The sequence below is a fragment of the Lentilactobacillus otakiensis DSM 19908 = JCM 15040 genome, assembly GCF_001434145.1.
Taxonomy (GTDB): domain Bacteria; phylum Bacillota; class Bacilli; order Lactobacillales; family Lactobacillaceae; genus Lentilactobacillus; species Lentilactobacillus otakiensis.
On the sequence record NZ_AZED01000011.1, the window covers coordinates 293,353 to 351,023 of the forward strand.

Below are 57,671 nucleotides of genomic sequence, written 5' to 3' on the forward strand. Positions count from 1 at the left end.
CATCTCGGCAGTTTCACCACCAACCAATTTGGCTTGAGCCTGTGAAACACCTTCAACGACACCAGATAAGATGTCCTTGGCCTTTTCATTATCCAAGTGGCCAACACCCAGATAATCCAAGAAGAACAGTGGTTTCGCGCCTTGTGCCAACACATCATTGACACACATTGCAACCAAATCAATCCCGATTGTTTTGTGAAGATTGGCTTTAATCGCAATCAGCAGTTTGGTTCCGACACCATCGGTGCCAGAAACCAGGACTGGGTTCTTGTAAGTCCCAAGTGATAAGGGAAACAAGCCACCGAAAGAACCAAGGTCACTATTCTTAGATAAATTCTTAATATCATCGACTAACTTGTAACCAGCGTTAATATCAACGCCGGCCTTTTTATAGGCGTCCATCCAAATTACCTCATCTCATTGATTGTAGTTGAGCTTGGTCACGATCGTACTCTTCTTCGTAATCATAAAGTGGTGTTGGGTATTTGCCGTCAAAGTATGCGACACAAAGACCTTTGTTAGGTGCATCAGTCTTCAAGTTAACAGAATCAACGACCCCTTGAACACTGAGGAAGCCCAATGAATCTGCACCGAAGATTTCACGCATTTGTTCGATCGTCTTATTGGCAGCGATTAATTCGCGGACATGTTGAATGTCAATCCCATAAAAGCATGGGTAACGCAGTGGTGGTGAAGCAATCCGAAGATGAACGGAAGCAGCGCCGGCGTCCTTCAACAATTTAACAATCCGGCGACTTGTCGTCCCACGAACAATTGAATCATCAACCAAGACTAGGTTCTTACCCCGAACCACACCCTTCACTGCGGAAAGCTTCATGTTAACGCCTTGTTCCCGAAGTGCTTGAGTTGGTTCGATGAAGGTTCTGGCAGAATACTGATTCTTTACCAGTCCCATTTCATAAGGTAAACCAGATTCTTCGGCGTAGCCCATTGCAGCGGACAGTGATGAATTGGGAACCCCAATGACCATGTCGGCATTTTCAACTGGCTGTTCTTGTGCCAATCTGGCACCCATCCGCTTTCTGGCGGAATGAACGTTAACTCCGTAAATATCAGAGTCGGGACGAGCAAAGTAGATGAATTCCATTGAGCAAATTGCTAACTGCGTATCATCAGTGTATTTATCAACCGTGATACCAGAAGCATCAATCTTGATCAGTTGACCCGGCTGAACATCAAATTTGAATTCAGCACCAACCGCGTCCAACGCACAGGTTTCACTGCAGACAACGTAAGCGCCGTTGGGCAGTTGGCCAACAACTAATGGTCGAAAACCATTTGGATCAAGAGCGGCATATAACCGGTCCTTAGTCATTACCAGGTAGGCAAAGCCACCTTTGATGATGTTCAGGGCTTCCTTCATTTGATCGTCCAAGTTATCCTCTTGGCTCAATCGAATCAAGTGCATCAAATTTTCTGTATCAGAACTTGAGTGATAAATCGCACCGCGATCTTCCAAATTCTTTCGAATTGAAATGGCGTTGGTCAAGTTTCCATTATGTGCAAGGGCAAATTGAGTATCACTAAAATTAAATGGCAGTGGCTGAATATTCTCCAGCAGATTGCTGCCGGCGGTTGAGTAACGAACGTGGCCGATTGCTGCTTGCCCAGTCATTTCATCAACGGCGCTTGGTGAATCAAAAACGTCGGTTAACAGGCCAAAGCCACGTTTGGTGGTCAAATGGCCATCATTATTAACGGTAATTCCAGCACCTTCTTGGCCACGGTGTTGAAGAGCAAATAGGCCGATGTAGGTCAGTTTAGCAGCGTCGGGAGTTCCCCAAACGCCAAAGATCCCACATTCTTCATTTAAACTTTTTACTTCAGACGGCATGGCAATGCCCCTTTCCAAATACCAAACGCTTTATCTACATCAAGATCAAAGTAACCATCGTTGGCTTGGACAAATAGGTGATTGTCATCGACTACCTTTCCAAGCTTTTGTGCGTCATTTCCAACTAATTGTTCAAATTCGGCTTGCTTTTCTTGTGGTACTGAAACAATGAATCGTGATTGACTTTCGGAGAAGAAGTCGGCGACGGTTAAGTCAGCGGTCAAATCAACTCCGAGTTGATTGCCAAATGTACTTTCGGCAATGGCTGTAATTAAACCACCTTCGGAAATATCATGAGCTGAGTTCAATAACTTTTGTTGAATAGCAGCAGTTACTAATTTTTGAATTTTAACTTCATAATCTAAATCAAAGTCGAAGAGCTTGCCGGAAATCTGACCGGTTTGCATCTTTTGAATTTGTGAACCATTGAAACCTGGTTCAGTCTTGCCGACAACGTAAACTACGTCGTCAGCGTGCTTAAAGTCTTGAGTTGTAATGTGATCCAAGCCCTTGATTAATCCAACCATGCCGACCATTGGAGTTGGGTAGATTGGAATATTATCGTATTCGTTATTCAATGAAACATTTCCGGAAATAACCGGTGCTTCAAACTTTTCACAAGCTTCTGTCATTCCCATAACTGCTTGATCCAATTCATAGAATTGATCAGGCTTTTCAGGGTTACCAAAGTTCAAGCAGTCGGTAATTCCCAGCGGAACAGCTCCTGATGCCACAATGTTTCGGGCTGCTTCAGCAACCGCCATAGCGCCGCCTTCTCGAGGGTTCAAGTAAAGGTAACGGCCATTCACATCCGTTGTGATTGCCAAGGCTTTGTCATAATGACGAACCCGGACAACGGCTGCATCTGAACCAGGTGCAACAATCGTATTAGTCTGAACTTGAGTATCGTATGTTTCATAGATACTTTCTTTGGAAGCAATTGTTAATTGGCTCAACATTTCTTTTAAAGTCTCGGTTGGATTGGTAATTTTTGGTTGATACTGGTTTGTATCGACATTCTTTAAATGTTCAGGCATTTCTGATTCACGGTGATAGACAGGTGCTTGTGATGCTAATGAATCAACTGGAACATCTGCAACCAATTTACCGTGATGCATGAGCTTGTAATTATGGCCTTCAGTCACATGACCAATGACAACTGCATTAACACCATGATCAGCGAAGACTTTTAATACTTCATCTTCGTGACCGGCTTTAACACATAAGAGCATCCGTTCTTGTGATTCGGAAAGCATCAGTTCAAAGGCGGACATGCCGGCTTCACGTTGAGGAACCAAATCAAGGTTCAGTTCCATTCCGTTACCACCAGCTTTAGAGCCCATTTCTGCAGAAGATGATACCAGTCCGGCGGCACCCATATCTTGGATACCGACTAAAGCGTCTGAGTGATTGTTGATCACGTCAAGGCAGGCTTCCATCACCAATTTTTCTTCAAATGGATCACCGACTTGAACGGCTGACCGTTGACTTTCATGTTCTGAATCGAATTGGAAAGAAGCAAATGAAGCACCGTTAATTCCATCACGACCGGTCTTATGGCCAACGTAGATAATACTGTTGCCAACTCCGGCAGCAGCCCCGACTTCAATCTTATCGAGATCCATCAGCCCAACTGACATTACATTAACCAGTGGATTGTGGGCATAGGCATCGTCGAATGCGGTGTCACCACCCACAGTTGGGATTCCGATACAGTTACCGTAAGCACTAATGCCGGCGACAATCTGTTGAATGAAGTACTTGTCAGCATCAGTCTTTGGTTCAGCAAATCTTAGGCTATCCATGCTGGCAATTGGTCGAGCACCCATTGAGAAGATGTCTCGTAAAATACCACCAACACCCGTAGTTGCGCCTTGGAAAGGTTCAACTGCAGAAGGATGGTTATGACTTTCGGCTTTGAACACAACGCCTTGGTTATCACCAATATCGATAATTCCGGCACCTTCACCAGGTCCTTTAACAACATGCTTGCCTTTAGTGAAGAACTTCTTGAGAACCGGTTTGGAATTCTTATATGAACAATGCTCGCTCCACATTCCGGAAAATAGCCCGACTTCGGTGTAATTAGGTAGCCGATGCAAAACGTCATCTTTAATCAAACCGTATTCGTGATCAGTTAAACCCATTGATTGGTATAACTTGTTGTCGCGAATTTGTTCCGGTGTCGCTTCAGTTGTTTGATCCATTACACTATTCATAGATTACCCCTCGACTTTTAATGTGATTAACGATCGACTGGAAGACTCCCTTCCCATCGTCTGAACCTAAAACTGCTTCAACAGCTCGTTCAGGATGAGGCATCATTCCAAGCACATTTCCTTGTTTATTAGTAATACCGGCAATGTTATCAACACTCCCGTTTGGATTGTTTTGATATTTGAAAACAATTTGGTCATTGGCAACCAAGTCCCGCAATGTTGCTTGGTCACAGTAGTAATTACCATCACCGTGGGCAATTGGTAAGTCGATCAATTGACCGGCTTTGTATTCGGAACTAAACATTGAGTGGTTATTATTAACAACCAATGGTTCAGTCTTGCAGATAAATTTAGCTGAAACATTCTTCTGCAGACTTCCTGGTAACAAGCCAGCCTCAGTCAGAATTTGAAATCCGTTGCAAATTCCCAGAACCGGTTTACCACTCTTCGCAAAATCCTGTAATGCAGGAATAATCGGCGAGAAGCGGGCAATGGCACCGCTTCGTAAGTAGTCACCATATGAGAAACCACCAGGAATCAGAACAGCGTCAAAACCGGCAAGTGAATCATGCTTGTAAGAAACCAGTTCAACATCTTCTTTGATGATATCTTTGATTGCATTGTAGAGATCCATTTCGCAGTTGGATCCTGGAAAAGCAAGGACAGCAAATTTCATTGGGCAGCCTCCGTTTCAACGATCTCGTAATGGTAATTTTCCATGTTGTAGTTGGCAAGCAGCTTGTCACAAATTTCGTTGATTTCAGCGTCAAGTTCAGCTTTTGTTTTGCCATCAGCAACAGTTAATTCAAAATATTTTCCTAATTTAACATCTTCCACATCGCTGTATCCCAGACGTTTCAATGCCTTATGAACAGCTTCGGCTTCCGGGTTTAGGATTGATTTTTTGTAGTTCACGTAAACTTTTGCAAGAGCCATTATTTAACATCCTCCACTTTTTCAAGGCGACCGAGAATTTCTTTATAGACTGGCACCAAAGCGCCCAAGCCTTTTCTAAAGACATCTTTATCAAGTGACTTCTTAGTATCGCGGTCAATCAAACGGCAGCTGTCTGGTGAAATTTCATCAGCTAAGATTAATTGGTTGTCGGAATCAATTCCGAATTCAACTTTGAAATCAACCAAGTCGACGTTCATTTCTGAAAAGATTTCTTTAAGGCGGTCGTTCACTTTAAGGGCAATGGCACGCATTTGATTCATTTGATCTTCAGTTGCAACGTTCAATGCTTCTGCTTGGAAATCATTAATGAATGGATCATCTAATTCATCACTCTTATAGAAGAATTCTTGAACCGGTTTGTCGAATTTCATTAAATGCTTAACAGCAAATTTCTTTTCAAAACTCCCAGAAGCAAAGTTACGAACAACAGTTTCAAGTGGAATGATCTTAACGCGTTTAACGAGTTGATTGTTGGAATCAATTTGTTTGATGAAATGGTTCTTAATGCCATGGTTGGCAAGATCTTTGAAGATCAGAGCTGAAATTTCACAGTTGGTTTGGCCCTTACCTGCCATTTGAACCTTTTTCTTACCGTTAAAAGCAGTTACTTGATCCATGTAGTGAACCCACATCGTATCTGGATCGTTGGTCGTGTACATTTCCTTAGCTTTACCTTTATACAACAAATCTTTTTTCACAATTTCAGTCATTTTAGTTTTCTCCCTTTAGCATGTCTGTTGATTTCAGTAACTGGTCAATGTCGTCACCAACGACGGTAACGTGGCCCATCTTACGTTGTGGTCGAATCTCCGCCTTGCCGTAATCGTGGAAATGCCACTCAGGATGATCCTTAAGTAGATTACGGGCAAGCGTTAAATCAGTGCCTAATAGGTTACGCATCACTGCGGGCTTTTCTTGGACAATTTCTGGAATTGGCAGACCGCAGATACTTCTTATGTGAGCTTCAAATTGAGAGATGTTGCAGGCTTCGATCGTATAGTGACCGGAGTTATGTGGGCGGGGTGCCAGTTCGTTAACCATGACATCCTGATCATCGATGACAAATAGTTCGATTCCAAGGACCCCGTATAAATCAAGCCGGTTAGCAATTGTTTCAGCATACTGTTTAGCTTTGGCATGGACTGCCTTGGAAAACCTGCCTGGGGCAATTGTCGTGTGAAGAATGTGATTCTTGTGGCGATTTTCAACCAACGGGAAGGTAATAACCTTACCGTTAAGATCCCGAGTTACCATCACAGATGCTTCAGCGATGAAATCTTGACGGGCTTCCAAGATACATTCTGCTTTCGTGTAAAGTTCGGCTGCTTTGTCAATATCATCAGCAGAGTTGATATCCATCTGACCGTGACCATCGTAGCCGCCGGAAACCGTTTTGAGGATCGCTGGATAACCAACTGTTTCAATGGCCTTCTTCAGTGAAACCTCATCAGTAACTGCAGCGAATTTGGTTACTGGAATGCCACAATCTTTAATGAAGTTCTTTTCATTCAATCGGTGGCCTGTAATATGAAGTAAATTGACACCTTGTGGCAATTCCACGACTTTCTTAGCTTTTAAAAGTGAGTCCTCATCGACGTTTTCAAATTCATAGGTTAAAACATCACTCTGTTCGGCTAACTTCATTAAAGAATCAACGTCGTCATACTCGGCGACAATTTGGAAATCGGCAACTTGTCCAGCCGGCGCATGTGGTGTCGGGTCAAGAATCCCAACGTGGTATCCCATCGACTTGGCAATCAAGGCCATCATCTGGCCTAATTGACCGCCGCCAACAATCCCGATGGTAGCTGGTGGCAAAATCGTTTTAATCGAACTGCTGCTCACTGTTTTTGGCCTCCACTCTTTGAGTTTCTTTTAAATCAGCCAGCTTGTCAGCCACTGCTGAATCAGTCGTTCCTAAAATTTGAGCTGCCAGTAAAGCCGCGTTCTTGGCGCCGGCTTCACCGATACTGACGGTGGCAACTGGAGCTCCGAATGGCATTTGGACAATTGAGAGTAATGAGTCAACACCATTTAATGTTCGTGTTTTCATCGGTACCCCAATGACGGGAAGCGTCGTGTTTGCTGCAATCATTCCTGGTAAATGAGCAGCCCCACCAGCACCTGCAATGATGACTTTCAATCCCTTGTCACGGGCCGTCTTGCCAAATTCTTGAAGTTCATCCGGCATCCGATGAGCTGAGATAACATGCTTCTCATAAGGGATTCCAAGATTTTCAAGTTGTTCACAAGCCAGTTTCATCGTTGGCCAATCAGAAATTGATCCCATTGCCACACCGACAACGTTTGCCATTCCAACCACTCACCTTTTCAAATTTATTTAGTGTCTATAATATACTTGCCCTCGTGATGTAAGTCAACGTTAATGTTCGTGTTTAAAACGGTATATGACTCGTTTTACCAAAATTATTTAATTAATTTACGGATTTTGTGCATTTTCATAATCGATTGTTGACTTTTTTCAATAATGAGTCAGGTTCTTGGTTTGCTCGCTCGCCCAACTATGAGCCGGAAAATGTTATGATAAAGGTATTAAAATGTTTATTTGGAGGCACAATTATGGAATTCAGAACACTTGGTAAAACAGGCTTCAAGGTCAGCGAAGTCTCACTTGGTACTTGGCAGTTGGGTGGTAAATGGGGAACCCCATTCGATCCTAAAGATGCCCGCGACACACTTGAGGAAGCTTACGACCGTGGTGTCAACTTCTTTGATACCGCTGATGGTTATCAAGATGGCCAAAGCGAAAAAGCGGTGGGTGAATTCATCAAGAATCATCCTGATGTTCACTACACCACTAAAATTGGTCGTAAAGAAGTGCCGTTAGATATTAAGCACTTTGATCCAGCTCATCTTGACCGTTACGTTGATGAGTCACTTAAAAACATGGGTACCGATTCACTGGACATGGTTCTACTGCACTGCCCACCAATGATGAACTACTATATGCCAGAAACTTTCTTTGAAATGGACAAGCTCAAGAAAGCCGGCAAAATTCAAAACTATGGTGTTAGTGTTGAACGAGTTGAAGAAGGGATCAAAGCATTGAGCTATGATATTTCGACCGTTGAAATTATCTTCAACATGTTCCGTCTTCGTCCAGCTGATTTATTCTTCGATCTGGCCAAGAAGAACAATGTCGGCATCTTAGCCCGGGTTCCCTTGGCAAGCGGTTTGCTGACAGGAAAATACACGGCTGATACCAAATTTGCTCCAGAGGACCATCGAACGACCAATCGTCATGGCGAACAATTCGATAAAGGGGAAACTTTCTCCGGTGTCGATTACCTGACCGGTGTCAAAGCGGCCGATGAATTGAAGCAACGTTTGGGAACCGAGAACCTTGCCGGAATGGCATTGCGCTTCATCCTCATGTACGATGCCGTTTCTGCTGTCATCCCTGGTGCAAGCAATCCAACTCAAATTGAGCGCAACACAACTGCTGCTGAGTTGCCTGCATTCACAGATGAGCAGATGCAGATTGTCCGTGACGTATATGATAAATATATTAAGAATCCGGTTGAATATCTCTGGTAAAATCGAATTTAAACAAAAAAGTTCCGAGGCAATTTTGCTTCGGAACTTTTTTCATCTACTTATTCAATTAAAGCTATAAATTAATCTTCGTCGTCTTCCTCATCCAATCCTTCACGTGGCGTCTTGCCAAGTAAAGCTTGAAGAGTCGCAATGTTATGGTTGTTATCTCGTAACAAACCAACTAAATGTTGTGCTAAAACTGGCCGATCTTCTTTTTCTGCCAGCTTGATGGCCCGGGTCACAAACATGTTCTCGGTGTCATAATCATGTACCAGATCATTCACAATCCACTCTGCAGATTCATATTTGTTCTGGCCATTTTCTTCAAGCATGGCGTATTCACCAAACTCTTTTTGAGTACTTGGTGTCACCAATGCTTCATCAATCAAAACCGTGCCCAAGGCATCTTTTTGTGAATATGCCTGGCTCAGCAATTTACCAAACAAACCTTTAAGCTGTTCAGCCTGCATCCCCTTCACATACCACTTTGCCATCTGGAGCTTGTCTGATAAGACAACCAAATTGGCAACGATGTGGCCGGTCATCGCACCGGCAGTTGGGGTGTGATGATCGATATCTGCTTGTTTTACTTCTGCTTCAAATAATTTTCCTGGAGTTGCTGTTGTCATATTCTTCACCTATTTCACTTTCATTGATTGAACTTCATAGCCTAAATCGGTCACAGTGTCGGACAATTTATCGGCGGAAATCTTGTCGCCATCGAAGTCGGTTTTGACTTTGGCGGCGTTGAACAAGACTTTAACGTTTTCAACACCATCTTGTTTTTCCAATGCGCCTTGAATTTTTTGCATGCATGACGGGCATGACAATGCGTCTAATTGTAGAATTGCTTTACTCATAATAATGACCTCCATCTCTTTTACTGCTTTAATGATAAATCGTATTCACTGACAGATAATTGATCTGCGTCAAGTTTTGGCATCTTTGGTCGATAATTAATTAATCTCATCGCATTGAAAATGACGACCAGGATGCTGGCTTCGTGGACAAACATTCCACTCGCCATGTAAATGAAGCCGAAAATCAAGCCAACCAGCAATGCGGCAACCGTTCCAATAGCGATCACGATATTTTCCTTAGTGTTCATGACGGTCTTCTTGGATAAACCGTATGCATGAATTAATTCGTTAAATCCAGACGACATCAGAACAACATCAGAAGTTTCAACCGCAACATCGGTCCCGCTGCCCATGGCAATGCCGATATCGGCGGTAACCAGTGACGGACTATCGTTGATCCCATCACCAACGAAGGCAACTTTATGACCTTCCTGCTGGAACTGTTTCACATATTGGACCTTTTGTTCCGGCAACAGCTCCGCATGAACTTCATCAATGCCAATCTGTTCGGCCACGGCATTCGCCGTCTGCAGATTGTCTCCTGTCAGCATGACCGTTTTCTGGATGCCCAATGATTTGAGCTGCGCCAGGCTTTCTTTAACCCCTTGACGGATCACGTCCGAGATACCAAAGATTGCCTGCACTTGGCCGTTGAACGCAACGATCACGGTGGAACTACCCTGATTTTGAATCTGTTCCAAGTCAGCTTGCTGCTGTTTAGTCAGTGAAATCTGTTCGTCATTCATCATTCTCAAGTTACCAATCAACACTGGTTGGCCATCCGCGGTCGCTTTGACGCCACGGCCCTTAATAGTGTCGGCGCTGTTCACTTGAATATGATCAAAGCCGATCTGATGATCGTTGGTAAAACTGACCACCGCCTGAGCTAATGGATGATCGGACTGTTTTTCAATCGCAGCGGCAATTTGGAGTCCCAATTGATCGTTTGAATAATCCTTGATTGCAGTCACAGCCGTTTTACCTTCAGTTAAGGTTCCTGTCTTATCGAACACAAGAGTATCAACGTTGGCAAAGGTATTCATCACTTCGCCGCCTTTAATCAGGACGCCATTCTTGGCACCATTACCAATTCCAGCAACGTTTGAAACCGGCGCACCAATCACCAATGCCCCTGGGCAACCCAGTACCAGAACGGTAATGGCTAATCGGAAATCTTTAGTAATCAGTCCAACAACCAGGGCAATGATCAGAACTGCCGGGGTGTAATAAGTGGCAAATTTATCAATAAACTTTTCTGCTGGGGACTTAGTGTCCTGGGCATCCTCAACCAATTCAACGATCTTGCCAAAGGTGGTATCGTCGCCGACTTTGGTAGCTCGAACTTTTACCGTACCGTTGTCCAGGATCGTGCCGGAGTATACTTGGTCACCGGCTTGTTTGGTAACCAATTTGGATTCTCCAGTAATGCTGGCTTCATTAATGTGACCGGATCCATCGACAATTTCCCCATCAACCGGGATCTGACCGCCAGCTTTAACCAGTACCATGTCGTCAACATCGACAAAGTCGACGTCGGTTTCTTCAGTCTCGCCGTCCTCTCCAATCACGAGGGCAGTGGTTGGTGCCATTTCAGTCAAATCTTTGATTGAGTGACGCGTTTTTGCCAAGGTCTTATCTTCCAAAAAGGTTCCGAACAAGAATAGGAAGGTCACAATCGCTGATTCGTTATATTCACCGATAATGAAAGCCCCAATCACAGCAATACTAACCAGCAGTTCAATACTAATGGTTTTAAATCTTAATGCTGAAATTGCCCTGAGGATAATCGGGGTGCCGGAAATGATCGAAGCGACGATGAAGGAAACCGTGTAGATCAAGTCGCTGTTAATCACTTTGCCAAGCAGGCCCACCCCAATTAAAATGGCGGTTGCCAGTGTAATTTGATTTGTATGTTGATTAATGTATCGTTGAAATTTCATAATTTCCCGCTCCATTTCTTAATTGATGACTTAAGTATATGGGGAATGGGCTGGAAAAGAATTGACTTGGATCAAGTTTGAATTTTTCTTTTGCATTCCGCTCTTATATCAACCATAATTGAAGTAATAAGAGTAAGGGAGGATTCCAAAATGAAAATTATCGTGATTGGTGCGACCGGCCGAGTTGGTTCGAACGTTGTGGCAAAGCTCGCCAAAAGTCCCAAAGATGAGGTGTATGCAGGTGCCCGTCATCCAGAAAAGGTGCCAGCAGCTGACAACGTGACGCCCTTTAAAATTGACTTAACTGCCGATATGGATGACATCAAAGAAACATTGCCTGAGGCTGACGCCATTCTCTTCGTTGCCGGTTCTGGTGGCAAAGATTTGCTGAGAATCGATCTCCATGGTGCGGTTAAGGTCATGCAGGCAGCTGAAGAAAAAGAGATCAACCGCTTTGTCATGCTGAGCTCAAAGGGTTCATTGTCACCCGGTGAATTCGATGACTCACCACTGGAGAATTACTTGATTGCCAAATATTATGCCGATGAATGGCTGATGCACAATACTGATTTGGAATACACCATCCTCCAACCAACCGCTTTAGTCGAAAAGACCGGCTCTGGCAAGGTCACTTTAGGTGCGTACAGTACCAACGAAAACAGCATCGATAATGTTGCCGATGTCCTAATTGGCCTGGTTGAGAATCATGCAGGCATTAAAGAAGTGATTGAAATGAGCACTGGAAACGAGCCAATTCCAGATGCAATTAATGAACTTGATTAAGTGTTGAAAATATTTTGCAAAACAAAACGAGAACTGGGCAAAAAGAAAATTTTGTCCAGCACTCGTTTTGATTTCATATTCACTATATTAGAGTTTAAATGTCAACTGCCTGGTAAATGCATCAAATTCATATGCACCACGAATCAATGAACCATCTTGAACCGGGTGAAGATTTGTAGATACCTGAACTCTAAGATGTTTGGGTGTAACACCGGGTTCCGCAAAATTGATGATCACTTTTCCTTCGTCAAGATCATAAAGAGCGTTCTTGATTGGCGCAGTCTCAGACTTGATTTCAAGATCGCCGTTCTCACCGTGGATAAACAGTCTTCTGTGAAAGGCGTCTGTTGGAGTCACGACAATTGTACTGCCATCCACTTCAACTTCCCCACCGAATGACAACCACCCAGCTTGAGGATCAAAATGGACAAATTGCCCAGCTTCATGCATATACCCATAGAATGATTGGCCATAATCACCTGTATAAGGCTCAAAGTCCATCACATCAGGATTAGCCAAGTATCCCATTGATCCAAAACCGTCTGGGTTGATCGTTGTCAAAGCACTGGTCGAAGCAGCATAGCCCACTTTCAGCAGGTATAAATCATCTGAATGATGCTCTTTATAGCTCATCAGAAGTGGAATGGCATTTAAAGGCGAACCGTAGTGACCAAACAAGCGTCCCATTTCTTCACGTTTACCATATACCGCCGAATCAAAATATCGACGGGCAGCGCCGTTATAACCCCAGTTTGGAATTGATGGTGTATATGCTTTGACGGCATCGACAGTCTGCTTAGCTTTCCCCATGTCGCCAAAATAATCACACCACACATAGATTTCTTCTTGTCCTGTCGAATCCCAAGGCATTTCGCTACCATACGGGTACTTCAGGCTTGCCCAAATGGTATAACGCAAACGCATATATTCTTCGTAACTTTCGGCTTTTTCGTTCCAGCCTTCATACTCCAAATCTTTCAAAATCCACAGATGGGCACTTCCAACCATGAGGCCAAATTGTTCCAAATACATAAACTTATCTTTGGTCGCAAACTTGTGCATTGCCATCACAGTCTGGTAAGCGTGTTCCAAATACCACTGCCAGTCATGATTGGTGACCAACCCATCGTAATTTCTGGCTAAACGGTACATAATCCAATAGATTGTTGCTTGGTGAGGATAATTATATGCTCGCCAAGTTTCCTCAGATCGGGACTTGTCCCATGATGCCCAACTGTAAGGAGAATTTTCATCAGTGTAGTAAAGGCTTGCGCGGATAGAATAGTCTTCTTTATTCTGCAATTTGCCCCATAGAACATCATCAACGTACTCTTCCAGCAAATGAACCTGGTGCTTGTCTGGCATCAACAAATTCTTAGCTGCCATCAATAAGTTGGGCCCGGCGCCGACTTCATCGGATACGCCAGAAATAAACGTTCGCCGTTCACTCAAAACCTTCTGCTTGGCATCCCGGTCATAAGTCATAAATGCGTGCTTCCGTCCATACTTGTCATCATCTTCAAGCCACTGGTTTTTTACGTGAAAATCAGCTAATTTTTTAACCGCTGTGTTGGCAGCGTCCAACACAAAATAGTTAATCGTCTGGCGTGTGCCGTCTTGATATTGAATTAAGACATCTGCATAACCATAGTAATCGCCAGTACCAGCGAGCTTATATGAACCATCGCCGGCTTTATAGAGATCCAAAGCGTTGGCTGGTGAAACTTTAATCGAAGAAACTGGACTTTTTGAGTCAACCGTTAGATGGGCGGTTTCAGTTCCGTGAATTGTATAACCCGGAACACTGTCAACCACTGGCATGCCTAAGCGATGAAGTTCTTGTGGAACATCGGCCTGACTGTCAATGACTGTAAATCGAAGTGAGAACTCCTGACTGTCTCCTGGCTTTAAAATTAAGGACGTTGGCTTATTCCAATGTTTTTGATCGAACCAGTCGCTTTCAGCATATGCAAAAGAAAAAATTGTCCATTCATAAAAGCCTTCAAACGTGACTCTTCGAGGCGTCTTGTCATCATTCAATGGACGATAAGCTTCGAAATGGGCATTCTTTCCTGGCGTAACCAATAATGTCGGCTCATCCCCGCTTAAACGAGTGACTTGCACATAACCGGCATCATTTCCAATATATGGATCCGAAAAAACACAGTTTTGATGACTTTCATCCAAAGTGTTATCAGTCAGAATCTGATTAAAAACCAATGGAACACCTAACCCGCCTACTTCGTATTCTTCCTTAGTAGGATTCGTTAGTTTGATTGTAAATATCGTTTCAGTCCCATCTGTAGCAGTTTGCCACTCACGCGATACATCAAGCGGGCAATCCGTCAGATCCTCATCAAAAGCAGTCCGATAGGTATCCCAGGGATTAAAAATGGTTCTTAACGAAATGTTGATATCCCCAAGTTGGTAATAGCCTTTGCCATCACGCTTTTCTTTAGATTTACTCGTGCCAAAATCAAAATTGCCGTCACCATTTGTAACCGCAAGTTTAGTAAGAATCGCGTCATTATTAGTTGACTTTTCAAGTTCAAATCGTCTTTTCATTACTTTCTCCTTCATTCCAGGTTCAAAATATAAGTCAAATTTCACTACCAAGTTTCATCTCTAAAATTAAATCGTTGTTCATTAATGAAACATAGCATCATCCACCATGACATTTCTCATCGCAATTGTTCGTAGTTGATTATGTGTTCATGATAACGGTTACAAGACGTCAAGGAAACAGATAAAGCAATACATCTGGTAAACAAAACAGACATCTCTTAATACGCATAAGGAAACAATCGAGTCTTTTAGCTCATCAAAATATACAACGAGAAATGTTTCGTAACCTAACGTTTCCTAAGCCGAACTATGTCATCTTTAATTACATAGACCAATTCGCAAATTAAAGTTTTTTCAGATAAACCAGCTTCAAAATAAGTGGCTATATGTGTGGATTGTCACCGTTTCCATTTAGATAAGCTAGTCTCTAATTTTCTAACCAATTTCAAAAAATGCTGGACGTTTCAAAAAGATGATGTTAGAATTTATGACATTAAAAGAGAAGGAAGCGATGTTATGAATGCTGCAAATACTTCGTTCATGATTTTGTCCAGTATTTTGGTATTATTCATGACTCCCGGATTGGCATTTTTCTATGGGGGCCTGGTTTCAAAGCGAAACGTTGTTAACACGATGCTGTCAGTCTTTATTATGACTGGTGTGGCGATTGTTCTTTGGATCGTAATTGGTTATTCACTATCATTCTCAGGTGATATTAGTGGCGTTGTCGGCACCGTGAAGAATTTCTTCATGAATGGCATTGATCTCAGTTCACTGACGGCAACCAAGATTCCAACTGGGATTTTCGCAGTTTTTGAAATGATGTTTGCTATTATTACCCCTGCATTATTCGTTGGGGCTGTGGTTGGCCGAATTAAGTTCAACTTCTTATTGGTGTTCTTGATTCTCTGGTCAATCATCATTTACTATCCAATGGTTCATTTGGTTTGGAGCCCACATGGAATTCTTTATGGAATGGGTGTTCTTGACTTCGCCGGTGGAACGGTTGTTCATATTAACGCTGGTGTTACTGCATTTGTCTTGTCAGCCTTCTTGGGTAAACGAGTTAAATTTGGTGACATCCCCCACACCCACTACAATTTGCCTTGGGTACTGCTTGGCGCAACCATCTTGTGGATCGGCTGGTATGGCTTCAATGCTGGTTCAGCTTTGGGCGTTGATAACATCGCCGCTCAAGCAACCATCACGACCACCATGTCAACTGGTACTGCAATGGTTACTTGGATGATTCTCGACATGATCATCAACGGTAAACCAACCCTGGTCGGTGTTTGTACCGGTACCCTTTGTGGGTTGGTTGGAATCACACCTGCCTGTGGGTTTGTAACCATCGCCGGTTCGTTTTGGATCGGAATGTTCTCAACCTTCGCCAGTTACTTCTTCGTTAACTATTTGAAAGACCGGATTGGTGTTGATGATGCCTTGGATGCCTTTGGCTGTCACGGTGTCAGTGGGATCGTTGGTAGTATTGCAACTGGATTGTTTGCGACAAAAGCTGTTAACCCAATTGTTGCTCATAACGGCGCCTTCTATGGTGGCGGTTGGCATCAAATTACCGTTCAGATCATTGCCACACTCGCTACGATCATCTTCGTTACGATCGCTGCATCAATCATTATCAAATTACTGAGTTTGGTTATGCCAATGCGGGTTGATCGTAAAGAAGAAAAGCTCGGGCTGGACAAAGGTGAACACGGTGAGGAAGTTGACTACACCGTTGACATGAGCGACAACCTCGATGCTTACAGATCAGATTTGAACTTGTATTCGAAAGAATTTAGAGGACAACTTGGCGGACTGGACACCAATAAAGATCCTCATTTGCACTGAAATAAACATTCATAACGCACAATAAAATTTGAGCCCCGAATTCGATTGATGGAATTCGGGGCTCTTTTCATATTAAAATATTCAAATTTACTTCTTCAAAACATCCAGCATGGCGCCATTAAAGTCATCCAAATCATCAGGTGTTCGACTCGTAACCAGGTTACGGTCAACGACAACCGACTGATCCTTAACCCGAGCGCCTGCATAGTACAGGTCTGGGCGAACCGTCAGATAAGCAGTCATTGTCCGACCTGCTGTCAGTCCGGTTTGAATGAAGAGTTGTGGGCCGTGGCAAATCGCAAAAGTGGGTTTGTCATCAATCAAGAAGGTTTTAACAAAGTCGACAAACCGATCGTCTGCTCTCAATTGATCAGGTGAGAAGCCACCAGGAATCAGTAAACCATCAAAGTCATCGGGCTTAACATCACCAATTCCCTTATCAGCCTTCAATTCAGTCCCGTGCTTACCAACAATTTGATTGCCGGCAGCATTTTCAATCGTAACAACCTCATGACCTGCATTCTTAAGTGCCTCAACAGGTGAAGTGTATTCAATATCTTCTACGTCATTAGTGACGATTACTGCTACTTTACTCATCAAATTCATCCTTTCTTGTTCCAACATACTATCTACTTTATACTAGGTATCAAAATGATACAATAACGCACTTTGAGGTGCGTCAAAATTTGGAGGGATATGATGACCGATATTGTCAGAAAAGATGTTAAAGATCGTTTGAAAAATGGTGACTACAACTGCTCCAAGGAACTAACGTTATCGATGTTCAGTGGCAAATGGAAACTGGTTATCTTATTTTACCTGGGAACTGACGGTGCCTACCGGTTCAATGAACTGATGCGGTTGCTGCCCAAAGTCACTCACAAAGTGTTGACCAACCAGCTTCGAGAAATGGAAGAAGATGAGTTGATCACCCGCCATGTTGAATCAGGTCCACGGACAAAAGTGACATACGAAATCACGGCTCTCGGTCAATCTCTAATGCCGATTGCCAATCAAATGTATGAATGGGGAGAAAAACGCATTCAGGAACTCCAAGTCACGCCACAATTTAGTGTTAATGAAGAAGTTAGTCGGGAGGCCGCCAAATGACATACTCAAGAACCGAAGCAATCGAACTAGTGAATATGTGTATGATTTATAACGAACAGACCAAGGAGGTTCTGATCGAAGATAAAACCGACGTGGCATGGAAATTTGGTCACACCTTTCCTGGGGGTCACGTTGAAAAAGGTGAAAGCTTATATGATGGCATGGTTCGCGAAGTTTTGGAAGAAACTGGGCTAACCGTAAAGAACCTGGAGTCATGTGGAACTGTCGAATGGTTCAATGACAAACCAGCCTATCGTCGTGTGGGTTTTCTATACAGAACCAATGATTTTTCTGGCGAACTCAAGCAATCTGAAGAAGGTAAAAACTACTGGCTGCCACTCAAAGATTTGAATGAGCAAAACACCGCTGAAAGTTTTATGAAATTCCTCAAAATCTTCACTGATCCCCACACGGTTGATGCGACCTCGCCGGTTATGAATGGATCACTAACCATAATCCCCAAAAACGACCTCGGGGACAAATCGTAATATAATAAAGTTGTCATCCGAATCATTACCACGAGGAGGTGCAACATGAAAAATTATTTAATTATTTATAATGGCAATGCAGGTAAAAGTGATAATGAAACAATTGCCCAGCACGCCAAGGCTTTGTTGGAAAACAACGGTAAGACCGTCACACTCTCTAAGACCAAATCCCGTGACGATGCGGTCGAGCAGGCACAAAAGTCAACCGAGAAATATAATTGCCTCATCACAATTGGGGGTGATGGCTCTATCAATACCGCTTGCGAAGGCTTTCTAAAAGCGGGAAAATCAATTCCACTGGGCATTATTCCTGGCGGTACCATCAACAATTTTGCTCGAGCACTGAACATCCCACTCAATACTGATCAAGCCATTAATAACCTGCTGGATGGGACGCCGGCAGCCGTTGACCTGGGAGCTGTTGGTGAAACACCGATGGTCAGTAGTCTGACGCTTGGCCGTTTGGCGGACATCGCTCGAAACGTCAAGGATGATGAGAAGAAAAAGTTTGGTAAAATCGTTTATTTGATCAAGGGATTCAAGGAATTATTTACCAACCGTTCCTATAAGTTAAAAGTGACCGCCAACGACCGTTCAGAAGTCTTGCGGGCACAAATTCTCCTGATTACGACGACTAACTCCGTTGGCGGCTTCATTGCCTTTAACCCCGAGGCATCGTATGATGACGACACCCTCCACGTGTTTCTGTTAAAGAGCTTTACCCCAATGAAGTTGCTCACCTACTTGAGATATTTCATCACCGGCAATCTGAAAAATGCCAAAGGAGTACGTTACTTTAAAACTAAAACCGTTAAAATCGAAAACTTATCAAAACGTGATATTCAAGCAAGAATTGATGGGGATCCGGCAATGTCACTTCCAATTACGGTGGCAATTAAGAAAAACTTTTTGAATGTCATGGTACCCAAATCATCATAGTACGAAAAAATCGTCAACCACGAAATGTGATTGACGATTTTTAAAATCTATTTATCTTGTAATTATTCTTCTGGATCAACTGCAACCAATCCACCAGCAAGGTTACCCATGTTAGGCTTGTCGGTCTTAACGATCAACTGTTCGTTAACAAAGGCCATCTGACCGATGTGACTCATTTCACGGCCGTAACCTGAAAGTTTAACACCACCGAATGGTAACTCAGGTAATGTTGACATAAAGTTGTTAACAAATACCATGCCAGTTTCGATTTGTGATGCAACTTCGGCACCGTGATCAGCATCGCCGGCAAAGACGATTCCGCCAAGTCCATAAGGGTTGTCGTTAGCAAGATCAATTGCTTCTTGCTCACTGTGAACCTTGTAAACAGCAGCGATTGGGCCAAACATTTCTTCGCTGTATGCTGGGTTATCTTTAGAAATATCAGTCAAAATTGTTGGCATGAAGAATTGACCTGGTAAGTCGATGTGTTCATTACCATAAACAACTTTGGCACCAGCGGCGATCGCGTCGTCCAATTGCTTTTGAAGTTTGTTCTTTGATTTCTCAGTATTCATTGGAGCTAAAGTAGTCTTAGGGTCCATTGGATCGCCAGGCTTCAAAGCAGCAAACTTCTTCTTCAAATTATCAACGAATTCATCGTAAACATTGTCCATGACGATGAATCGCTTGGATGAAGTACATACTTGGCCGTCATTGTAAATCCGTGCACGCCATGCAATATCGTTGACGTCATCCATATTAGCATCACCCAATACGATGAATGGATCCATACCGCCAAGTTCCATTGTGTTCTTCTTGAGTGCTTTACCAGCAGCTCCGGCAACGGCTGTACCGCCACGTTCAGAACCAGTTAAAGCGACACCTTGAACACGAGGATCATCAATTGCTTCAGTAACCTGATCGTATGAAAGGAAGAGGTTGGTCAATGCGCCTTTTGGTGCGCCAGCTTCAGCAACCACGTCAGCAAACATTTTAGCTGAAGTTGGTGTATTGGCAGCGTGCTTTAAGATCATTGGGTTTCCTACCATGAAGTTAGGTGCAAATACACGCATAATTTGATAGTAAGGGAAGTTCCATGGTTCAACCATCATGACAACACCAGTTGCGTGATGTTGAATTTCAGCATCACCGGTTGCGATGGTATCGATCTTTTCGGGCTTCAATAAATCTTCACCATGATCTGCGAACCAATCGGCGATGATGGCAACAAGCTCAACTTCACCTTTTGATTCGCCAATCAATTTACCCATGTCGACCGTGCAGGCCTCAGCTAATTCATCTGAGTGCTCACGCAACTTTGCGGCAACATTGTGAAGGATCTTAGCTCTCTCAGAAATATCTTGTTTCTTCATTGATTCATATAAATCGTGACCAGTTGCCAATGCAGACTGCAACTCATCCTCGGTAGCAAATGGATACTCCTTTACAACTTCATTGTTGTAAGGATTAACTGTACGATATGCCATTATATAACCTCCTAAAATTTGGATAAATCTGCAACGTCATAAATCAAACAGACATTTCAACATCCAAATATAGAATATCATGTCATGAAAACAGTTACAACCAAATGCATTGTGATTTTCAAAATGGTTAATCAGGTCAATAGTGTATATGTGTGTCTTATGAAAACTACTTATATTTCACAAGAGCATAATTAAGCTTCAGCCGGATCCCTCTTAGTATCTTTGATCATAAATACCAAGAAGATGGCAATAATTTCCAAGATAAGAAAAGTAAGGAAGACAGCGTTAAAGTTACGATTACCTAGAACAACTGTCGCAATCACAATCGCCGTTGACCCCATAATTTGTCGAATCGTGGCAATAATTGAGGACCCATGAGGGATCAAATCATTGGTTAACGAGTTCGCACCCAACGTCGTCGCCGGCATCATTGCAAATGCATTTCCGGACTCAATAATGATTGAGCAAATAACGGCAATCCAGATACTTTTAAGGCCGGACAATACTAACAATGCAGCCCATCCTACGATGAATAAGCCAAAGCCAATCATGATGACCGGCTTAAAACCAATTCGGTCAGCTAAACGACCGCTACGCCGGTTGAGCCATGACAGAATTGCCGCAGCCGGAACCAGTGATAATCCTGACCACAGAGGAGTTAACCCCAGCACTTGTTGATAATACAAAGGCATAATAATTGTGACTGTAATCAATGACATGTATGACAGTGAAGTCAGTGCAACCCCTAGGTCAAAGTTAGTAATTGAAAGAATGTCCAGTCGTAGCAATGGTTGTGGCATTTTCAACTGACGACGAACAAACAGAGTCAAAAGAATGAGCGACACAATCAGAATTCCCCAGTTGAAGTAACTGGTAGCCGTCATATGCGAGATCTCATTGATAAAGTACAGCAAGCCAATGATCCCAAGCGACATGAAAACAGAAATAAAGTCGAATCGGGTCGACTCAATCTTCAGTGGACTAATAACAGTCTTGAGTGCAAGCAAAAAGACCACAGTCAACGTAATCAGGAAAAACGCAAAAATTGCTTCCCAAGGAAAGAACTGCAACAGGACACCAGAGATAATTGGTCCAACCGCTAGAGCAGATCCCATAACTAATCCGACAGTCCCCATGACAGACCCACGGTGATCAGCTGGAGTGATCTCAAGAATGATTGACTGATAAGATGGGAATAAAACACCCACACTGAATCCTTCCATCAGGCGTCCAAGCATCATTATCAGAAAATTAGGTGCCCAAATAATAATCAGTGTTCCGACAACGAAGTTCACCAATAGTGACAAATATAATGGCTTAAACTTAAAATTCTTCATCAACCAGGGTGACAATGGCATAACCACCGACATGATCAACATGAACCCTGTAGTTAGCCAAGCAATGGTACTCGCTGGTAAATTAAAATACTTCATAAATGTCGGATAAGCCGTCGACAATGACGACTGACTAATCGACATAGTAAATGTTCCAAGCAGTAAAGTGGCAACAAACCATTTCCGGCTTTTCTCTGTTAATTCCAAGATGAGTTCCCCCCTATATATACATTTACGAAAACAGGATCGGAAATAAGATTTCCGATCCTGTTTTTGATTACGAACACTTAATTCTTGTACAACAGTAGTTTGTTGATAATTTTAACGCACAGTCATAACTGAGATCGGAGCATACTTAGACATATATGCAGCTTGTGAGCCAAAGTATTTCCGAACGCCAGTTTTAGAAAGCGAACCGATAATTAACAAATCAGCATTGGTAGCAGGGATAACCTGTTTAACGATGGTCTCACCAGGATCTCCCTCATCAATAATCGTATCAACTTCCTTAACACCTGCACGCAAAGCTAATTGGCGATATTCCTCAATATGCTTTGCAAGTGCAGAACGTTCACCATGAACAAAATCCTTATTCAATGCTTGAAACACGTTAACCTTATCGTCTTCCAAAATTGAAGTAATGAATAAATGAGCATCTGATTGGCGAGCTTGTGAAATCGCATAACGGAATGCTAATTGTGCATCAGGTGAATCATCAACACCAACTAAAATTCTATGAAATCTTGTATGTGGAGTATTATCATTTTGCATCTAATCTGACCCTCCTTCTGACTATATCTTACTCTTTATCCTTTTTACTTTCATCATAATGCTCAGCAGTTGTTTCGAAACGTTGAGGCATCTTGTTTCTGCTTGAGAACATGTCATACATGGTCCAGAGAAGCAAAGCAACAATTGCAACGATAATTACATAAGCAATGGTATGAGCAAGTGAAACTTGGCCTGCAGAAGGATTATCACCAAAGAAACTTGTAATGTTGTCAGGAAGTCCCTTCATGTTAAGGAATGTCAAAGCCAATACTGAGATCCAGCCAAGTACCTTAACCCAAAGTGTGTTCTTGAAACGATCTCCCATTTCTTTAGCATTATCGGTCATCATCAGCAATGGAAGCATTGAGAATGGTAAAGCGAATGCCAGGAAGACCTGAGAGTTATTCATTAACGTGTTCAACGCCTCATGTTGCCTAATTGGTGATTCACCACTTGTCATAGCAACACAAATCAGAACAGGGATAACAGAAATCAAACGAGTAACCAAACGACGAAGCCATAATGGCATCTTCATGTGGATGAAACCTTCCATAATAACTTGACCAGTTAAAGTACCAGTAATAGTTGAATTTTGACCTGATGCCAGTAAAGCAACAGCAAACAAAATTGAAAGAATTCCTGATTTGGCAACTGCAATTAAGATACCGTTACTCAACATTGAAGTGTTTGACAAAGCGTCAAACAATCCGAAGAATGATGGATCCTTAACAGCACCAGTCTTGAACACAGCAACACCCATAACTAACAGAAGTGAGTTGATAACCCATGCGAATGACAACTGGATGTTTGAATCCCAAGTTGAAAAACGAACAGTACGTGCAACATCTTCTTGATCATTGTGGTCAACTTTACGAGTTTGAGAAATTGCTGAATGCAGGTACAAGTTATGGGGCATAACAGTAGCACCAATGATACCTAAGGCACCGGTTAATGGTGTATCACCGTTAACGTGGTGTGCACTGGAGAAAGTTTCACCAGTAGGAATCAAGCCCTTGAACATTGCACCAAAGTTTGGTTCTGACAAAGCGACTTCATAAATGAAGACGAACAGAATTACCAGGATCAAGCAGACAACGATGGCTTCAATTTTTCTAAAACCAACTTTAGTCAATAATAGCAGAAGTAAGACATCAAATACGGTAATAAATACGGCATACACTAGTGGAATATGGAACAGAAGATAAAGGGCAATCGCGGCACCAATAACTTCCGCAATATCGGTCGCCATAATAGCTAACTCGGTTAAGATCCATAACACAATTCCAAGTGTTTTACTGGTTCTGGCACGAATTGCTTGTGCTAAATCCATCTGAGACACAATACCCAGTTTAGCCGCCATATATTGCAATAACATGGCAATTAAACTCGATAGTAAGATAACAGACATTAATAGGTATTCAAAATTTTGACCACCAGTAATTGAAGTTGACCAGTTACCTGGATCCATGTATCCAACGGCAACTAATGCACCAGGTCCTGAATACATAAATAGTGTTTTCCAGAATCCGCGTCCCTTTGGAACTTCAATTGTTCCATTAATTTCTTCCAACGAAGGACCATTTGCATAATGAATCAAATGCTGCTTCTTTGGTTGTTTTTCCTTTGGCATCAAAGTACCTCCTTATGTTTTGTACAAAGCTTATTCTAGCATAGTTTTTACCGTTGTAAATCTATATTTTTGGCAAACCTAACTTTGATTTTATAAGTGATAGATAAGGAGTTTTGGCATAGCAAGGAAGAAAACGGTTACCGTTATTTCTCATTTTTTTCACGAATTATATTGAGTTGAGCCATAAATGTCGCAATGGTCTCCAAGTCAGTTTTGGAATAGTCATCAGCAAATTTAGCCAGTTGAGCTTCTTCTCGTTCATGATAATCAGAATGAATTTGGTTGATTATCTGACCGGTTGTCGTTAGTTTTACAAAGGTATCTTTTTTATTATTAGATTGATGAAATTTTTCCACAAGTCCTTTGGCTGCAAGCTTATTAACAATTTTGGAAACTGCCCCTTGCGTCAATGCGACTTGGTCGACAATCGCAGAGATTTTCACACCATTATCTCTGGCTGCAGCCCGCATGATGTGAAGATCACTGATTGTTAAACTGGTGACGACATCGGCATCAAGTTGATCGTTATGTTTGATTGCGTCCAAGATAGAAGCATCGACATCATGACTTCTGAAAGCTTCTAATTGTTCTTTGATGAGTTCAATTGAATTTTTCTTTTTCATTTTAAATTCCTCGGAATACATATTGGCACTTTAGTGCATCTGTTTATACTAATTGTATTCCTCGGAATACATTTTGAAAAGTAAAATAACACTAACTTGAAAAGAGGTATTTATATGAACTATGTACTTGTATTCGATCATCCTTACATGCTGACAGCCCGTCATAGTAGTGAACCCCACAACCAAAGTTACAGTGTTGCGGTTGCTCAACAATTGAATATTTACCGGCGCAAGGCCACACTGTTGACGTAATCGATTTGAATCGGGATGGGTTTGATCCGGTCATGCATGCAGAAGACGAATCCGCGAATAAACATCAAGCTGACTTGGACCAGATTCAGAAATATCTGTGATCTTTATCCGATAGACATATAATGATTGTTGGGGGGGTGACGTGATGAGATCATTGCTTAAAGAAATCAATTTAACACTAATTTCAACCGTGTTTATGAGCAGCTGGCTAGCCATTATGCCCTCGGCTGCTACTCCCCCACTTGGAACCCACATCAAACTGAGCGCTATCCCTAATACCTGCGACCTCGGTGGTATTCGGGCAAAAAATGGGCAAAGGATTCGTTCGGGTCGACTCATTCGATCGGCAGCCCTCACCAAACTCAGTCATCATGATAAATGGGTCTTGAATAAACAGCACCATGTCAAAGTTGTTTTGGATTTTCGTTCCATTGGCGAAATCCATCAAGCTCCTGATAAAAAGCTGACTGGCAGTCACTATCACCGGTTAAGTGTGATGTCTGATCCAAATTTTGGGGTCCACACCACCTCGCAATATGCCGCCCAGTTAGCGGCGAAACAGCCGAATAACATGGAATTATTTTATCAAAAGATGGTTCTTCAATCCCACAGTGTCAAAGCTTACAGGGCAATGTTCAACTATTTGCTCAAGCAAAAATCTGGTGCCGTCCTATATCACTGCACCTATGGTAAAGACCGCACTGGGATTGCGACCATGTTAATCCTGTCGAGTCTGGGAATTCCAAAAGCCACAATCATGAAGAACTATCTCGCTTCGAATAAATATTTGAAAGCAACGACCACAAAAGAATACAAACAAATGAAGCATTATACCCACAATCGCAAAGTATTGGTGAATCTCAAGCGATCCAAAACCGCCCATGCGGCATATCTTAATGCCGCCTATGCCGCCGTTTATCATCGCTCAGGGTCGATGAAACATTATCTCAGCCATGAAATGAGGCTGTCGAAACACGATGTTCAGTTGCTTCGGCAAATGTATCTGACAAAATAAAATCAGCCTCAAAGGCAAAAACGTCTTTGAAGCTGATTCTTATTTAAAATATATTATTTAAATCCCTGAACCGTAAAATACCAATGTACCTTATCTCCCGGTTTAATCAACTTATCCCCGGCAGATTTATCAACATATTTGCCATTCACCGAATACATCCAACCGCTGCCGACTTTAATGTCATTTTCCTTTAAGCCATTAATGGCACTGACATAAATAGCCGGGCTGCTGGTGTAGGTAATCTTTAGATTTGTCTGTTGCAACAGCGTAAACGCAGTGGTCTTCTTCGTAATGTGCAAATTACCAGAATAGAACAACTTTTTATATCCAGAAACTTTTAAGTAGGCCTTACCAGTATATTTGGGTGAGGCTTTTTGCTTTGCCTGAGCTTTCTTCGAACTGTGCCTGGGCGTGACGCTTGATGTCTGCTTGGCACTTGAAACCGGGTGGGTGCCCGCCGACTTTTTGTGAGAACTGCTGGTTGCTGAAGGGCTTGCAGTATTGAGACTTTTGGCCCTTTTGTTAGCGGTCGGCTGGTGTGATTGTGACTTCTTAGTCGTCGACTTTTTAGTCTTCGGCTTCTGACTTGATGCCGTTGAGCTTGTTGTGACTTTAGGCTGGCTCCCCGAATCCATTTTGGCAACTTTCTCAGTTCGGGCATGTTGCTGTGCACGATTGGCGACAACCTCTCGGACGCCGAACGCCAATCCCAACACCAAAATAACCCCAATGACAATTCCAATTGCTTTTTTCATAAACTCATCCTTTAATCTTAGTTAATTGAATAAACTGAGCGGTGTTTCAAGGCTTGGCGATATGCGGCATTTGCCAAATGAACCTGCCCGACACCCAAAGTTTGGGTTGTGGCACCTTTGATTGAACCGGTTGAACGTACATACCCTAACATGGCACGCATTGGAGAAGTGGTCTGACCAGACTTAAAGTAACCATTGACCAATTTAACCGTATTCTGCTTGGTTGAAAATGCAATGATTGCTTCGGCCGTTGAGTTAGCATTCGGGAACGTTTTGCCTTTGTACGCATAACCAAAGGCCCCACTTGGATAAACGGCATCTTTCAGGTAGGCCTGACCCTTAGCGATTGCCGAAGTCACGGTGGCACTCGTCGACTTACTACGAGCAAGTGCCGTCACTGCCATCGCAGTCGTATCGCTATCGGCGTTGGCAACCTGGTTATCATAAGCCCAACCGTTGTTGCTTAATTGGTTTTTAACGATGGCACTGCTTAAACTGGTTTTTGAGAATTTCGCGTTGCCCGGTCGCTTGTATGAGCCGGTTGATAAAGCAATTAATGCCTGACTTTGGACATTCACTGTTTGCTTAATCATTGAACGATGGTACAAAGCGCTCACCAGGTTCAAAGTCGTTTTGGCACCTGTCTGATGTAACTTCTGGGGATTCAAACCAACTGCCCTGGTAGCAATGACTGCCGTAGCGAGATCGGCCGGCGTGCTCTTACGATTCAATACAAGGCTGTTGGCGACCTTTGTCCGCTGTGCCTTGGTAAACTTATAGCCCAATCCCTTCAGTCCCAACAAGAAGTCTGAGTAGCCATAAACTGCCCCGCTGGTTGGATAAGTCTTCTTACTAAATATGTAACTTGTTTTACCGGAGAAGCCGGTCCGGTTCTTCGCCAACATCTTTTTGGCATAACTATAACTAGCCTTAGTCTTTGATTTTTGATAAGCAGTCGAAGCAGTTTTAACACTTGCAGCATGGACTGTTGTCAGTGGCGCAGCTGCTCCAGCTAATAATAGGCCGGTCACTGATAAAGTAATGACTTTCTTCATTGATTTCATAATTTAATCCATCCTTTGATTTTATTTTGTTGGCAAGAAATTGTATTTTCGATCCAATCGCATAAATAATTTTCCCCATGAACGATAAAGCAATCCGATTAAAACCACATTGGAAATGGCGTGGCTCAGATCGAACAAAAAACTGCTGACAAACGCGAGGATAAAGCTTTTGGGTGTGATCGGCGATACATAAGCCAAGGCGTACCACAGGTCCATGATCCAACCGAAGAAGAAGCCCCAAAGGCCAGCAAAAATAATCATAAACACTAAACTTTTTCGCAGCTTGGTCATCCCAATAAAGCCAGCGCTCAACCCCATCAGCCCCCAAGCAAACATTTGCCACGGTGTCCATGGGCCTTGGCCCAGAAACATGTTGGAAACTAATGCAGTCGTTGCACCGGTCACAAATCCCAACTCCGGTCCAAGGGAAATGCCGCCAAGAATAATCACAAAGCTGGCTGCCTGAACCCCAGGGATTGAGGCAAATGGCACTCGGCCAATCACTGCTAAGGCAACTAAAATGGCAACAAACATCATCGTCTGAGTCGTCAGCGGCTGCGTTTCAAATCGCCAGTATGCCGGCAGAATGCTGCACAGCAAGATCATGAAGCTAAAAAGCAAATAGTGTTTATTGCGCAGGAGCATCATGAGCATCAAGAATACCGCAATCAAAATAAAGACGAGCATTAAGCGACTCAAATATACCGCCTTTGATTTATTGAACATCTGGACTCGTCCCTTCTGAAACTAATTTAACATCCCTTGGCAGAATCGCCTGTGGTACTTGATTGCGCAACAACCGGTTCACTGGTGTCGTGAAAAAAAAGTTGTCAGCGAAAAAGGCTCTGGTTGGTAGAACGGTGTTCAAGTGGCCGTCAAACATAAATGCACAGTGTTTGGAATTGGTCGCACAAAATGCCATATCATGACTGGCAACTAAAATGGTCGTCCCATTGGCGTTAATTTCGTGAAGAAGCCGTCCCAAGAAATGCTTGGTATAAGGATCCAATCCTTTCGTCGGCTCGTCTAAAATGAGTAGATCGGGTTCTGCCAGTAATGCTAACGCGACACCAAGCAACTGCTGCTGACCGCCACTCAGATCAAATGGGCTCTGGTTGATCACCGAGGTGAGATTCAGGCGGTCAATCATCATTTTAACCTGTTTATCAGGAAAATCTAGCTGAAGTGCTTGTGCCTGGCGGGTGAGTTCTTCCCCAACGGTTGAGGCCCCAAATTGCAAAGTTGGTGTTTGGGATAAGAAGGAAATCCGTTGATTTCGTTTAAGAGTGGCCATTTTCCAAACCACCTGTCCATCATACTTAGCCTTACCATGCTGAGGCACTCGCAGTCCAGCAAGAATACTGAGTAATGTTGATTTTCCAGAACCATTTTTACCGACAATTGAAAGCCAATCACCCGCTTTGAGATCCAGGTCCAAGTGATCAATCACATTTTGTTGATGGTCGAAAGAAAAAGTCAGATCGGTTGCTGTCAAAATCGAAGCCGTCAAATCAGTCTGTTCATTTTGCTCAAAGTCACCATTAAACCTCAACTTCCAATCTCGAATAGCAGCCTGCCCTTCAGCAACTGAAATCGGTAAGTTGTCAAGGTGAGAATCTGTCCCTAAAAAGATCTGTGAAACTTGTGGAACAAAATATTTTAACTTTGAATCATCAACCATCTTGGTCAACCCGAAACGTGGTTGGCCATCATAAGCAATCTGGTGATTTTGAAGTAAAATGAGTCGGTTCGCCAGTGCCAAAACACTGCCAAGGTTGTGCTCAGTCAAGACAATCGTAATGCCTAATTCATCATGAATTCGAGCCAGCACTTCAAAAAAATGTTGGGTTGATAACGGATCCAATTGTGCAGTCGGCTCATCCAACAAAATCACTTCTGGCCTCAAAATTAAGACGGATGCCAGATTAACAAGTTGCAGCTGACCGCCGGACAAGGCTTCGATAGGTTGATGCAACAGCTGATCCAAGCCGAGATAATTAGCCAGTTCAGCGATGCGCCGTTCAATTTCAGCGCTGGGTTCACCCACATTTTCCAGAGAAAAAGCTAGTTCATCAATAACAGTCGGCATAATCGGCTGAGTGGCGGGATTTTGACCAACATACCCCACCGTTTTGGCACTTTCCAGTTTCGATAAATCACTGATTGGTTGCTGATGAATCAATACTTTCCCCTGGCGCTGACCATTAGGTGCCAATTCCTTCTTAAAATGATTAACCAAAGTCGTCTTGCCACTCCCAGTTGCCCCGGCGATCACGACAAAGTCGCCGCGGTTAATCACCAAATCAACGCCATCAATGACTGGCGTTGTTTGATCGGGATATGCAAATGTCAGATGATCGACTTTAATTAATTCGTGCATAAACGATAAACTCCTTCAGCAAGCAACGGCAAGATCAACAGTAATGAAAGTAGTCCTACCACTAAAATGTCACCGCCCTGCCAAAATGCAGTGAATTGTCTAACCGACCCCGACCAGCCAATCTGATTGACTCTGGCAGCTACAATTCCTGTAAAAATAGCCCCTGCCCAAAGTAAATAGAGCCAGTCGGTTCCCTGCCAACGATATGTATGATAATGAGTTCGCTTGGCAGCCCCAAAGCCGCGGGCATCCATTAACCTGGCTGTTTCCATCCCTGAAGCCAGTGAATCTTCCAGCAAAATCTGCAGAAGCCGGCCACCATTTTTCACCCGAACAGAAACTGAGCCTACCGCCAGATCAACGTTCCGGGTCTTCTGCAGCATGGACAACTGGTGAAAATTCCTCACAAACGCTTTGACTAAGTTGGTAGAGATGACGACCAATAAACCCAGTTTGGGGGCGACCGGTGAAAATACATAAACCAGTTTATTTGCCGGTAAAATGGCATTCAATAAATTAAATATCATCAGCATCTCCACTAACATCAACCCCATGACAATCCCATAGGTCAAGGCTGGTAAGGTTAATTTAAACGTTAGTGAACCAAGTGGCAATTGCCAAAGAATTGGGCCAAAACGCTGATTCAACAGACAATTAAATAACACAATTGTGATAAACAAAATCAAATTCATTTTGAATTGCCGCCAAACGGTCGACTTGCCAAGATACATCAGGGAAGTCATTGTCAGCCCGACAAGCCCTGCAATGGCGACTGCGACATGATTAAAAAGGAGCAGTGCAATGATGACTTCCAAAAAATAAACTGCCGCAGCAGCTGGATGAAGCTGATAAAAAAACGTCATCCTGATTGGAAATTTATTCATCGTTACACCACCCCTTTCAACTCGAAATTGCCCTGAGTGATTATTATATCATCAGCAACCGTTTGAAATTTGGTGAATTCATAAAATCGTTAAATTGCCTTAATCTTCAACAATGACCCCCAGCATTGCGACAATCTGGCCGGCTTGCCAAGGGTTAATCTTTAGGCCTTTGATCAATTCCGGATTAACAATCAAATCGTCAAAAGTCGCTTTTGACAAGTCAATTCCCTTCATGTGAGTATCCAAAAAGTCAATCTGGTTGATTTCACAATTATTAAAGGCCAACTCTTTTTTAACAGTGACCGCTTGGAAGCTGCTTTCGACCAAATTGCAGTCGACAAAAAAGCTGTCTTCCATCTTCGTTTCGCTGAAGTTGGCGTAATGCAGATTGGAATCATGAAACTGACATTTTTTAACCAACGTTTCCATTGAAAGGTCTGCGCCCATCAGCTGTACATTGGTGAACTTGCAGTTGGACAGATAGCTTTTATGAAATGTGGCGTTCAAAAAGTCACATCCCTTGAATTCGACATAGCCCCAGTCACTACGGTCAAAATTGCTCTGTTCAAATTTGCAGTGATCAAACACGACATCGTTAATCCGAATCAATTCGTTTGAAACGGTAAACGTACAATTGAGATATTCATTGTCCGGTTCGACATCATCCAAAGACAATGTTTGTTTTGTAATGGTTGCCACTCTAATCCTCCTGAAGCTGGCCGTGATTTGCCATTCGGCTGACAACCAAATAAATCACTGCCGCAATCAGCATTGAAATAAAAGTTGCCCCAACTGAATTGGCCAAAACGGCCACCGTTTTAATATATCCGTATGCCAGGACAGCGATCAACCATGAAGCAAACGCAATCCAGTTAATGCCACCAGTATACCAATATTTCCCGGTTCGTGAGGCAAAATGGTCAACATGATATTTCCGTTTGGCAACAATGTAGAAGTCGGTCAAGAAAATAGCGATTTCAGGTCCTAAGAACATCCCAATTCCATCCAGGAATGCGGTGAAAACGTTCAAGAATGTGGAATAAAAGATCGGAATAAAGGTCACAAATACGGCCACAATTGTGACGAGCACAATACTGAAAGTGAGTGACAATCGCTTGGTCATATTCGTCAATGCCGATCCGGCTGACATCAAATTAACGGCGTTGGCAGTGGTACTGGTAATGATGATGACCAGCATTGCCAAGACCCCCAAACCTAGCTTGCTGGCAATCGTTGATGGATCTGAATTGTTAGCGTCAAAATGATTCAGGGTAATGGCTGTGGCAATTGTTGAAATAATTCCAATCATCGCAAACCAAATTAAACCAAGATTAGCCCCGAAGAATGGTGCCCAAGTCGAACTGGAACGCTTTTTAGAAAAACGAGTAAAGTCGCTGGCAGCCGTTACCCAAGCCAAGTTGAAGGCAGCCAAAACGTCAACGGCTTGTCCGGGCGTCATCTTCAGCGCAGCAGGTGCATGCCAGGAAACAATTTCTGATAATGACACGTTTTGAAAGACAACAATCGATTCCCAGATGACTAAGATGAAAACAAGAATAATCCCGATCCGCTCGATGATTCGGACTGATTTTTCACCCATTGAAATACTAAGCAGATGCAAAATACTCATGACGATAATTCCGGAAATCAATCCCTTGAGACCACCAGATTTGCCATAGACCGGCCAGCCTAAGACGTCATGGAGAATATAACTAATCGAAGTGGCTGCAATAAAAGTGTTCACGGCTGCCCAACCAATAAACTGAACAATGTTAATGACTGATGGCAGGAAGCTTCCCTTGAGTCCAAATGAAGCTCGAGTCAACGCCATTGCCGGCAACCCAGTCTTGTATCCCATATAACCAGACAATGCCAGCAAAAAATATGTAATGACACCCACGATAATTAATGTTGTCGAAGCAGTTGCGAACCCACAGGCAGCGATCACGCCGCCAACATACCAAGTACCGTTATTCGCGTTGGCACCCACCCAAGTCGCAAACATGTCCCAATATGATTGGTGCCGATGTTCCTTGGAGATTGATTCAACGCGACCGAAACTTTTGTCTTCCATGATAGATCTCCTTGTTATCCTTTAAATATTAAAAAGATGCACTTCGTCTCAGACAGAGTCGAAGTGCATCTTTATCCAGACTATTGCTGGTAAAAACAACATTCATTAATGGCTTCCTTGACAGACTCGCTGGACTATTTAAAGGACTAAATTTTAATGTCATTATACGTGAGGCACGAAAAAAATGCAATTTGTGAGTTGACACTCACTTTTGATGATGTATACTTGATTTGTAAATGAGTTAGCACTCACTCACAAAGAGGAGGAATCATTATGGATGCAGTCGTAACAGTGACTCACGTAGATAAGAGTTTCAATAAAAAGCGCATTTTACACGACGTTAATTTAACAGCATCGGCTCATGAAATTCTCGGCTTGATTGGCCCATCGGGTGCCGGCAAGACCACGATTATTAAAAACATCATGGGCATGGAGCAGCCGGACGATGGCAAAGTTACCATCTTCGGCAACCGAATGCCTAACCGCCAAGTTTTACAACGAATTGGCTTTATGGCTCAAGACGATGCGTTGTATGAGAGCTTGACCGGCCGCGAAAATCTCAAATTCTTTGCTCAATTGTTTGGCGTTAAGAAAGACCAACTCAATGAGCGAATCGAATATACCGCCGGTGTCGTTAACCTGAACCAGGATTTGGGCAAGCGAGTTAGCAATTATTCTGGAGGAATGAAACGCCGATTATCCTTGGCAATCAGTTTGATTCAAGATCCAGATCTGTTGGTATTGGATGAGCCCACTGTCGGGATTGACCCGGAGTTGCGTCGCCAGATTTGGGATGAACTCAGGAAATACGCCAAAGATGGCAAATCCATTATCATCACCACTCATGTAATGGAGGATGCCGCCGAGTGTGACGAGCTCTTAATGATTCGTGAGGGCCACATTATCACCCACGGTTCACCAGCCAGTTTGGAAAAAGAATACAACGTTGATAATTTGGAACAAGTCTTCTTGAAAGCGGGGAAATCAAATGAGAATTCTAACAATAACTAAGCGAATCTTTGTTGAAATGTTTCGTGATAAGCGAACACTCGCGTTGATGTTCGTCGCTCCCCTGTTCATCTTGTCACTGATGTATTTTCTGTTTCAGTCCAACACCAACACGGTTGCCGACATCGGCACCTATAACGTCTCAAGCTCATTGGTCAAAACAATTGATAACAAACACATCAAGATTCATAAGATGACTTCAGACGTGTCGGCAAAGAAAACGATTCGGGACAAAGATTACGCCGGCTTTATCAAAAAAACTGACGGCAAGCTCACCGTGACCTATCAAAATGCCGATCAAAGTAAAACAGCTATCATCAAAAAATCAGTTCAAATGGCCTTAATCAAAGTTCAAATGAAACAATTGGTTACCGCGACGAAGAAGTCCAAAACCGGCTTGATAAAGATGCAAGCTCAACTCCAGCAAATTAAGAAACAACTGCCGTCGACAATGAGCAGTCAGATTCCAGCGCCATCGGCACAAAAGAATATGCAAAAACCGACTAATCTGAAATTAACCCAACATTATCTCTATGGAAAGAGTGATTCGTCATTCTTCACAACTATGTTGCCTGTTTTCTTGGGATTCATGGTGTTCTTCTTTGTTTTCCTGATTTCTGGGATTTCACTTTTGAATGAACGGAATTCGCGGACCTTGGATCGTCTACTGGCAACACCAGTTAAACGAAGTGAAATCATTTACGGTTACCTGACTGGCTATGGGGCTGTTGCGATCATTCAAACTGCCGTTATCGTACTGTTCTGTATCTATGTATTGAGCATCTCCATTCTCGGCAGCATCTGGGTCGTACTCCTGATCTGTTTCGCCTTGGCGATGGTCGCGCTTTCGATGGGACTATTTGTTTCAACCTTTGCCGCATCGGAATTTCAAATGGTTCAGTTCATCCCGATCGTCGTTATTCCACAGATCTTCTTCTCAGGTTTGATCCCAGTTGCCAACATGGCCGGCTGGCTGCAGGTAATTGCCCACATTATGCCGCTGTACTACGGTGCCAGTGCATTAACTGACGTCATCCAAAAGCAAGCCAGTTTTTCCGCCGTCATCCCACAATTTTCTGCTATACTGGCATTCTTACTAGTATTCATCATTTTGAATATGATTGGAATGCGCAAATATCGGAAAGTGTAGGTGACAGACATGGCTTCAACGACAATTCAATCGTTTTATTCGGAAGATATTGATTCCACCAAAGATTTACCACAAAAACAAAAGCAGGTCCTGAAAGCCTGCTTGGAACTATTTGCATCCAAAGGCTTTGAAGCAACAACCACCGCTGACATTGCTGACAAAGCCGGTGTTAGCCAAGGGACAGTTTATAAACGGTTCAAAACCAAGGAACAATTACTCCAAGCCGTCGTTCAACCATTATTTTCGAAGACCATTCCACGCGCTGCCAAGGAGTTCTCAGAAGATCTGAATCAGTTCAAGTATGACAGTCTGGCCGATTTCTTGAGACCCACTTTGAAAAACCGACTCACCTTTGCGACAGAAAACAAGCAGATTATCAAAATTCTATTCATGCAGGCAGCCAACGATCCCCAATTATTATCAGAATTGGTTATCCCAGTTAAGCGCGTGCTCACAACCACCATTCCCAATGTGATCGATAAACTCAAAAAACGTCATCTCTTGGTTGACTGGGACACATCGAGAATTTTGGAGTACGTTCTTTCGATCGGTGCCGGCTTCGGTGCCCAAATTATTTTGTTTGATCGAAAATTCGATTTGGACACTGCGATTGACCAAGCCGTCGAGTTTTTGGTGAAAGGTCTGTCACCGGAAAAATAATTTATTTTTGTTATTCTGTTGACAATCATTAGAACTACGACTATTATTATCATTAAATTTTAATGCTAGTAAATTAAAGCTCTGAAGAGAAGAGTAATTAGCGAACGAACCCTTAGAGAATCCGGTTGGTGAAAAAGGATGGTTCATAAGCTAACGAACATGAACTCTGAATAGCGGTTTCAAGTTAACGCTTGAACCCCGGGTGCGACCGTTACATCGCCGAGTATCGTAGTTTGGTACTTTCAGAGGTGTTGGTTGCGAAATCAATACAAATTCAGGGTGGTAAAGCGAAACATTCGCCCCTCGATCAGATTAATTCTGATGTGAGGGACGAATGTTTTTTTGTTTCTATAAATTCTGATGACAATGCTAGCATTAAAGACAAATTAAAATTATAGGGAGATAGATTATTTATGGCAAAAGTTGAAAGTTTTACATTGGATCACACAAAGGTTAAAGCACCATACGTTCGTTTAATTACAACTGAAACCGGTTCTAAGGGGGATGTTGTTTCAAATTTTGACTTACGATTAACCCAACCAAACGAAACCGCAATTCCAACTGCCGGACTGCATACAATCGAGCATTTATTTGCCAGCCTGCTCCGTGACCGTCTGGATGGCGTGATTGACTGTTCACCGTTTGGATGTCGCACGGGTTTTCATTTGATTACTTGGGGTGAGCACAGCACTACCGAAGTTGCTGAAGCTTTGAAGGGTTCACTCGAAGAAATTGCCAACAAAGTTGAATGGAAGGATGTTCCTGGCGTTGATAAATACAGCTGTGGGAACTACCGCGATCATTCATTATTCTCAGCTAAGGAATGGAGTAAGAAGATCTTGGATGAGGGGATTTCGAATGATCCTTATGAAAGACATGTGATTTAGATTTCCATTGCTTTGCTTTTCGTTTTTACTACTACTGCTGAAACGTGCTCCCCAAGCCAGCTCCCTCCGCTTTATCCAACAATGAGCCTCGATGCACAAACCGCATCAAAACTCATTGTTAAATAAATGCTCAGGAGCTAACCGGCTTGGGTCGCACTCTAACCTAGGAGGTTACCACTATGACAACAACCATCATCGGCTTTCCACGCATTGGTCATCATCGTGAATTAAAATTTGCTACCGAACATTACTGGAAAAATAAAATTGACCAATCTGAATTACTTAAAACCGCTTATGAGATCCGCAAGAACCATTGGCAAGCACAACAAGCTGCCGGCATCGACCTGATTCCTGTCGGTGACTTCTCATTCTTTGACGGCGTCTTGGACACTGCCAATCTTTTGAACATCATTCCCGACCGATACAAGGCACTGCACCTTTCACCTCTTGACGAATATTTCGCTCAAGCCCGTGGCTACCAAAACGGCTCTGAAACTGTCAAAGCTTTACCAATGAAGAAATGGTTCAACACCAATTACCATTACATTGTCCCAGAATTTTCAAAATCAACTGATATCAAACTCGTTGGGGCCAAATTGTTCGACGAGGTTGACGAAGCCCTTAAGTTGGGCATCAACACCAAGGCTGTCATTACCGGTCCTTACACCCTCTTAAAACTCAGCCGCTTCATCGATGGCACGACGCCAAATGACTTTGTCGATGCCTTAATCAGCGCCTACTCTGCTGTCATCAAGCGTCTTAACCAGCAGGGAGTTGACTGGATTCAAATCGACGAACCCGCACTCAGCTTCGATGTCGATTCCGCAGAAAAATCATTATTCGACAAGTTATACCAAGGCATTCTGGCAGCTAAAGGGTCTGCTAAAATTCTCCTGCAAAACTATTTTGGCGATATCCGAGATATTTACAATGATGTCACCAGCCTCGATTTTGATGGCATCGGCTTGGACTTTGTTGAAGGTAAGTACAACTTGGAACTGGTTAAACAAAATGGTTTTCCAGCTGACAAAGTGCTCTTCGCGGGCGTCGTTAATGGCAAGAACATCTGGCGCAACCATTATGCCAAGACCATCGACTTGCTAAACAGTCTCAATACTGATGCAAAAGTTGTCTTAAGCAGCTCGGCTTCCCTGCTCCACGTGCCATATACCGCGGAAGATGAAACCAAGGTACCGTCAGACGTCAAGCAGCATTTGGCTTTCGCTATTGAAAAGCTCGCTGAAATCAAAGAACTTGATTCAATCTATCACGATGAAGCCGATGGCAAAGCCGCTTTGGACAAAAACGACGCGCTCTTCCGCAACGTCAAGCATCCCTTCAATGAAGCGGTTCATGACCGAATTTCAAGCTTGACTGACGCAGACTATACCCGTTTACCTGCACGCGCTGAACGGGAAAAGATTCAAAAGAAAGAATTCAACTTACCAATTTTGCCAACCACCACGATTGGCTCATTCCCACAGACCAAGGACGTTCGTCAAAATCGATCCAAGCTTCGCAAAGGTGAAATCACTCAAGAAGAATACGACAAGTTCAATGAAGATAAAATTCGTCGAATCGTCAAAATTCAAGAAAAAATCGGTTTGGATGTGTTGGTCCACGGCGAATATGAGCGAAACGACATGGTAGAATACTTTGGCGAAAAATTAGACGGATTTGTCTTCACTCAAAATGGCTGGGTTCAATCATACGGCACACGAGGCGTCAAGCCACCAATCATCTGGGGTGACATTAGCCGAACCGCTCCGATTACCGTTGCTGCTTCAGTCTTTGCCAAGAACCTTACCGACAAGCCAATGAAAGGTATGCTGACAGGGCCGGTTACGATCTTCAACTGGTCATTTCCACGTGAAGATGTCGCCCCTAAAGAATCCGTTACGCAGATTGCCCTGGCACTTCAAGATGAAGTCCTCGACTTGGAAAAACACGATATTAAGATTATCCAAATCGACGAACCAGCCTTGCGTGAAAACCTGCCATTAAGAAAATCAAATTGGTATTCTGAATACCTCGACTGGGCAGTTCCAGCCTTCCGACTCGTTCACAGCAAAGTTCAACCAAGCACGCAAATCCACACGCATATGTGCTACAGCGAATTTGGCGACATCATTAAAGCAATCGATGCATTGGATGCCGATGTGATTTCCTTTGAAGCATCACGTGCTGATTTTACTTTGATCGATCAACTAGTTGCCGCCAAATTCCAGACCGAAGTCGGGCCCGGAGTTTACGACATTCATTCACCACGAATTCCGTCCGAACAAGAGGTTGAAGGTTTGATTAAGCAATTGGTTGCCAAATTACCAGTTGAAAAAGTTTGGATCAACCCGGACTGTGGCTTGAAGACCCGTTCTGAAGAAGAATCGTTTGAAAGTCTGAAGAACATCGTGGATGCCACCAAGAAGGTTAGGAGTGAGATCAATGAGCCTAACGGCGTTATTTAAAACTAAAACCGTCTTTTCGCTGGAAGTCTTTCCACCCAAGAAAAGCTCACCCACTGATGCAATCCTGCCAACTCTTAAACGGCTGCAGTCAATCAACCCTGATTTTATTTCGGTCACTTTGGGGGCCGGGGGAACTGAGCATTGCGACGGAACCGTGGAGATTGCCAATATAATTCAAAACAAACTGAATATTCCGGCGATCTCTCATGTTCCTGGTTTGTATCAAACCAAGTCTGAAGTGTTGGCATTACTTGATCGTTTGGATAGTATCAACGTGAAGAACATTTTGGCACTCAGAGGGGATAAGATTCCTGGCAAAGAACCAGCGGGTGATTTCAATCATGCCAATGAACTGGTTCAATTTGTCCACGAACAACGCCCAGATTTTAGCATTGCCAGCGCGTGTTATCCCAACTGTCACACTGAGGCCCCGGACTTCGTGGACGATATCACCCATTTAAAAGAAAAAGTCGATGCCGGCGCTGACCACCTGATCAGTCAGTTATTCTTTGACAATCAAGCATTTTATGATTTCAAAGAAAAGACCGAAATTGCTGGCATTCACGTGCCCATTGAAGCGGGGATCATGCCCTGCACCAACAAAAATCAAATTGAACGGATCACCCAAATTTCCGGCGTCCCAATTCCTAAGAAGTTTGCGGCCATCATGGACCGGTACCAAAATAGTGAAGAAGCGATGTTAGATGCCGGCATCGCCTTTGCGGTCGACCAAATCATCGACTTGGTTTCCCAGGGTGTTGATGGCATTCATCTTTATACAATGAACAAATCAAAAATTGCTAAACGGATTTGGGATGAAACCAAGTCAGTCTTTGCGGCGGCAGATTTGGCTAAACAAACTGCAAATCAATAAAAAATAGCTGTGTCAACGTAATCGGCTTGAACGATTAGATGACACAGCTATTTTGATGTGACCATTCAACTTGGAGGAGATGAGCTGGTCTAATTGCCAATGTAATTCAAACGCGGGCGATGGGTCATTCGACTCACAATCATCAAGACAACTGCTGTAGCAGCGATTCCCGACGTATAGTAAATTCTTTTCCGATTCATTCAACGACTTCCTTTCATTTATACCTAGTGAACACTATTTGCTTGAAGAAAGATAACTTGGAGGAGACTTTCTTCTAATCAACGATTAAGACTTGGCTGCGATTCTCAATTCGCATTAACCATTGAGATAACTTGGTGCATCCCTTCTTTCTCGTTTGATTGTTTATAGATTACCCGTGCCAACTTAATCGAAGCTTAAATCCAGTCATTTTTCGGGTGATTGTTCAGAGGCTTAAGAAAAACGCTAAAATTGAAATTTCAGGCCCTAAATGTTAAAGATTACTTAACATTTTAGTGGCCGTTAAAAAGCCCGATATAACGGTATTCTATTAATGACATTCTTATGCTGGGTATTTGACTTTGGTTATAACTATGATAATATAACAGTGGGGAGAGATTGATGGCCAGCACATCAATCCAATTGTCGTCGAAGTCTTTTAAGGAGATGGCAACTATGCTCAACTTATATGTAGCACCCAGCAGTTCCTCGTGCCGGCGGGCAAAAAGATGGTTACTCGATCATGATATTCCATTCAATGAAAGAGACATCTCCAAACACCCTTTAACCCACGACGAACTCAAACAGATTCTGCGTTTATCTGAAAATGGGACTGAAGACCTCATCTCGACCCGATGCATCAGTTACAAGAAACTCAAAGTTAATTTTGACAACTTACGAATTTCCCAGCTAATTGACTTGATGGTTGAGCATCAGGATTTGATCCGTCGGCCACTGATTTTTAACGACCGACAGCTTCAGGTAGGCTTTAGCGAAGAAAACATCCGGAGTTTCCTGCCCAGAGCGGCTAGAAAAGCATTACTGGATGTGATGTTGGAAAATGCTGAATCGGGAGTCACTGCGTGAAGAAAATTAAACAACAAATAATAGAAGCTGAACGGTTTGAATTACCGCGAGCTTCTTTTTTTCTGGTATTATAGATAATGTGTTCATTAATTATTCATTTTATTGCCTGGGAGGGTTGCCTATGTCTATGTCTATGTCTATGTCTATGTCTATTTTGATACCAACAGCCATTTTATTGGTCGGATTGCTCAGCCTGTTTTCTACATATTTGATTAAACGACGGAATTCACTGCTGCTCGGGGTCTGGGCCAACCTTTCCCTGTTAGTCATGCTGATCCTTTTCATTCAACTGATTTCTATCTATAATAACCGTTTTTGGGTCATCGGTTTTAGTCTGTTGATCGCACTTGTATCAATCATCGTCTTTTTGGGATTAACCCTCAGCTTTGTCTTTTTCTTCATCAATGCATTTATTGTCTGGCGGCGCGAAGGATATAGCTTAAGCAGTTCGCTCACTTTGATTGCGGGAGTTGGCGTGGTTGGCGTCGATATCCTATTCTTCTTTAACCCTCAGTTCGGCCCAGCTTGGCTGCAGGCATTTGCGACAACCTTTTTGACCCTATTGATCGGGTACGTGATGCTGACCGTATGGAATACCATTTCATCGATCATTTTGTATCGGCTATACTTTCCCAAGAAAGATAAGGATTACATCATTGTCTTAGGCAGTGGGTTGATCGATGGTTATAAAGTCGGTCGACTGCTGGGAAATCGAATCAACAAAGGGATTCAGTTCTACCACGAAGAGATTGCCGAAACCGGCAAGCATCCCAAGCTGATATTTTCTGGCGGCCAAGGCGGTGACGAACTCCTGCCAGAAGGTGAAGCGATGCAGAAATATGCGGTTGAACATGGCGTGCCTGAAACGGATACCTTGATTGAAAACAAATCCGTCAACACCAAAGAAAACCTCCAGTTTTCCCGCCAGATCATCGAAAAAGACAGCGGTAAGACTGACAGTAAAGTGATTTTCGTCAGCAACAACTATCACACACTACGCGCCGGCATTTATGCCCGCAAATTAAAATTTGATGCGACCGGCGTCGGTGCACCAACACCATTTTATTTCCTGCCAAATGCGGTTATTCGCGAACACTTGGCATTCTTAGTCATGAACAAGCGTTGGAATATCGCCATCTTCATTGGCATCATTTTATTAGCAATCATCATGGGTCTCACGGTCGCATTTGTCCCCATGACCCCAATTAAATAAAGAACTTAGGAGAACCTCATGTCATCATATATTCACGTTATTTATACTGCAGCCATTATTTTTCCAATGTTAGCCATTTTAATCACCTTACCCATTCTGTTATTTAGTTATCATCGATACGGTGCGTTGCCGAAGTGGAGCATCTTCATGATTTACACCTTTGTGTTCTACATGCTGTGTGCTTACTTCCTGACGATTCTACCATTGCCATCACAGTCTTTTGTCCGCCATCTAACCACGCCGACACACAACTTTGTACCGTTTACGTTTGTGACGGAATTTATCAAATACAATCCGTTTTCGCTGACCCATCCGGGAACTTGGGTCGCCGCATTAAAAGCCCCGACTGTGATTCAGCCGGTCTTTAACATCTTCTTAACCGTGCCATTTGGTTTTTACATGCACTATTATTTCCAGCGTTCATGGAAACAAACGATTCTGTTCAGCTTTTGTCTGTCATTGTTCTTTGAGTTAACTCAAATTTCGGGACTTTACGGCATCTACCCACGACCTTATCGTCTGTTCGATGTCGACGATCTGTTGTTAAACACAACTGGTGGTATTATCGGTGCCTGGGGTGCGAAGATCCTGTCGCCAATTCTGCCAACCAAGCAGGACGTCACCACCCGGACCATGGCACTCAGCCGGAATGTTTCACCTGTTAGAAGAATTGCAGCGTTGGCAGTTGATTGGATTATCATCAGCATTGTCAGCTCAGTGTTTGGTATTTTCTTAAAACCTGATTGGATTGGAACTGCCATTTGCTTCGTAGTCTTCATTCTCGGCTTCGAACTGTTTACCCAACGAACGATTGGTATGCGGCTGGTTGGCATCCGAATCGTCGATCTTCAAGGTCAAAATGCCAGCTGGATCAGAATTCTGGTCCGTAATTTGTTCGGTTATGGGGTTATCGGTGGTCTGTATGAGGTAATCGGTCGCTTACTGGACATGACCGGCACCGCCCCTACATCACAGCTGGATAATATTTTGCACTGGGTATTGATCCTGTCATTCTTCTTATTGTTGGTGCTCGTCGACTTGTTGATCGATTGGTTCTCACAGAAGCATTTACTGTTTTTTGAACGATTAAGTGGAACGGATACTAAACCAATTAAATAAATATCTTGGAACACAAAAATGGAAGCTCTCAAATTTGAGGCTTCCATTTTTGAATTATGATTGTTCTTTTTTCTTGATATTAGTCTGAATAATATCATGTAATCTTTCAAATAAAATTCCTTCACGCAAACCGCTAGTTGAGAACATAATCCGGTCTGAATCCAGATAATTCATCAGGAGAATGACGGGAATCAAACCACCAACGATGATGTCTGCTCGTTCTTTGTTAATACCAGGAACTTTTTTGCGTTCTTCACGGTTCATACTGATAATTTTTTCGAAAGTTTCATTGATTGAATCATCCCGCAGTTGGTATCCGTGAATGTCGTTAGTATTTAATAGATTGTTAAAGCGGCGATTGATTTTAGCCAAGGTTCGATTACTACCGCCCAAGCCAATAATTGGCAGGTTCAAACCATTTCGGAGCCACCAGACACTTTGGAAAATTTTGTTCACGAAGATCATCGCTTTGAACACTTCAGTTGCAGAAACTTCGTCAGCCAGATCAAATTTAGACGATAAGGTCACTGACCCAATTGGAATGCTGATGAGGTTGCTGACCTTCCCATTTTGAACTAGGATAATTTCCGCGCTGGCACCACCAGTGTCAATAATGACGCCATTAGTAGCTGGCAAGGTTTCACTGACACCCACATAATCGTAATAGGCTTCTCTAGTACCTGAAATGACCTCTAAGTCAATGCCAATGTCACTCTTCACTCGCTTTAAGAATTGTTTTTGGTTAGTCGCTTGGCGAACAGCCGCCGTTGCAACAGCCCTGATAGTCAGGTGATCGAGTTTAGAATAGATTTCCTTGAAGCCTTTTAGGGCCTCGATTGTCCGCTCAATTGCATCTGGTTGGAGAATTTTTTCAGCACCCATATTCTCTGACAAACGGACATACTGTTTTTCTTCTGCAACTGTGTCGTAAGTACCATCGTTGCTAATCCTGCTAATTGTCATTCGAACTGAGTTAGAGCCTAAATCAATTACCGCAAAATTTTCCATTAGTCTGCGTCTCCCCCATCTTCATCATTTAACGGATCGGGTTGATTCTGTGGGCTCATCATTGGTTGGAACTGAGCGCCACCTTTTGGCCGTGATTCGCTCTGTTGAGCTTTCGCCAATTTGGTGGCTTGCGCTGCAAAATAGGCTTGAGAGTCCAACGGCTCGCGACCTCTGCGATCAACTCGTTTGTATACTCCGTCTTTATCCATCGTTCGAGTCTTAACATTATCATTCCACATTGTGGTAAAGATATCCACCACTCTCTGCGCTAGATCAGGCTGAAGAACTGGGAAAAGCTGTTCAACTCGTCGATTCAAGTTTCGGGTCATCAAATCTGCACTTGCAAGGAACACTTGTTGATCGCCATCGAAATTAAACATATAAATTCGACTGTGTTCAAGAAAGCGACCGACAATTGAATGGACGGTAATATTCTCACTAACATCCTTGATCCCTGTCTTAAGACAGCAGATTCCTCGGACAATCAAATCAACTTTGACACCGGCATGAGAAGCTTCGTATAACTTGGCAATCATTTCTTGATCAGACAGTGAGTTCATTTTCATTTGAACATGGACTGGACGTCCTGCTTCGGCGTACTTGATCGACTCATTCAATCGTTCGGTGATAAACTCCCGAATGCCGTTTGGTGAAATGTGCAGCTGATGGAAATATGGTGGCCGTGAATAACCGGACAACATGTTAAAAATGTTGGTGACATCAATACCAATATCGGTATTGCAAGTCAACAATCCCAAATCGGTGTAGAAGTGGGCGGTCACATCGTTATAGTTACCGGTTCCCATGTGAACGTAACGGCGAATCCCATTTTCTTCACGCCGAACGACTAATGACAGCTTGGAATGGGTTTTCAACCCAACCAAGCCATAAATGACATGACAGCCCATCTTTTCAAGCTGACGAGCCCAATGAACGTTATTTTCCTCGTCAAATCGGGCCTTAACCTCGACTAAAACAGTTACCTGCTTACCATTTTGAGCAGCTCGACCAAGGTATTTGATGATTGGTGAATCACCGGAAACTCGGTACAAGGTCATCTTGATGGCCAAGACTTCAGTATCAATTGATGCCTGGCGGATAAATTCAACCACGGAATCAAATTTGTCGTAAGGGTGCTGCATCAGCCAATCGTGCTGCTGGATCGCATCAAAAATATTATGATCTGAATTCAACGCCTCTGGTTGATAGGGTGTGTATGGTCGGTATTTCAAGTCATCATGACCAGTTACCTTACCGGCTAATTTACTCATAAAGGTCAAATCCAATGGCCCATTAACTTCATATACCGAATCCTCGGCTGTTTGAAGTTCCTTGACCAAACGCTTGCGAAGCTTATTGCTAATGGTTGAATCAACTTCCAACCGAATGACTTGCCCGTGTTCACGGAGCTTCAATTGCTGCTGAACTTTTTTGAGTAGATCGGAAGTATCCTCTTCAGCAACATCCAAATCCATATCTCGGATAACCCGGAAGACAGAAACTTCTTTAATGGTGTAGTTAATAAATAATTGATCAACAAATTGCTTAATAATATCTTCAATCAAAATGAAGTCGTTGTCTCCGCCAGGTAATTTAATCACCCGAGAGAAAATACTTGGGACTTGTAAGGTCGCATAAAGTGTCTTGCCATTCTCATCTTCTTTTTTATTCAATCGAAGTGAAAGATTCAGAGAATCATTATTAATGAATGGAAATGGTCGTGAACTGTCATCGGCCATTGGCGTTAAGACTGGGTAGAGTTCATCATGAAAATACCCTTTGATAAACTGATATTGTTCCGGACTCAAATCGCCAACTTTTAGCAGATGAATGCCCACTTGATTTAATGCTGGCATCAGCGACCGGTTCAACGTACTATATTGCCGAATCAACATTTCATGAGCCTTAACGTTCACATCCCGCAGCTGTTCTTCAGCTGTACGGCCGGATGAATCCCGACCGTCCCATTTAACCTCAACCAGTTTAGCCAGTGATGCCACTCGAACCATGACCCATTCATCCAGGTTGCTTTGCGTAATCCCTAGAAACTTCACACGTTCCAGTAGGGGATTATTTTTGTCGCGGGCTTCGTCTAAAACACGTTCGTTGAAATCCAGCCAGCTGAGTTCCCGGTTGTTATAATATTTGGGATTTTTGAAATCAATTTTGTCTGTCATTTCGCTTTTACACCCCTTTGTTTGAGAACTGCTTGGTAACCATAAGCTTCAGTGAAGAAATGACTCTTCGTGTTAAAAATCCAGTTTTCATAAGCCAAGTTTGCATTACTAAACACAGTAATGACAACCTTGGATTCCTTGATCGAAACTGAAATCTTCTTGATCTTTTGCTGCCGGTCATCATCCAAAGCATCAGCCAGGCGGAGAATTGCTGCCAGCTTGGCGATCAATCGTCTACTTTCTGCGGATATGTGCTGGAAGTGAATCAAATCTTCATTAGGTGTCGTTGAACTGTGATACCGCGCGATAGCAGCAATTACTCGAATGTCATCCTTCGATAAACCGATAATCTCTGAATGAAGAATGATATATTCGGAATGCAGATAATGCTCGTGAATACCAACATAGTTACCTGTATCATGAAGAATCGAGGCAACCTGCAGCAAGATTCGTTCACGTCGGCCAAGTTGATGCAGCGGCTTTAATTGATCGAAAAGATGTAACGAAAACTTTGTCACCAAGTCTCGATGAATTGGCTCGACGTCATAATGTTTCGACAAGTTCAAAGCCATTTGGATAATTTCAGGTGTAAAATCTCGTTTTGAATAACCCTGTTCAAACGCTTCTTGGTTAACGAGCCCATCAACCACTCCAGAATCAGAAAAACCAATTTCATTGGCATTTGTCAATCTCAGGATTCGCCGCGTTAGCAACAATTCTGGTAAGACCATAGGAATATAGTCAGGGCTAACTTGAAGCTTTTCAATCAAATATTGATCGGAAGCATCCACCAAATCATCTACCAAGCTGGTAAAATCATCTGTGCTGATTGTTTTACTACTGTCCCCTTTGTAATTTTGAACCAATGATTGCATGGGCAAAGATCCTAATAAAATGATCTTATTGGGAAGTTGATTTTTAACGACACTCGCTGGATTACCAATATAAAAATCGTTTAGCTTCGAATCAATGTAGTCATTTAACAAGCCAATCGAATTTGGGGCCGTCTCACGTAAACTTTGTAAGTCCTCCGCAATTTTAATGGGGCCTAACGCAAAACTGGTGGAATCAAAAAATTTACCTTTATAGAATTCTGTAATTGTGGTATCACCAGAGGTAATTCCTACCAGAAAGATTGTTTGCTTACTACTGTTTTCTGTCTCTGCATCATTTTTTAATTCGGTGGAAATATTTTGATTTCTGAAAAAAGTTTCTTCACTAGAAGAAAGCCACTCAATATTCAGGCCAGTGTGTAGGAACAATTGATCAGCAATAAAATCCGAATTCATAGCTTGAGACAAGGCACTACTTCCAAAAAGCTTGTAGTTTGTAACGCCATAGTCATTTAAGATTTGAATAAAACCTGTCAGTGCTTCAGAAACTCGGCTCACTGATTCGTATTTAACTGGTTGGTCCTGATAAACATCGTCGCCAAGATTAATATCTTTTTTGACGTGTTCAATTGGCTTGAGATTCTTTAGGTTCACAATTAATAGTTCCAATCCTTGGACATTAACCATGATGACCCCGTAATACTTTGCAGCCATTCGATCACCCTCTATTTATATTTAAAAAGCCAGTTTATAATATTTCTTAATCATCAAGGTTAGTATACAATATTTTCAAGTTGTTTGAGGTTTTCAAATCAAATTTTCCAGTTTTCCGGCCTGCTTTCACCTCATTTTCAATCTTTTGGACGGTCTGATTGACATTCGTCAATTCTGGTTTGAAAATATACATGTACCAAATTATTCATCAGAAAGAAGTGGAATTGATGACTGAATTAAATGCAGCAAATTCTGGAACTTACAAATTTGATGATCAATTTATTGTGAACCGTCTGGGTTATGGCACCATGCAGCTGACTGGCAAAGGAACATGGGGACCTTATGCTGACCCTGCCAAGGCTGCTGATGTAGTAACGCGTGCAACGGAACTAGGAATTAATTTCTTTGATACTGCGGATTCATACGGCCCATGGTTTGCCGACCGCTATTTAGCAGAAGGCTTGAAAGGTGCGGCCAACCGTGACAACATCTTTATTTCTGATAAAGTTGGTCAAACCCGTCAAGGACCTGGTATCTGGACACCACATGGAGAACCAAACTACCTTCGTCAGCAGGTCGAAGTTTCTATGATGACCCTTGGAATCGATCATGAGGATCTCGTCTTCCTTCACCGAATTGACAGTCACTTCCCAGTTGCTGAGCAAGTTGGTGAACTTAAGAAGATGCAAGATGAAGGGAAAATCAAGCACATTGGCTTGAGCCAAGTGACAGTTGACCAAATTAAGGAAGCTCAGAAATACGCTAAAATTGACGCCATTGAGAACCTCTACAATGTCTCTAATCATGGTGACGATGACGTTGTAGATTACGCAGAGAGCCAGCATATGGCCTTTGTTCCATGGTTCCCATTGGATACCGGAAAACTCGTTGGTGCTGACAGCCCATTAAGTGCAATTGCCAAGAAATATAATGTTTCCGAAGCTCAAATTGCTTTGGCTTGGCTGCTGAAACGCTCACCAAATATTCTACCAATTCCCGGGACCAGCTCAATCGAACATTTGGAAGATAATGTCGCTGCAGCAAACGTAAAATTGTCGGATGAAGATTTCGATACTTTGAGTAAACTTTCAAAATAATAGAGTGCTTTGTCAAAATGGCGGCCTGCTTTCAAAATAAAAGCAGGCCACTTTTTGTGTACAAATCTCACTTAAACCATTCCCATCCTCGCGAGCATCACTTGAAATGCTGCGTAATCAGTGTAAAATGTGGCATAACATTTTGAAGGGATGGGTTAGGATGCTAAAACTACGACTACCAATTCTGGTAGTAACTGCTATGATCGGCTTAACAGTTCAGATGCCAGCCAGTGCAAATTCGGTCAAAACCGAAGTGGATGGTCATACGACCACCCGCGTTTCAACATCGTACCATGTAAAACTCAAAAATATTGGTCGACATTTTCTGGTAACTCGAAAGCCCGCCAAGCTTTATAAGCTTTCGGCTGGGAAGCCAGTGAGTCACCGCACACTCACCATCCCTAAAAACGCTGTGTTAGCCATTCAAAATCACGCCCGTTCAGGTCAAGGAGTCGTTGTATCGCTCCAAGGTAAAAAACAAAAGTACCTTTTGAACAACCCGAAGTCAGTTGTCTATAATACGACTGGCGTCAAGAATAATTCACAAACAGCCAAACGACTTTCATCAGCCTCTAAAAAGTGGTCGAGCAGCTTGAAGAAATCTCAAATCAAAGCCATTCGGTACTATACCAATGAAGGTTATACCAAAATCAATACTGCATTAAGAACACCACAACACCATGCGGCCAAAAAGGTATCGGATAGTATCACTAAAATCAATGCTGGGATTCGCACGTTCACCTTACCCAGTCCCATCACCATTTACCGGGGAACTTCAGCAATTGGGGTAAAAAAATCCCTGAGCAATCACGCAGTTAAAATTGGCAGATCTTATCAAGACGCTGCATACTCGTCTTCCACGTTGAGCCAGATGATTGCCCTTGGTTTCTCTAGTCAACACATCGTCTTAAAAATCAATTTACCTGCCGGCAACCACGGTGCCTACATTGATCCAATTTCAACCAACGTCGGGGAGAAAGAATATTTGATGGCGGGTGGGACCAAGCTCATTGTGACCGGCTATCAGAAAGCTCAGTCAACAGTTCACACCGCAGTGACGGTAAAAAAGCGGGGACACGCCGCGCAGCATCACACTAACAACGTGGTCACCAACTATACTTTGGTTACCCTGAATTTAAAACAATAATCAATCCGAATTCTTGAGGAAATCCTCGAGAATTTTTTTATAGGATAAACCTCCTCCAATCCTCAAAAGCTGAAATTAGCTTTCCTAGTTTAGAACTGTTATAGTCTAGATAGAAAATAATTGTAATTGGAGGCGTGACTTATGAGTAAACTTACCAACTACACGCGTTTGCTTGGTGTCTTGATTGTGGCTGGAATTGCCATCGTTTTGCAATTCATTCTCAATCAGCCCTTGTACACGCAAATCCTCATTTCATCGGTCGGATCCTTAATTGCCCTGCTGATGTTCATTGATATGGTCAAAACATTGCGTTCAGGTAAATTTGGCGTTGACCTGCTGGCAATTACCGCGGTGATCGCGACCATCGCGGTTGGCGAATACTGGGCTGCTTTGATTGTGCTACTGATGCTGACCGGTGGCGATACTCTCGAGGATTACGCTGCCAACAAAGCAAATTCTGAATTACAATCCCTCCTGGAAAATTCGCCTCAGTCTGCTCACTTAATGACTGACGATAGAATTATCGACGTCGAAATTGACCAAGTCAAAGTTGGCAACCGCATTGTCGTGAAACCTGGCGAAGTCATCCCCGTCGACGGTACGATCACCGAAGGAACGACCACCATCGATGAAGCCTCATTGACCGGCGAATCACGCCCAATTGATAAAGGCGTCGGCGGCACGGTAATGTCCGGTGCAATCAACGGTGATTCCTCATTCAATATGATTGCCGACAAAACCGCAGATGACAGCCAGTACCAAAACATCATCCGACTGGTTAAACAAGCCGAGAGTACCCCGGCCCACTTTGTTCGAATGGCCGACCGATACGCGGCGCCATTTACTATTTTAGCTTACATTATAGCGGGGGTTGCCTGGTATGTATCAGGAGACCCGGTCCGATTCGCTGAAGTCCTCGTGGTTGCTTCCCCTTGCCCACTCATTTTAGCCGCACCAATTGCATTGGTATCCGGCATGAGTCGTGCCAGTCGAAATGGAATTATCGTCAAAAGTGGAACGATTATTGAAAAACTTGCCAACGCTAAAACTTTTGCATTCGACAAAACTGGCACGATCACCAAGGGTCATTTGACCGTTAACCAAGTGTACGCAGTTGATGGTTATACCAAAGATCAGGTTCTGGCATTGGCTGCAGGCACTGAGCAGCAGTCCAGCCACATCTTGGCCCGCTCATTAGTTGCAGCGATTCCGAACAATATTCCAACCGCAACCAACGTGATTGAAACCACCGCCAAAGGCGTTCAGGCCACAATCAATGGTCAAACGGTGAAAGTCGGTAAGGCATCATTTGTCTCTGATGACCCCATCAACACCTTGGACCAAACCACTGTCTACGTTTCAGTTGACGGTCATTACGTTGGTTACGTGTCATTTTCTGACGAATTACGTCCTGAGGCTAAAGCCGTCATGGATAGTCTCCACGCCCATGGTGCCAGTCAGATTATGATGATCTCTGGTGATCGAAAACCAATTGCCGAAGAGATTGCCGACCGAGTGGACATTGATAAAGTATATGCAGAACGTCTGCCGCAAGAAAAAATTGATGTCATCAAACAAGTCGATAAAAAACACCGACCAGTTGTGATGGTTGGCGATGGCGTCAACGATGCCCCATCTCTTGCAACAGCAGATGTCGGCATCGCAATGGGAGCCCACGGGGCAACTGCGGCCAGTGAATCAGCCGACGCAGTTGTCTTAAAAGATGACTTATCCTTAGTCAGCAAGGCCGTCACCATTTCCGAGGATACAATGAACGTCGCCAAGCAATCAGTTCTGATTGGGATCGCCATTTGTACGATTCTGATGCTGATTGCCAGCTTTGGCGTCATCCCCGCAATCATTGGCGCCATGTTCCAAGAAGTTGTCGACACCGTGACCATTTTATGGGCACTCCGAGCTCGAATTGATCATCAGACAAGCCCGGTAGGCAACCAAGCACCACTTGAAAGTTAATTGAAAAATTACTGTACTCATGACCAATTAGGAAGAAATTCTGAGTTGGTCATTTTTCTTTGCCCCACATCTTAAGAATCGTCAAAGTTATTGATAAATTATAATTCCAGTGGGATTAGTTGATAGCGTTTTCATATAAATGGGCATATAATCCTGGTGAAAATAATTTCTGGCCTTTATTTGAAAGGTTTGGTGAAGACAATTATGAAAAAAATCATTGGCTTGTTTCTCTCTATTGCAATTGGAATTTCAATGATAATCGATGGCTACATCGTATTCTTTAACGGCCCACGGCACCTGTCGACCAAAAGAGCCGATGAATCAGCATCCAGTAGCACCAAAAAGACGGCACCAGCCAAATCCAAGACTGGCCAGTACCTAAATGGTATCTACACTGGTCGAAGTGTCAGCACCGAATGGGGACACGTTCAAGTCAGAGCAACCATTCAAAATGGCAAGCTCACTTATGTCTCCGTTCTCAAATCACCAAATTCAGAAGATTACTCCAGGCGACTGAATAAACGGGCCCTGCCGACGTATGAATCTGAAGCAGTGAAAGCCCAAAGTGCCAATATTACCCACGTTTCCGGGGCAACCGTCACTTACAAGGGATTCAAAGCCTCACTTCAAAATGCTTTGAACCAAGCCAAAAGAAGCAACGAATCCCAAAACCAGCAAGCTAACTGAGGGTGATGAACATGCAAACAACTCGGTATCGTTTACAGACCAGCGTCATTAATCAGATGACGATTCCTTTCTCAATTCGTCTGGCACTCAAAGATGAGATCCCCGGATTTCAACAGATCTTTCAAGAAATCACCGGTGCCATTGAGAAGGACCTCATTCATGTCGATCAAGACTTTTCGACATTCAGACCCGACTCATTGGTTTCTAGGTTCCAAGAAGGCGACCCTGGAGCGTTGCTTGAATCCGAAAGTTTTGCGACTGTCTATTCACTCGCAGAAATCGCCAAGAATCAGACAGAGGGCGACTTTGATCCGTATTTTAATGGCAAGTACGACCCGACCGGACTGGTTAAAGGCTGGGCAATTCAATCAATTTTCAATCATCGTCTGCGGCCATTGCTGGCGGACCCAGCCATTGTTGGCGTCTCGTTAAATGGTGGTGGGGATATCATGGCCGCCACCGATCCTCATTCAGGGTTTACATGGGATGTTGGCATCGAGGATCCGTTTGACGACACCATGATCATCGGTAAATATCGGTTAACCGATCAGGGTGTCGCCACCTCGGGATTCAATCGACGCGGGGAACATATCAAACACACCCCCAGCACGATTAGGCAAGTGACAATCATCAGTGACAGCCTAGTAGCAGCCGATGTTTGGGCAACCGCGGGGATTGCTGCAGGAACTGCGACCTTTATCCATTTAATCGAGCGTCATCACTTAAGCGGCGTTTTCGTTGATGAGCAGATGGGATCCGTGGCATTTGAGAGTGGGGTCATGCAATCATGATTAAACATCACAATTACGCATTAGGGTTAACTTGGATGTTCATCTTATTCGTCATTCCATTGCCATTGATTCAGACGCTGGCGGTGGGTCTGCCGGCTGACTATGCCGATGAATTTCAGGCGATTTATTTTGGCGCAATTGCTTACTCTTGGATGCTGGTTGCCATTTATTTAAGCACCCGGCCAAAATGGCTGGATCGGCTCATTGGCCTTCCTGATATGTATGTCATTCATGGCATTCTGAGCATTGCCGCCATTTATCTGATCTACCTCCATCAAAGTGAAACCGAATCAATGGGCTGGATCAAAACAACCGGAAATTGGGCGTATTGGTTGCTATTAGGAATCCTGGCCTATTCATTGATTTTTATGGCAGGTTGGTTAACCAGTCGAGTCCCCTTCATTGGGATAATTAAGAAATGGTTGGAGCCCCTCTTTAAACATGAATATTCCATCTGGATTCATCGATTAACGCTGGTTGCCACAGTGCTGGTATTCATTCACGTGATTTTGATTAACTATGTTGTGGCAATCACGCCGTTCATGATTTGGTTCTATGCTTATAGCGGCTTTGTGTTGGTTGCATATGTCTGGGCAAAGGTCACTAACACTAAGGGGTCCTTCCGTGGCACATTGACTAAAAATATAGAGATCGCCGACAACATCCGCGAACTGACGATTCGTCCAAATGATGACGCGAAAGTAACGTTGCTTCCCGGCGACTATGTGTTTATGTCCTTCCCAACTATCAAAGGTTTGAGGGAGCTCCACCCCTTTTCCCTGGTCAATTCACCAACTGATTCAAAGAACATTGTCCTCGCGATTCGAGGCGATGGCGACTTTACCCGGTCGCTGGATGGTGTTCCGGATGGCACTCAGGTTAAATTTACGGGTGGCTACGGCCGTTACGACACTTTCCTGAGTAATCAGCCACAAGATACCAACATCGTCATCCTGGCTGGTGGTATCGGCGTTGTGCCCCTCTTATCGGTAGTGGACGCTCATCCCAACCGAAATATCCGCATGTTCTACACCGCTCACAGAGAAGCCGATCTAATATATGGGGATAAATTCAAAAACTGGCAAAACCGCGAGCATTTCCAAATTGCGCAACAAGTCGGTCGTTTTGGTATCTCGGAAGTTCTGCGAAGTCTGCCCAATGATTGGCAGCGAAACACACTTTTTCTGATCGGCGGGCCAAGTAAAATGATGCGCCACTGGAAACGCGAATTGCGCCGACATGGTGTCATGGCCGGCCAAATTTATAGCGAAGAATTTGACTGGTGAGCGGCCAATCGAACCACGGTTAGTTGACAAATATTCTAATTGCATTATATTTGTAACAGTAACAATTACCATTTTCGAACTAGGAGGGAAATCATGCGAATTCACGTTGTAATGCGTAATAAAGAAACCGGCGAAGAATATTTAACATCTAAGAATCGTCGGAACAACCCAGATCGTCTGAAGCTGATGAAATATTCACCAAAGCTGAAGAAGCGCGTGTTGTTTGAAGAAAAGAAGAACTAGAGCAGCAAAAATAAATCCAAGCAACTGGTTACAATGCCAGCTGCTTGGATTTTTTTAGGATTTATTTAATTTTTCATATTCCATAAATTGATATAGCAACAGTTCCATAATCACAATCAGCGAAACATGCGATGTCATATCCACGCCGCTGACTTTTAACTCATCGGTGAATAAATACAGATTTTCATCACTCATGTTCTGAATCGTATTGTTATTGGCTCCGGTGACGGACACCAACATGGCATACTCTTTTTGACTCTGGAGGTTTTGGATGATTTGAATCAGCTCATCATCCTCACCCTCGTAATCAAAAACAAAGATTACGTCATCATGTTTCACATTTCGATAAGCTAATCGACGCTGCTCATGGTTCTTGGGAAAGATCACAATAAAGCCATTGAGGGTGTACAAATACTCAATATATTCTGCAGAATATTTACTGAAACCTTTGGCAAAAAAGTACAGTTTCGGCTGATGATCCAAAGCCTTACATATCTTCAATAATTTACGCTCATCCAATACCCGGACAGTCTCCTCAATGTTCTTGAGATACTCGTTGCGGTATTGCGTTTGTTCTTCAACAAATGGTTCCGCCTTGTCATCGTGTTGATCACTGTTCAACACGGTGTATTTGATGACGGTACTGAATTCGCTATAACCAGAGAAGCCAATTTTTCTGACGAAGCGCAAAAAGGTCGTCGTTGAAACATAGCAGGCGGCCGCAATTTCTCGAATACTCTTATTTTGAATCTGATCCATATTTTTGATGACATAATCGAGTAATCCGTATTCGTTTTTATTTAGTTTTTCAACGTAAGGTTTGATAATCTCAAAAAAGTTCATAAGAATCCCCTAATCCGGCACGCCAAGGACAATCGAGTGGATGTCCCCGCCACCAAGCAGTAATTCACGTGCATACACGGGTTCAATGGTTCTGTCTGGGAAAATGGCCTGATACTGACTAATTGCCGCCTCATCGTGTTCATCACCAAAGACTGGTAAAATCACGGCACCATTCGCTAAATAACAGTTGATATAAGTTGCCATCAACCGGTCGCCTTCATAACGTGGTAATCGCCCGTTAACTGGGTCAACGCCTTCACTTTCTGCTTTAGTGATGAGCAGTGGTTTTGGCATCTGAACTCGATAAATCTTTAAGTGACGCCCCTGCGCATCGGTTACTTTTTCTAATATCGCCAAAGCTTCATGACAGATTTCATACATCGGATCCGACTCATCTTCAGTCCAAGTGAGGGCCACTTCCCCAGGCCGGACAAAGTTAACCATGTTATCAACGTCGCCGTTGGTTTCATCCATAAAATAACCGCGTTCGAGCCAAATGATTTTAGTCACGTTCAGATATTTTTTAAAGATGGCTTCAACTGTGGCTTTTTCAATCTGGCCATTACGTCCCTCAGACAAAACCGATTCCTCGGTGGCAATCAAAGTCCCCTCGCCATCTGTCTGGTAAGCAGAGCCTTCCAAGACAAAGTCGACATCATAATGATCAATTCGATCCAGATCACTCACTTTTTCCGACACCAGGTTATCCTGATCCCAAGGGAAGTAGAGACCATCCACCAAACCGCCCCAAGCATTGAACTGCCAGCTGACTGATCGAACTCCGTTTTGTGGATTGACCAAATAAGTTGGTCCAACATCGCGCATCCATGAATCGTTATAACTCATTTCGACCACCCGAACTGCTTCCGGCATGGCATGAAGGGCATGCTCGTATTGCTTACGAGAGACCAGCATCGTTAAGGGTTCGTACTTGCTGATTTTGGCAGCCACTTCTGCGAATACCTTTTGAGCCGGTTTGGCCCCATCCCGCCAGTTGTCGGTGCGTTCCGGCCACATCATGTAGGCCTGCTGATGC

Annotated in this window: 54 protein-coding genes (2 of these 54 only partly in view); 24 read left to right on the forward strand and 30 right to left on the reverse strand. The window is 43.3% G+C overall.

The features are described 5' to 3' along the window. The 8 genes in view from purM to purE are tightly spaced (at most 10 nt apart) and all read right to left on the reverse strand, a layout consistent with a single transcriptional unit that may run on beyond the window. Positions 1 to 402, reverse strand: partial view of a phosphoribosylformylglycinamidine cyclo-ligase gene (purM, locus tag FD05_RS05120; protein WP_020280676.1) — the 5' end (the start) only. 615 nt of this gene lie to the left of the window's left edge; 402 of the gene's 1,017 nt are visible here — the first part of the coding sequence; the start codon lies at positions 400 to 402; the stop codon falls past the left edge of the window. 10 nt (positions 403 to 412) lie between these two features. Next, positions 413 to 1,855, reverse strand: a complete 1,443-nt coding sequence (gene purF, locus FD05_RS05125; RefSeq protein ID WP_020280675.1) for an amidophosphoribosyltransferase — start codon at positions 1,853 to 1,855, stop codon at positions 413 to 415. After that, positions 1,840 to 4,074 (reverse strand): phosphoribosylformylglycinamidine synthase subunit PurL, encoded by a 2,235-nt coding sequence (gene purL, locus FD05_RS05130; protein ID WP_039932588.1) that lies wholly within the window; start codon positions 4,072 to 4,074, stop codon positions 1,840 to 1,842. Before purL ends, purF begins: the two co-directional genes overlap by 16 nt. Continuing rightward, on the reverse strand, positions 4,067 to 4,750 hold the full coding sequence (purQ, locus tag FD05_RS05135; RefSeq protein ID WP_039932585.1) for a phosphoribosylformylglycinamidine synthase subunit PurQ: 684 nt from the start codon (positions 4,748 to 4,750) through the stop codon (positions 4,067 to 4,069). The genes purL and purQ overlap by 8 nt, the downstream gene beginning before the upstream one ends. Next, the gene (purS, locus tag FD05_RS05140) at positions 4,747 to 5,010 is read right to left on the reverse strand and encodes a phosphoribosylformylglycinamidine synthase subunit PurS (protein ID WP_020280672.1); all 264 of its coding nucleotides are present in this window, start codon (positions 5,008 to 5,010) and stop codon (positions 4,747 to 4,749) included. Before purS ends, purQ begins: the two co-directional genes overlap by 4 nt. Beyond that, positions 5,010 to 5,741 carry a phosphoribosylaminoimidazolesuccinocarboxamide synthase gene (gene purC / locus FD05_RS05145; protein ID WP_020280671.1) on the reverse strand — a complete coding sequence of 244 codons (732 nt, stop codon included), beginning with the start codon at positions 5,739 to 5,741 and terminating at the stop codon, positions 5,010 to 5,012. Before purC ends, purS begins: the two co-directional genes overlap by 1 nt. Before the next feature lies 1 nt (position 5,742). Then, positions 5,743 to 6,876 (reverse strand): 5-(carboxyamino)imidazole ribonucleotide synthase, encoded by a 1,134-nt coding sequence (purK, locus tag FD05_RS05150; protein WP_020280670.1) that lies wholly within the window; start codon positions 6,874 to 6,876, stop codon positions 5,743 to 5,745. After that, the gene (gene purE / locus FD05_RS05155) at positions 6,857 to 7,345 is read right to left on the reverse strand and encodes a 5-(carboxyamino)imidazole ribonucleotide mutase (protein WP_020280669.1); all 489 of its coding nucleotides are present in this window, start codon (positions 7,343 to 7,345) and stop codon (positions 6,857 to 6,859) included. Before purE ends, purK begins: the two co-directional genes overlap by 20 nt. Before the next feature lie 266 nt (positions 7,346 to 7,611). Here purE and FD05_RS05160 point away from each other — a divergent pair, with 266 nt between their 5' ends. Next, the gene (locus tag FD05_RS05160) at positions 7,612 to 8,589 is read left to right on the forward strand and encodes an aldo/keto reductase (RefSeq protein WP_020280668.1); all 978 of its coding nucleotides are present in this window, start codon (positions 7,612 to 7,614) and stop codon (positions 8,587 to 8,589) included. Positions 8,590 to 8,669: 80 nt separating this feature from the next. Here FD05_RS05160 and FD05_RS05165 read toward each other — a convergent pair whose 3' ends face one another. The 3 genes from FD05_RS05165 to FD05_RS05175 are packed head-to-tail and all read right to left on the reverse strand — an operon-like array spanning position 8,670 to position 11,389. Further along, positions 8,670 to 9,218: a ferritin-like domain-containing protein gene (locus FD05_RS05165; protein WP_039932582.1), complete on the reverse strand. Its 549-nt coding sequence runs from the start codon at positions 9,216 to 9,218 to the stop codon at positions 8,670 to 8,672. Between the two features lie 9 nt (positions 9,219 to 9,227). Continuing rightward, positions 9,228 to 9,449, reverse strand: a complete 222-nt coding sequence (locus FD05_RS05170) for a heavy-metal-associated domain-containing protein (RefSeq protein ID WP_039932580.1) — start codon at positions 9,447 to 9,449, stop codon at positions 9,228 to 9,230. A gap of 20 nt (positions 9,450 to 9,469) precedes the next feature. Continuing rightward, positions 9,470 to 11,389 (reverse strand): heavy metal translocating P-type ATPase, encoded by a 1,920-nt coding sequence (locus tag FD05_RS05175; RefSeq protein ID WP_039932577.1) that lies wholly within the window; start codon positions 11,387 to 11,389, stop codon positions 9,470 to 9,472. Between the two features lie 150 nt (positions 11,390 to 11,539). On the opposite strand from FD05_RS05175, the gene FD05_RS05180 reads away from it, so the two are divergent. Further along, complete coding sequence (locus FD05_RS05180) at positions 11,540 to 12,172, forward strand: NAD(P)H-binding protein (RefSeq protein WP_020280664.1); 633 nt, start codon at positions 11,540 to 11,542, stop codon at positions 12,170 to 12,172. Positions 12,173 to 12,259: 87 nt separating this feature from the next. On the opposite strand, the gene FD05_RS05185 is transcribed toward FD05_RS05180, so the two are convergent. Continuing rightward, positions 12,260 to 14,737, reverse strand: a complete 2,478-nt coding sequence (locus tag FD05_RS05185) for a DUF5695 domain-containing protein (protein WP_020280663.1) — start codon at positions 14,735 to 14,737, stop codon at positions 12,260 to 12,262. Between the two features lie 516 nt (positions 14,738 to 15,253). On the opposite strand from FD05_RS05185, the gene FD05_RS05190 reads away from it, so the two are divergent. Beyond that, positions 15,254 to 16,588, forward strand: coding sequence for an ammonium transporter (locus tag FD05_RS05190; RefSeq protein WP_020280662.1), 1,335 nt, complete (start codon positions 15,254 to 15,256; stop codon positions 16,586 to 16,588). Between the two features lie 87 nt (positions 16,589 to 16,675). Here the strand turns inward: FD05_RS05190 and FD05_RS05195 are convergent, their stop codons facing one another. Then, positions 16,676 to 17,185 (reverse strand): type 1 glutamine amidotransferase domain-containing protein, encoded by a 510-nt coding sequence (locus tag FD05_RS05195; RefSeq protein WP_039932574.1) that lies wholly within the window; start codon positions 17,183 to 17,185, stop codon positions 16,676 to 16,678. Positions 17,186 to 17,287: 102 nt separating this feature from the next. Here FD05_RS05195 and FD05_RS05200 point away from each other — a divergent pair, with 102 nt between their 5' ends. Genes FD05_RS05200 through FD05_RS05210 form a run of 3 tightly spaced genes read left to right on the forward strand, consistent with a single transcriptional unit; the run spans position 17,288 to position 19,125 of the window. Continuing rightward, complete coding sequence (locus tag FD05_RS05200) at positions 17,288 to 17,698, forward strand: winged helix-turn-helix transcriptional regulator (RefSeq protein ID WP_020280660.1); 411 nt, start codon at positions 17,288 to 17,290, stop codon at positions 17,696 to 17,698. Then, a complete protein-coding gene (locus tag FD05_RS05205; protein WP_039932572.1) occupies positions 17,695 to 18,186 on the forward strand; it encodes an 8-oxo-dGTP diphosphatase in 492 nt (163 codons plus the stop codon). The genes FD05_RS05200 and FD05_RS05205 overlap by 4 nt, the downstream gene beginning before the upstream one ends. A 45-nt stretch (positions 18,187 to 18,231) precedes the next feature. Further along, the gene (locus FD05_RS05210; protein ID WP_020280658.1) at positions 18,232 to 19,125 is read left to right on the forward strand and encodes a diacylglycerol/lipid kinase family protein; all 894 of its coding nucleotides are present in this window, start codon (positions 18,232 to 18,234) and stop codon (positions 19,123 to 19,125) included. A 62-nt stretch (positions 19,126 to 19,187) separates the two neighbouring features. Here the strand turns inward: FD05_RS05210 and FD05_RS05215 are convergent, their stop codons facing one another. The 5 genes from FD05_RS05215 to FD05_RS05235 form a co-directional block, all read right to left on the reverse strand. Further along, a complete protein-coding gene (locus FD05_RS05215) occupies positions 19,188 to 20,612 on the reverse strand; it encodes an NAD-dependent succinate-semialdehyde dehydrogenase (protein ID WP_020280657.1) in 1,425 nt (474 codons plus the stop codon). Between the two features lie 191 nt (positions 20,613 to 20,803). Next, the gene (locus tag FD05_RS05220) at positions 20,804 to 22,153 is read right to left on the reverse strand and encodes an MFS transporter (RefSeq protein WP_039932568.1); all 1,350 of its coding nucleotides are present in this window, start codon (positions 22,151 to 22,153) and stop codon (positions 20,804 to 20,806) included. 114 nt (positions 22,154 to 22,267) lie between these two features. After that, complete coding sequence (locus tag FD05_RS05225; RefSeq protein ID WP_020280655.1) at positions 22,268 to 22,717, reverse strand: universal stress protein; 450 nt, start codon at positions 22,715 to 22,717, stop codon at positions 22,268 to 22,270. Positions 22,718 to 22,745: 28 nt separating this feature from the next. Then, positions 22,746 to 24,347 carry an Nramp family divalent metal transporter gene (locus FD05_RS05230; protein WP_020280654.1) on the reverse strand — a complete coding sequence of 534 codons (1,602 nt, stop codon included), beginning with the start codon at positions 24,345 to 24,347 and terminating at the stop codon, positions 22,746 to 22,748. 143 nt (positions 24,348 to 24,490) lie between these two features. After that, on the reverse strand, positions 24,491 to 24,970 hold the full coding sequence (locus tag FD05_RS05235) for a MarR family winged helix-turn-helix transcriptional regulator (protein WP_020280653.1): 480 nt from the start codon (positions 24,968 to 24,970) through the stop codon (positions 24,491 to 24,493). A gap of 114 nt (positions 24,971 to 25,084) precedes the next feature. On the opposite strand from FD05_RS05235, the gene FD05_RS11665 reads away from it, so the two are divergent. Further along, complete coding sequence (locus tag FD05_RS11665) at positions 25,085 to 25,222, forward strand: hypothetical protein (protein WP_156401568.1); 138 nt, start codon at positions 25,085 to 25,087, stop codon at positions 25,220 to 25,222. 145 nt (positions 25,223 to 25,367) lie between these two features. Continuing rightward, entirely contained in the window at positions 25,368 to 26,237 is an 870-nt protein-coding gene (locus FD05_RS05240) for a tyrosine-protein phosphatase (RefSeq protein ID WP_020280652.1), read from the forward strand. Positions 26,238 to 26,290: 53 nt separating this feature from the next. On the opposite strand, the gene FD05_RS05245 is transcribed toward FD05_RS05240, so the two are convergent. The 7 genes from FD05_RS05245 to FD05_RS05275 all read right to left on the reverse strand — a co-directional run bounded on the left by FD05_RS05245 (position 26,291) and on the right by FD05_RS05275 (position 33,394). Further along, positions 26,291 to 26,992, reverse strand: coding sequence for a DUF4430 domain-containing protein (locus tag FD05_RS05245; RefSeq protein WP_020280651.1), 702 nt, complete (start codon positions 26,990 to 26,992; stop codon positions 26,291 to 26,293). A gap of 17 nt (positions 26,993 to 27,009) precedes the next feature. Next, complete coding sequence (locus FD05_RS05250) at positions 27,010 to 28,056, reverse strand: prenyltransferase/squalene oxidase repeat-containing protein (protein WP_020280650.1); 1,047 nt, start codon at positions 28,054 to 28,056, stop codon at positions 27,010 to 27,012. A gap of 21 nt (positions 28,057 to 28,077) precedes the next feature. After that, a complete protein-coding gene (locus FD05_RS05255) occupies positions 28,078 to 28,743 on the reverse strand; it encodes an ECF transporter S component (protein WP_020280649.1) in 666 nt (221 codons plus the stop codon). A gap of 28 nt (positions 28,744 to 28,771) precedes the next feature. After that, entirely contained in the window at positions 28,772 to 30,436 is a 1,665-nt protein-coding gene (locus FD05_RS05260; RefSeq protein ID WP_020280648.1) for an ABC transporter ATP-binding protein, read from the reverse strand. Then, on the reverse strand, positions 30,424 to 31,320 hold the full coding sequence (locus FD05_RS05265; RefSeq protein WP_020280647.1) for an energy-coupling factor transporter transmembrane component T: 897 nt from the start codon (positions 31,318 to 31,320) through the stop codon (positions 30,424 to 30,426). The genes FD05_RS05260 and FD05_RS05265 overlap by 13 nt, the downstream gene beginning before the upstream one ends. A gap of 99 nt (positions 31,321 to 31,419) precedes the next feature. Continuing rightward, positions 31,420 to 32,019, reverse strand: coding sequence for a pentapeptide repeat-containing protein (locus tag FD05_RS05270; RefSeq protein ID WP_039932563.1), 600 nt, complete (start codon positions 32,017 to 32,019; stop codon positions 31,420 to 31,422). Position 32,020: 1 nt separating this feature from the next. Beyond that, positions 32,021 to 33,394, reverse strand: coding sequence for a cytosine permease (locus tag FD05_RS05275; RefSeq protein WP_020280644.1), 1,374 nt, complete (start codon positions 33,392 to 33,394; stop codon positions 32,021 to 32,023). Between the two features lie 273 nt (positions 33,395 to 33,667). Here FD05_RS05275 and FD05_RS05280 point away from each other — a divergent pair, with 273 nt between their 5' ends. The 9 genes from FD05_RS05280 (at position 33,668) to FD05_RS05320 (ending at position 43,835) form a co-directional block, all read left to right on the forward strand. Then, positions 33,668 to 34,405, forward strand: a complete 738-nt coding sequence (locus FD05_RS05280; protein ID WP_020280643.1) for an ABC transporter ATP-binding protein — start codon at positions 33,668 to 33,670, stop codon at positions 34,403 to 34,405. Further along, the gene (locus FD05_RS05285) at positions 34,383 to 35,552 is read left to right on the forward strand and encodes an ABC transporter permease (protein ID WP_039932562.1); all 1,170 of its coding nucleotides are present in this window, start codon (positions 34,383 to 34,385) and stop codon (positions 35,550 to 35,552) included. Before FD05_RS05280 ends, FD05_RS05285 begins: the two co-directional genes overlap by 23 nt. Positions 35,553 to 35,561: 9 nt before the next feature. Next, entirely contained in the window at positions 35,562 to 36,212 is a 651-nt protein-coding gene (locus tag FD05_RS05290; RefSeq protein ID WP_020280641.1) for a TetR/AcrR family transcriptional regulator, read from the forward strand. Between the two features lie 413 nt (positions 36,213 to 36,625). Next, the gene (locus FD05_RS05295; RefSeq protein ID WP_020280640.1) at positions 36,626 to 37,099 is read left to right on the forward strand and encodes an S-ribosylhomocysteine lyase; all 474 of its coding nucleotides are present in this window, start codon (positions 36,626 to 36,628) and stop codon (positions 37,097 to 37,099) included. 179 nt (positions 37,100 to 37,278) lie between these two features. Next, complete coding sequence (gene metE, locus FD05_RS05300; protein WP_020280639.1) at positions 37,279 to 39,564, forward strand: 5-methyltetrahydropteroyltriglutamate--homocysteine S-methyltransferase; 2,286 nt, start codon at positions 37,279 to 37,281, stop codon at positions 39,562 to 39,564. Continuing rightward, entirely contained in the window at positions 39,542 to 40,438 is an 897-nt protein-coding gene (gene metF / locus FD05_RS05305) for a methylenetetrahydrofolate reductase [NAD(P)H] (RefSeq protein ID WP_020280638.1), read from the forward strand. The genes metE and metF overlap by 23 nt, the downstream gene beginning before the upstream one ends. Positions 40,439 to 41,092: 654 nt before the next feature. Beyond that, a complete protein-coding gene (locus FD05_RS05310; RefSeq protein ID WP_039932559.1) occupies positions 41,093 to 41,503 on the forward strand; it encodes a Spx/MgsR family RNA polymerase-binding regulatory protein in 411 nt (136 codons plus the stop codon). A 145-nt stretch (positions 41,504 to 41,648) separates the two neighbouring features. Further along, the gene (locus tag FD05_RS05315) at positions 41,649 to 42,716 is read left to right on the forward strand and encodes a YdcF family protein (RefSeq protein ID WP_051990586.1); all 1,068 of its coding nucleotides are present in this window, start codon (positions 41,649 to 41,651) and stop codon (positions 42,714 to 42,716) included. Between the two features lie 18 nt (positions 42,717 to 42,734). Beyond that, positions 42,735 to 43,835 (forward strand): VanZ family protein, encoded by a 1,101-nt coding sequence (locus FD05_RS05320; protein WP_020280634.1) that lies wholly within the window; start codon positions 42,735 to 42,737, stop codon positions 43,833 to 43,835. Between the two features lie 54 nt (positions 43,836 to 43,889). On the opposite strand, the gene ppx is transcribed toward FD05_RS05320, so the two are convergent. From ppx to FD05_RS05335, 3 genes are read right to left on the reverse strand one after another with little or no spacing between them, the layout of a single operon-like run. Further along, the gene (ppx, locus tag FD05_RS05325) at positions 43,890 to 44,843 is read right to left on the reverse strand and encodes an exopolyphosphatase (RefSeq protein WP_020280633.1); all 954 of its coding nucleotides are present in this window, start codon (positions 44,841 to 44,843) and stop codon (positions 43,890 to 43,892) included. Further along, on the reverse strand, positions 44,843 to 47,020 hold the full coding sequence (locus tag FD05_RS05330) for an RNA degradosome polyphosphate kinase (RefSeq protein WP_020280632.1): 2,178 nt from the start codon (positions 47,018 to 47,020) through the stop codon (positions 44,843 to 44,845). Before FD05_RS05330 ends, ppx begins: the two co-directional genes overlap by 1 nt. After that, positions 47,017 to 48,567: a Ppx/GppA phosphatase family protein gene (locus FD05_RS05335; RefSeq protein WP_020280631.1), complete on the reverse strand. Its 1,551-nt coding sequence runs from the start codon at positions 48,565 to 48,567 to the stop codon at positions 47,017 to 47,019. The genes FD05_RS05330 and FD05_RS05335 overlap by 4 nt, the downstream gene beginning before the upstream one ends. A 227-nt stretch (positions 48,568 to 48,794) precedes the next feature. Between FD05_RS05335 and FD05_RS05340 the strand changes: the two genes are divergently transcribed. The 7 genes from FD05_RS05340 (at position 48,795) to rpmG (ending at position 55,792) form a co-directional block, all read left to right on the forward strand. Continuing rightward, a complete protein-coding gene (locus FD05_RS05340) occupies positions 48,795 to 49,664 on the forward strand; it encodes an aldo/keto reductase (RefSeq protein WP_039932707.1) in 870 nt (289 codons plus the stop codon). A gap of 160 nt (positions 49,665 to 49,824) precedes the next feature. Further along, positions 49,825 to 50,811 (forward strand): ADP-ribosyltransferase, encoded by a 987-nt coding sequence (locus FD05_RS05345; protein WP_039932558.1) that lies wholly within the window; start codon positions 49,825 to 49,827, stop codon positions 50,809 to 50,811. A 141-nt stretch (positions 50,812 to 50,952) separates the two neighbouring features. Then, the gene (locus FD05_RS05350; RefSeq protein WP_020280627.1) at positions 50,953 to 52,785 is read left to right on the forward strand and encodes a heavy metal translocating P-type ATPase; all 1,833 of its coding nucleotides are present in this window, start codon (positions 50,953 to 50,955) and stop codon (positions 52,783 to 52,785) included. Between the two features lie 204 nt (positions 52,786 to 52,989). Next, positions 52,990 to 53,472, forward strand: a complete 483-nt coding sequence (locus FD05_RS05355) for an FMN-binding protein (protein WP_039932555.1) — start codon at positions 52,990 to 52,992, stop codon at positions 53,470 to 53,472. Between the two features lie 11 nt (positions 53,473 to 53,483). Further along, the gene (locus tag FD05_RS05360) at positions 53,484 to 54,263 is read left to right on the forward strand and encodes an FAD:protein FMN transferase (RefSeq protein ID WP_020280625.1); all 780 of its coding nucleotides are present in this window, start codon (positions 53,484 to 53,486) and stop codon (positions 54,261 to 54,263) included. Beyond that, entirely contained in the window at positions 54,260 to 55,549 is a 1,290-nt protein-coding gene (locus FD05_RS05365) for an FAD-binding oxidoreductase (protein ID WP_020280624.1), read from the forward strand. The genes FD05_RS05360 and FD05_RS05365 overlap by 4 nt, the downstream gene beginning before the upstream one ends. A 93-nt stretch (positions 55,550 to 55,642) precedes the next feature. Then, entirely contained in the window at positions 55,643 to 55,792 is a 150-nt protein-coding gene (gene rpmG / locus FD05_RS05370; protein WP_020280623.1) for a 50S ribosomal protein L33, read from the forward strand. A gap of 54 nt (positions 55,793 to 55,846) precedes the next feature. On the opposite strand, the gene FD05_RS05375 is transcribed toward rpmG, so the two are convergent. Together FD05_RS05375 and aguA are read right to left on the reverse strand one after the other, a co-directional pair. Next, positions 55,847 to 56,635, reverse strand: coding sequence for a MurR/RpiR family transcriptional regulator (locus FD05_RS05375; protein WP_020280622.1), 789 nt, complete (start codon positions 56,633 to 56,635; stop codon positions 55,847 to 55,849). A 9-nt stretch (positions 56,636 to 56,644) separates the two neighbouring features. Beyond that, positions 56,645 to 57,671, reverse strand: the 3' portion of a protein-coding gene (aguA, locus tag FD05_RS05380) for an agmatine deiminase (protein WP_039932554.1). 62 nt of this gene lie beyond the right edge of the window; only the last 1,027 of its 1,089 coding nucleotides appear in the window; the start codon falls outside the window, past its right edge; the stop codon is at positions 56,645 to 56,647.

Excerpts from the sequence above, each read along its gene's own strand:
- purF (WP_020280675.1), bottom strand. The coding sequence starts at position 1,855 with ATGCCGTCTGAAGTAAAAAGTTTAAATGAAGAATGTGGGATCTTTGGC.
- purL (WP_039932588.1), bottom strand. The coding sequence starts at position 4,074 with ATGAATAGTGTAATGGATCAAACAACTGAAGCGACACCGGAACAAATT.
- purQ (WP_039932585.1), bottom strand. The coding sequence starts at position 4,750 with ATGAAATTTGCTGTCCTTGCTTTTCCAGGATCCAACTGCGAAATGGAT.
- purS (WP_020280672.1), bottom strand. The coding sequence starts at position 5,010 with ATGGCTCTTGCAAAAGTTTACGTGAACTACAAAAAATCAATCCTAAAC.
- purC (WP_020280671.1), bottom strand. The coding sequence starts at position 5,741 with ATGACTGAAATTGTGAAAAAAGATTTGTTGTATAAAGGTAAAGCTAAG.
- purE (WP_020280669.1), bottom strand. The coding sequence starts at position 7,345 with ATGGCAAACGTTGTCGGTGTGGCAATGGGATCAATTTCTGATTGGCCA.
- FD05_RS05160 (WP_020280668.1), top strand. The coding sequence starts at position 7,612 with ATGGAATTCAGAACACTTGGTAAAACAGGCTTCAAGGTCAGCGAAGTC.
- FD05_RS05165 (WP_039932582.1), bottom strand. The coding sequence starts at position 9,218 with ATGACAACAGCAACTCCAGGAAAATTATTTGAAGCAGAAGTAAAACAA.
- FD05_RS05170 (WP_039932580.1), bottom strand. The coding sequence starts at position 9,449 with ATGAGTAAAGCAATTCTACAATTAGACGCATTGTCATGCCCGTCATGC.
- FD05_RS05175 (WP_039932577.1), bottom strand. The coding sequence starts at position 11,389 with ATGAAATTTCAACGATACATTAATCAACATACAAATCAAATTACACTG.
- FD05_RS05180 (WP_020280664.1), top strand. The coding sequence starts at position 11,540 with ATGAAAATTATCGTGATTGGTGCGACCGGCCGAGTTGGTTCGAACGTT.
- FD05_RS05185 (WP_020280663.1), bottom strand. The coding sequence starts at position 14,737 with ATGAAAAGACGATTTGAACTTGAAAAGTCAACTAATAATGACGCGATT.
- FD05_RS05190 (WP_020280662.1), top strand. The coding sequence starts at position 15,254 with ATGAATGCTGCAAATACTTCGTTCATGATTTTGTCCAGTATTTTGGTA.
- FD05_RS05195 (WP_039932574.1), bottom strand. The coding sequence starts at position 17,185 with ATGAGTAAAGTAGCAGTAATCGTCACTAATGACGTAGAAGATATTGAA.
- FD05_RS05200 (WP_020280660.1), top strand. The coding sequence starts at position 17,288 with ATGACCGATATTGTCAGAAAAGATGTTAAAGATCGTTTGAAAAATGGT.
- FD05_RS05205 (WP_039932572.1), top strand. The coding sequence starts at position 17,695 with ATGACATACTCAAGAACCGAAGCAATCGAACTAGTGAATATGTGTATG.
- FD05_RS05210 (WP_020280658.1), top strand. The coding sequence starts at position 18,232 with ATGAAAAATTATTTAATTATTTATAATGGCAATGCAGGTAAAAGTGAT.
- FD05_RS05215 (WP_020280657.1), bottom strand. The coding sequence starts at position 20,612 with ATGGCATATCGTACAGTTAATCCTTACAACAATGAAGTTGTAAAGGAG.
- FD05_RS05225 (WP_020280655.1), bottom strand. The coding sequence starts at position 22,717 with ATGCAAAATGATAATACTCCACATACAAGATTTCATAGAATTTTAGTT.
- FD05_RS05230 (WP_020280654.1), bottom strand. The coding sequence starts at position 24,347 with ATGCCAAAGGAAAAACAACCAAAGAAGCAGCATTTGATTCATTATGCA.
- FD05_RS05235 (WP_020280653.1), bottom strand. The coding sequence starts at position 24,970 with ATGAAAAAGAAAAATTCAATTGAACTCATCAAAGAACAATTAGAAGCT.
- FD05_RS11665 (WP_156401568.1), top strand. The coding sequence starts at position 25,085 with ATGAACTATGTACTTGTATTCGATCATCCTTACATGCTGACAGCCCGT.
- FD05_RS05240 (WP_020280652.1), top strand. The coding sequence starts at position 25,368 with ATGAGATCATTGCTTAAAGAAATCAATTTAACACTAATTTCAACCGTG.
- FD05_RS05245 (WP_020280651.1), bottom strand. The coding sequence starts at position 26,992 with ATGAAAAAAGCAATTGGAATTGTCATTGGGGTTATTTTGGTGTTGGGA.
- FD05_RS05250 (WP_020280650.1), bottom strand. The coding sequence starts at position 28,056 with ATGAAATCAATGAAGAAAGTCATTACTTTATCAGTGACCGGCCTATTA.
- FD05_RS05255 (WP_020280649.1), bottom strand. The coding sequence starts at position 28,743 with ATGCTCGTCTTTATTTTGATTGCGGTATTCTTGATGCTCATGATGCTC.
- FD05_RS05260 (WP_020280648.1), bottom strand. The coding sequence starts at position 30,436 with ATGCACGAATTAATTAAAGTCGATCATCTGACATTTGCATATCCCGAT.
- FD05_RS05265 (WP_020280647.1), bottom strand. The coding sequence starts at position 31,320 with ATGAATAAATTTCCAATCAGGATGACGTTTTTTTATCAGCTTCATCCA.
- FD05_RS05275 (WP_020280644.1), bottom strand. The coding sequence starts at position 33,394 with ATGGAAGACAAAAGTTTCGGTCGCGTTGAATCAATCTCCAAGGAACAT.
- FD05_RS05280 (WP_020280643.1), top strand. The coding sequence starts at position 33,668 with ATGGATGCAGTCGTAACAGTGACTCACGTAGATAAGAGTTTCAATAAA.
- FD05_RS05285 (WP_039932562.1), top strand. The coding sequence starts at position 34,383 with ATGAGAATTCTAACAATAACTAAGCGAATCTTTGTTGAAATGTTTCGT.
- FD05_RS05290 (WP_020280641.1), top strand. The coding sequence starts at position 35,562 with ATGGCTTCAACGACAATTCAATCGTTTTATTCGGAAGATATTGATTCC.
- FD05_RS05295 (WP_020280640.1), top strand. The coding sequence starts at position 36,626 with ATGGCAAAAGTTGAAAGTTTTACATTGGATCACACAAAGGTTAAAGCA.
- metE (WP_020280639.1), top strand. The coding sequence starts at position 37,279 with ATGACAACAACCATCATCGGCTTTCCACGCATTGGTCATCATCGTGAA.
- metF (WP_020280638.1), top strand. The coding sequence starts at position 39,542 with ATGAGCCTAACGGCGTTATTTAAAACTAAAACCGTCTTTTCGCTGGAA.
- FD05_RS05310 (WP_039932559.1), top strand. The coding sequence starts at position 41,093 with ATGCTCAACTTATATGTAGCACCCAGCAGTTCCTCGTGCCGGCGGGCA.
- FD05_RS05315 (WP_051990586.1), top strand. The coding sequence starts at position 41,649 with ATGTCTATTTTGATACCAACAGCCATTTTATTGGTCGGATTGCTCAGC.
- FD05_RS05320 (WP_020280634.1), top strand. The coding sequence starts at position 42,735 with ATGTCATCATATATTCACGTTATTTATACTGCAGCCATTATTTTTCCA.
- ppx (WP_020280633.1), bottom strand. The coding sequence starts at position 44,843 with ATGGAAAATTTTGCGGTAATTGATTTAGGCTCTAACTCAGTTCGAATG.
- FD05_RS05330 (WP_020280632.1), bottom strand. The coding sequence starts at position 47,020 with ATGACAGACAAAATTGATTTCAAAAATCCCAAATATTATAACAACCGG.
- FD05_RS05335 (WP_020280631.1), bottom strand. The coding sequence starts at position 48,567 with ATGGCTGCAAAGTATTACGGGGTCATCATGGTTAATGTCCAAGGATTG.
- FD05_RS05340 (WP_039932707.1), top strand. The coding sequence starts at position 48,795 with ATGACTGAATTAAATGCAGCAAATTCTGGAACTTACAAATTTGATGAT.
- FD05_RS05345 (WP_039932558.1), top strand. The coding sequence starts at position 49,825 with ATGCTAAAACTACGACTACCAATTCTGGTAGTAACTGCTATGATCGGC.
- FD05_RS05350 (WP_020280627.1), top strand. The coding sequence starts at position 50,953 with ATGAGTAAACTTACCAACTACACGCGTTTGCTTGGTGTCTTGATTGTG.
- FD05_RS05355 (WP_039932555.1), top strand. The coding sequence starts at position 52,990 with ATGAAAAAAATCATTGGCTTGTTTCTCTCTATTGCAATTGGAATTTCA.
- FD05_RS05360 (WP_020280625.1), top strand. The coding sequence starts at position 53,484 with ATGCAAACAACTCGGTATCGTTTACAGACCAGCGTCATTAATCAGATG.
- FD05_RS05365 (WP_020280624.1), top strand. The coding sequence starts at position 54,260 with ATGATTAAACATCACAATTACGCATTAGGGTTAACTTGGATGTTCATC.
- rpmG (WP_020280623.1), top strand. The coding sequence starts at position 55,643 with ATGCGAATTCACGTTGTAATGCGTAATAAAGAAACCGGCGAAGAATAT.
- FD05_RS05375 (WP_020280622.1), bottom strand. The coding sequence starts at position 56,635 with ATGAACTTTTTTGAGATTATCAAACCTTACGTTGAAAAACTAAATAAA.